We start from the raw sequence: 49,239 nt of genomic DNA, 5'->3' as shown, positions 1-49,239 counted from the left end.
TTTTCATAATTTCAGAAATCGCGTATTAGCTTGTTTTTCTGATTAGATAAAATTATCACCACAAGTTCAGGAGAGCCATGAATTCCGTCAAATGAGTTTCCTAGACCATAGATACCGCGAGATTGGTGGCTATACAGATAGTCGGCAACTCAATAATAAACTGCGTTCCCTCCTCTGGCGTAGAAAAACACTGCAATTGACCGCAGTGTTTTTCTAGTAAAATTTTTCGGCTGATTGACAATCCAATGCCTGTACCTTTTCCTATTGGCTTAGTAGTAAAAAAGGGAGTGAAAAGTTTAGAACGAACTTTCTCAGTCATGCCAATACCATTATCAGCAATTGTGACCCGAATCCCTGAAACTGAGTTAATTTTGTTATGTGAATTGGCCGGTACGACTTCACTGCGAATCAAAATTTGGGGCTGAAAAAATGTACCCTTTTCTCTACTTTCCCGCTCTTCTAAAGCATCTATAGCATTCACTAAAAGGTTCATAAACACTTGGTTGAGCTGACCTGCATAACAGGTTATAAGCGGCAATTCACCATAGTCTCTAATCACATTAATAGGAGAGCGATCGGACTTAGCCTTTAGTCGGTGCTGCAAGATCGTCAAACTGCTATTAATCCCTTCGTGGATATCGACTGATTTAATTTCAGTTTCATCCAACCGCGAAAAATTTCGTAGAGACTGCACAATAAGGCGAATGCGATCGATACCTAACTGCAAGGAAGAAAGCAATTTTGGCAAATCGTCGATGATAAATGACAACTCTCCATCTTCTATGGCATTGAGAATTTCTGCTTCGGGTTGGGGGTAATGCCGTTGGTAGAGATTCAACAGATAGATGAGTTCTTTAGTATAATCCTTGGCGTGCGAGATATTGCCGTAAATAAAGTTAACCGGATTGTTAATTTCATGAGCGACACCTGCAACTAATTGACCGAGACTAGACATTTTTTCACTTTGAACTAGCTGGAGTTGTGTTTCTTGCAGTTCTTTGACAAAATGCTCTAAGGCAAGAGCTTTTTGGTGTTCTTTTTCTTCACTGATACGGAGTGCTTTTTCTATTTGTTCGCGCCGCTCTATTTCCGACTGCAATTTCTGACCTAGAGAAAAACTTCTCAAAGCTGTTAGCACCGTAGTGTATAGTTTTGATGTCGTTAATTCAGTTTTAGTTTTATAGTCATTAATATCGTAATTGATAATAACGCTTTTTTCGGGCACTTGTCCGGGTTGACCCGTGCGTAAAATAATTCGCACTAACTGATTGCCTAGCACTTCCCGGACATATTTAACAAACTCTAAGCCAGAATCATCTGTTTCCATGATGACATCAAGCAGGATGATGGCAACATCAGGATTTTCTTGGATTAGCTGTTTAGCTTCACGAGCGGAATAAGCACTAATAAACTTTAAAGATTTATTTTCAAAAACAAACTTTCTTAAGGCAATATCGGTAGCTGTGTGAACTTGAGCCTCATCATCTACAATCAAAATTTTCCAGCTTTCAGTCGGGGTATCTTCAGATACTTCATCGGCAAAACATAACTCCTCATCTGAGTTAACTTCTTCAGCAAATAACACTTTTTCAGATGATACTTCATTGAAAAAGCCGTAAATATTTCTGTCCATTGCTGTTGACCTTTCTTGATTACTAATGTTTTGATTGGGTAAACTACGGTTGGGAATCGATTTGCACGGGGAACTTAATAATAAATTTGGTTCCTACTCCCACCTCACTTTTACATTCTATTTCACCCAGAAGTTTTTGGGTAACTAAATTGTAGACAATATGCAATCCCAATCCGCTACCACCCTGACCCCGTTTGGTAGTAAAGAATGGCTCAAAAATTTTACTTAAATTTTCTGGGGAAATGCCTTTACCATCGTCGGAATATTCAAAGCTAAGTCGATCGCCCTCTTGCCGCCAATCAAAAGCGAGCTGACCAGATTCGCCCGGTTCGTAAGCATGAATCAGGGAGTTCATCAGCAAATTTGTAACAACTTGTGATAAAGCACCTGGATAAGAATCTAGGGCAATTTTGCTATCTCCCTTAATTTCGATCGAATGTTTGCTATTTCTCAATTTGGGTTTTAATTGGATTAAAATTTCATCCAGATAATTTCTTACCCCGAAAGTTCGTCGTTCTTCGCTAGAGCGATCGACTGCCACTTCTTTAAAGCTCTGAATCAATGCCGCAGCCTGATTTAGATTAATTAGAAGGGTGTTACTGCTCTGGGTTGCTATATCCAAAAATTCTTCTAGCTCGGAGCGCTTCATTTTGCCACTTTTATAAATAGAGGCAAATTCTGTGGTATGGTCTGCCAAAGCGGAAGCAACAGTGACACCAACGCCGATGGGAGTATTAATTTCGTGGGCAACACCTGCAACTAATCCTCCCAGGGATGCCATTTTTTCAGATTCTACTAGCTTACTTTGAGCCGCTTTTAAAGCATCCAGCGTGTTGGATAATTCGTGGGTGCGATCGCCTACTAATTGCTCTAAGTTTTGATTGAACTCCTGCAAGTTGTTGTAGAGTTGGGCATTTTCAATGGAAATGGCAATTTGGGCAGATAACAATTTTAACAGCTCCAGCCTATCTGTAGTAAAAGCTCCTTCTGTTAGGTTATTTTCCAGGTAAAGAATGCCTGTCAGCTTGCCTTGGTGCAGCAGAGGAGTGCAGAGAATCGATTTCGGTTGAGTTGCTGCAATATAAGGATCGCGGGTAAATTGTCCCTCTTGGGTGGCGTTATTTAAAACCACATTTTCTTGGGTGCGGATGACGTAGTTGGCGATCGCACTTGCCAGTTTAGGCATTTCCCCGGAAGCTGCTGTTGCATTCAGAGGAAGCGATCGCAGCACACTCACCTCATCCTCTTTCACCGAACCTTCAGCCTCAATCGCCCAGTTTCCCGCTTTTTCTAAAATCAAAAAGCCTTTTTCAGCACCAGCATTTTCGATCGCAATCTTCATTAACCTTTCCAGCAACTTACTCAAAACAATTTCACCCGAAATTGCTTGGGAAGCTTTCATGACTGTGGCTAAATCTAGCGTATCCCCCAAATTAGTGCTAGTGGTGGTAGGAGCAGTCGTTGTTTGATTAATTTTTGTTTTAACTGTCTTTGCTGATGTTCTAGCTAGCAATTGGGGGTATTTCTCTTCTAAATCATCAATTTTGCGTTGAGCGCCCCATATCTGGTAGCCATAATGAGCTTTTTGCATATAAAGTTGGGCAAAATCTTCTTTCCCTTTAGCTAACCAGAATTTAGCCGCTAGTTCATTACCCAAAGCTTCGTTCTGGATATATTCGTTTTCTCTAGCCGAAGCGATCGCTTTGTCGTATAAATCCATTGCTTCTAAAGCCTTACCAGAAATTCGCGCTATTTCTGCCGCTATCAGTAAATACTGATGTAGATAATTATCTGGGCAGCTATCAGCCCAAATTTTTGTTTTTTCTAGATTATTATGTAAAATTTCCCAGTAGTTTTCTTTTTCATCAATACTAGCCTCTGAATAGACAGCAGCCAAAATCAATGAATAATAAAAATAGTGTTGAGTGATATTAAAAAAACCGAAATTATTAATTTCTTTTTCATTTTCTTGAGCTAGTTTGAGAGCTTCAGTATAGTTATCATAAATAAATAAAACTTGAGCCTTGAAAGTTATATACCAAGTCTTAACATGATAAAACTTCGTATTTTCCCAGTGTTGCAAGCACAACGCTTCACTATATGTTTCATCATCGAAGCTATATTTGTCTTTAGTCAATCCTTGTAAATTTAAAGTAGTTTGCTGTAAAGACATAAATCCATACAGCATACTTAAGTCATTTGTCTGCTTCATAACAGCTATATATTTACAAGATTCTTCATAAACATTTTGGAGAGGCTGACCTATAATAAATCTAGTCCATATACTAAACATCATCGTCCAAACTATGTAAACTAAATCGCCACACTCTAGCCCACCTTGATAAGCTGTCCTAAAAATATCTAAGTTTGTTTTTAAATGATTATTATAAGGATTAATTCTCAAAGCAAAAAGATTAGGAATTTTACAACTAAGGCTCTTGTTGTTAAATTTTTCATTGAGCTTTAAAGCTAGCTTACCAAATTCATAAGCTGATTTATATTCATTTCTAGATGATAACAACATTCCATAAGTAACATAACCGAAGGCTGATAAATCTGTGTTTCCATACCTTAAGGACATATTGACTATCTTTAATATAGATAAATCTAACCAATTTTGATGTACAACATAATAAGCTACCGCCCACAAATCAATTAATAATTTAATGCAGGCTCTTTTTGTCAAGTCTCTAAGCTCATGAGCATGAATTAAATCAGCAACTTTTCTTTGGGACAGATTTAACGATACCTGTTGTAATTCTACTTCTACTGCCTTTGGTAATTCTTCTTCTGTACGAGGCAACTCCATACCCAAACATTCTAAGCCAGCAAGCGTGAACTTTAGGGCTTCATCTTTCCGCGATAAAGTTGAACAAAAGAATGTATAAAGAGAATAAATTTCTGCTTTGTCGATTGCCGATTTGCTGTTACTTAAGGCAATCTTGAAAAGTTCTTCTGCTTCCTCAAGATTGCCAGCTAAATACTCGCACTCACTTCGCTCCCTATAGAGAGTAAATGTTAGTTCATAATAATTTTCCCAAGCCTGAATCCCTAGTAGTTTTATTCCTAAAGCAAAATAGGTAGCTGCTGTTTTATAGGCTGTGGAAGCTTTGGCTTTTTTGCCTGCTATTAAATTCAAATTTGACAATTTAACTTTCTGCTCTAAATCATCAATCAATTCCACACCTATATTAAGATGATTGACCAAATTGAAAACTTTTTCTTCCAGTTCTTCTTCTGTCGTATTTTTTAAAAGTAGTTGACCGATTTTGAGGTGAACTTCTTTTTTATGCTCTTCTGGGATAGTGGCATAAGCTGCTTGTTGCACTCGATCGTGCAAAAATTTAAAAGTAAGAATAATTAGGGGAGCATCTATTATTTCTTCTGGTGTAGTTTCCAGATCCGAAATAGGTAATACTAAACCTTCCTGAATTGCTGGTAAAAGGTTTTGATAAGCGACTGCTACTGATGTTTCATGGATAAGAGAAAGGGTGTGCAAATCAAAAGTGTTGCCTGCACAAGCAGCTAACTGTAAAACCTGCTGTGTGGAGGTAGGAAGTTTTCTTAACTTCCTAACCATTAACTCCACAACATTATCAGTAATGCCTATTGCCTCAATTAAAGCTATGTCCCATTGCCATTGGGGTTTACTGCCTTGAGACGGAGGAATAAATGTAAGTAAGCCTTCCTGATAGAGAGTTTTGAGAAATTGATTGACAAAGAAGGGGTTGCCAGAAGTTTTTCTGATTACTAATTGAGCTAATTGTTCTACTGTAATTGTGTTAGCGTGTAACGTATCACAAATTAAGTTGCAAATATCTTCAATAGCTAAGGGAACTAATGTGATGTTGTTGATAACAGAGGCTTTGGACTGTAGTAAATCAAGACTTATCATCAAGGGATGTCCGGGATCGACTTCGTTATCTCGATATGCCCCAATTAAGAACAAATAGCGCGTTTGTGCATCTGTCATCATTACTTCTAGCAACTTCAGCGTGGCAGAATCAGCCCATTGTAAATCGTCTAAAAAGATGACTAAAGGATGTTCAGATGAGCAAAACACGCCGATGAATTTTTGAAATACTGAATTAAAACGATTTTGTGACTCGGCTGGCGCTAATTCTGGCACGGCTGGCTGCTTACCAACAATGAGTTCCACTTCGGGAACGACATCAATAATGACTTGTCCGTTTTTACCCAAAACTGCTAAAAGTTTTTCTTTCCAGTGAACTAATTGCGCTTCACTTTCAGTTAGTATTTGCTTCACTAAGGATCGAAAAGCATTGATGATAGCCGCGTAAGGAATATTGCGTTGAAATTGGTCGAATTTCCCAGCAATAAAATAACCCCTTGCCTTAGTAATCGGTTTATAAACTTCTTGCACTAAGGCAGATTTGCCAATGCCAGAGTAACCCGACACTAACATAATTTCTGTTGTACCATTGCTGACTCGCTCAAAGGCAGCTAATAAGGTTTCAACTTCTCTTTCTCTACCGTAGAGTTTTTGAGGGATTTGAAACTTATCCGTAATGTCTTTTTGGGCGATCGCAAAATCTACAATTGTGCCTTTAGCCTGTAGCTGTTGCAGACATTCTTCTAAATCTGCAATGATACCCCAAGCACTTTGATATCTTTCTTCAGCCGTTTTTGCTAACAGTTTCATTACAATATCAGAAACCGCTTTAGGAATTTCTGGATTTATTTCATGGGGCGGCAGTGCTTGTTTAGCTATGTGACAGTGGACTAATTCCATTGCATCGTTATAATCGCATGGCACTTGCCCCGTTAGCAGTTCGTAAAAAGTGACTCCTAATGAGTAAAAATCAGTGCGGTAGTCGATCGATCGGTTCATTCTGCCTGTTTGTTCGGGCGATATATAGGTAAGAGTGCCTTCTAAAATATTGGGGTTGTTAATACTAGGATTCTCGCGCGATAAGACTGTAGAGATGCCAAAATCTATAATTTGAACTAGCCCTGTGGTTGAGTTAATAATAATATTGCTGGGGTTGATATCTTTATGAATAATGTTATGTTGATGAATTTGACCTAAAGCTCGGGTTATTTTAATAGCTGTTGACAAAAAGTCTTCTAAGGTAAGTTTTTGAGAAGCAAACCACAGCTTTAATGATTCTCCACCACTATCCTCGAAAATGATAACCAAACTGTTCTGGTATCTTTCTAAGCTGTAGGTTTTAGGCACACTTTCTAGGTTAAGATTGCGTGTAATTTCGTATTCCTGCTTGTATCTGACTAACGAAGCTGGCATCGGATAATCTTCTTTGAGAAATTTGAGAATGACCAGTTGGTTGTCTTGCTTTCTCAGTCCTCGGCAAACTAAAGAATTGTTACTTTCATGAATTTGGTTGGTAATCTCGTAGCCAGCTAAGTTAATCATTCTTACATTCTTTTTTAACTATTAATACACGATTTTTTAGGAAGTGTTAATTTGCAATGTAGATGTATCTATAATCCTTAGACTACTCTAAAATTTAAGCAAAAATTAAGGTTTTAAATAAAGTTATTTATTTTTAACATTTCTTTAAAAATAGGAGTAATGATTCGGGTCAAGAGTGCGATCGCTCCACAGATTACTCCCCAAGCAGGAAAAACAGAGTGAAGTGCGATCGCCGTTGAGCTTCCTAGGAGATTGGGGGGTTGCATAATTAGACTATGAATAAATACCGTTCACTTAAGACAGATCCCCCCTAACCCCCCTTCCCAAGGGGGGGGGACAAGAAAGCTCTTAAAGTCAACCCCTACTCCCCTTCTTAAGGGGGATTTAGGGGGATCTCCGGGACGGAAAAAGTGTTAAGTGAACCGTATTGGACTATGAATAGGTGGAATCACCATACAATAGACCTCTTGCAAAAATCCTTTTAATCAAATTCTGGAACGGGCTCTCCGGCCCATTCCACAAGAAAAAAAAATTTGTGGGATGGGCATCTTGCCCGTCCTAGTTATTTTTGCAAGAGGTCTAATGAAAGCGAGTGCAAATTAACCCATATCTGTAATAACACTAAAAAAAAAGGAAACAAAACCACATTTGTGTCAAATCTTTTTCCTTCTTCTTTCAACATCCCCATTACCAAGGATTGCCAATCATTGTAAAGGCGGCCCAATAATAAGGATGCGAAAGCACTCGATCGCCCCGCCCCGCAATTTCTGGAGGCAAAGTTAGACTCACAGAAAGCCCTTCGACTCGCAGCATCCCGTCTTGAATCCGCACGCGCCCCCGCAGCATCTCCAATTGCGCCTGCCGCAAAGCCTCGGCTTTAATCATCAAATTGCCTTCACCTCTCGGCATCCGCAACTGGCGGTAAAACCCCGTCATCAGCCCCAAAGTCCCCTCATCGCTGACTTCCCACAAACTCGCCAAAGCCGATCGCGCACCGCTAGCTACCGCCAAACCCGCAAACCCCAACTCCGCCTCTGCGTCGCCCAAAGCGGTACTGCACGCGCTTAAAACTAACAGATTCACCGGCGGTTCATTCCACCGCAACTGCCGCATTTGATCGAGGCGCAATTTAGTATCCCACAACTGAATGTAAGAATTTTTTGGTTCCCCGGGCTGGAATTCGCTGTGAGTTGCTAAGTGAATTATTCCAAAAGGCCGATTTGCCCGCTGAGCTTGCAAATTTCCGAGAGTAAAATCTTGATTCAAAAATGATTTTCCGCGATCGGGCGGCGCGATCGACTCTAACTCCACCGGTACCGCCGGTAATGGCGCTTTATCTTCAAATACCGACGCCCCCATCGCCAAAATTTCATCATCCGCAATATTGTCGTAGCCGATATCAGTCAAACTCAGACTCGGCATCACGCTAAGGCTGTATTTCTCAACTAAAAAGCCTTTGCCGTCGTGAAGGGCCGCAAACGGCACGCTCCGCAAACCCGCCGCCGGAATTACAATTAAATTGTCAATATTTAAAGCTATCAATTCTGGAGCAATTGGCGCAATTAACCACCGATAAAGTTTTTGAGCCGCATCCAAATAACTAATGCTGTTTCTTCTTCTGGGATTAGTTATTTCGCTTTGCAAGTCGTCAGCCAATTGCAACACCTGCCAGCGCGTTGTCGCCGGAACTAAAACGCGCATCGGTTGAGCGTTAGCTGTTACTAACACTAATTCTAAATGCTCCCCGTTAGGAACATCGGAAACTTCTTTGCCCTGCTGTGGCGGTAACTTCTCCCCCAACCTATCTTCTAAGAGCCGAGGCGGCTGGGGGATGAGGTTTTTTCTCACAGGCAATAGATTAGATAAATCCCGACTTGCCACCAGCACCGAACCATTTTCTTTGGCGGCGGCCCCGTCCGAGCCGCTGACCCAATTCATATAAATGATGGCAGATTTTACCCCGGTAATCTGTTCGTTTTTGCGAAGAGTTTCGTAAATTACCGACATATTAGTTATCGGCGTTTTTGCGGGCAATTCTAGATATTTTTCATACTCGCGACTGAAGGTTTGTTCAAATGCTAAAACTCCTGAGCCTACCGAATTTAATCTTCTAGAAGGAGCGAAAATAGCCCGGCTAATTGGTAAATTTTTGTCTCCAATTGGCGATCGCAATTCAACTTGCAAAGATGAAGGAAGTGACAGCGCAGGATCGGGATTTACGGGTACTACAGGCGGTGCGGGAATTGGTGCGGGAATTGGTGCGGGAATTGGTGCGGGAATTGGTGCGGGAATTGGTGCGGGAATTGGTGCGCCCGGTGTAATTAGGGAAATCTGATTTGGTAAACTTCCCTGCGTGTAAGTTTGCTCAAAAGAAAGACTGGGCAAAATGGCGTTTCCTGCGCCAGCATTAATGCCTCCCCTGGTTCCATTGTCGATCGCGCCGCCAACTACAAACGGTCGATCGATACCGCCTCCGTGGCGAATTGCGATCGCCCCCGCCCCCGCACCTCCGGCAGTAGAAATACTGGAAATATTGCCCGATATATCGTTGAAAACACTGTTCGAGCGAAACAAACCGAGGGTTGTCACATCAACGCTGCCGCCAGTGCCGCCAGTGCCGCCTTGAGCGTTGACAAAACCCAACTGAATGAGGCCGGTCGCGCTCAGGGAAACAGCCCCGCCGTTGCCGTTTGAAGTGCCGCTGGAGTTGAGATCGAGAGCCGAAATCCCCGATGAAGAGGTGAGAGCAATATTTCCGCCGATCGCCCCCGAAGCGTTCAAAGCTCCCGCAGTTAAAGGGCCGGCATTGGTTTGGAGCGCGATCGCGCCTCCGGTTCCCGTTACCGATGAGGAGTCGATCGCGCCTGCTGCAACAGTATTCCCCTCAACCCGAATGCTCCCGCCGTTCGAGGTAATATTGTTAGTCCGAACCTCGCGGCTTCCTTGCAGGTTCACGCTGCCGCCATCCGTCCTTAAATCACCCTCTAAGAACACATTTTCTGCCTTGATATAGGCTCCCAAAGCGGCCGTGCTGTCCCCCCCGAAGGTAGCGGAATTTCGGGCGTTAACGCTCAAACTGCGGGCTGCAATTGTGGAAGCAGCCGTCACGCTAGCAGCGTCCGCCGAGAGCAGGCCCAACCTCTGAGTTTGACCGACTGTGCCGCGAAAAGTAATGTTGCCGCCGGAGCGCAGCGTCAAATTATTTGCCCGGCCAGTGATGCTGTCGAGGTTACTGGCAAAAGCGATATTGCCGTTAGTTGCGGCTAAGGTGGCGGTGCGATCGACGGTGACGTTACTATTGAAAGCGATGTCGCCCGATGTCGCAATATTGCCCGAAACCTGGGTACTGCGGGCATTGACAGTCAAACTCGCCAGCGGTGCAGCTTGACCGACTGTACCGCCGAACAGCACTCGTCCAGCATCAAGTCTCAAGGCGCGAGCTCCGTCTAGGCTACCGGAGAACAGAATGCTGCCCGTAGCTGACGCGCTCAAAGCCGCGTCAGCATTGAGCGATGCGTTTCCTGTAAAAGTTAGATCGCCGCCGGATGTCGCAATGTTGGCGCCGAGATCAGTTTTGGGCGCGTCGAGAGTCAGGGAAGCGCTGCCGCTTGTCAAGAGGGGATTGTCGATCGCGATCGAGCTGCCTTGAAGTGTCAGCGGGCTGTTGAAGGTAATGGGTGCGACGATCGCGATCGAGCTGCTGTTTTCGCGCCCGATCGCGATCGAACCGAAACCCCCCGCCAAAGCGCCCAGATCCGCTGCCGTCAAGTCCAAAATGCCCAAAATATCGCCGGTGCCGCCGATCCGAATTCCTCGGCTGTCGTTGGGCTGCAAGCGAATTGTTGCCCCCGCACTGCTGACGGAATTGCGCTCGCCCCTCAAGTCAATGCCGTTAGCGGTGAGAGCGATATTGCCGCCGTTGGCATTGAGTCCGCCCAGAGAGATGCTGCTGGCGAAAATGTTGACGTTGCCGCCTTGAGTCTCGATTAAATCGTTGGGGTCATTGACAAAAAACACTCGGCCCGATTTAAATGTTACGGTGTCTCCCGTTCTCGCTTGCAGGGAAAGTTTGTTATCGCGCAAGTCTTGGACAATGATGTCGCCGGGGGTATCTAGAACTACGTTGCTGCCGGCCACCATCTGTTCCAACTTCACTTCTGAGATCGATGTTTCATTGGGTTCTGCTGCGGGTTCGAGTTGCAGGGCGGTTGATGGCGTGCTGGTGTAGCCGTTACCGCTGACGATCGTAATATTTGCCGGATCGAGCCACAAAGTGCCGATCGTACCGTTAGCAGCGCGGGTATCGACCTCTCCTTGGAAAGTTAAAGCATTTTTGCCCGAAACTTCCACTCCTCCGCCGTTACCTGCGGCACTGCCGCCGCGAGCAGTAATATTGCCGAAGAAGCGAGTTGTATTGTCTGCCCAAATTACCGCAGTGCCGCCATTGCCGCGGTCGATCGCGTCTGCTGCGATCGTAGAATCTGGACTAACATATGTCACCAGTGCGTTCGGCACTGGTTCTGTCCCCTGGAAACCGCCTCCGACGCGCACATTACCTCCGCCGTCCGTCCCGGAAGCATTGATATTTGCGCCGAACAGTCCGACTTTTTCCCCTAAAATATTGACTGTGCCCCCAGCATTGCCAGAAGGAGCAAATACATTTACAGAACCCGAGACGATCGCACTTCCGGCATTTACCGGCACTGTTTGGCCGCCAGTCAGTACCAATTGACCTTGTGCGTCAGTCGTTAAACCTGTGGCTGACGCTATGCCGTGGCCAGTCAGCAACTGAGGCAAAGCAAGCGGGGCGATCGCCGATTTTTCTGACTGCAAAGACGGAGTAATTTCTAAACTCAATAAATTGCCAACTTGACTGATACGGACTGCATTTTCTCCCGGGACAGCAGCCACTGTAATTTTACCGCTCGGGGCGGACAATTGCCCGGTATTAATCACTGTCCCGCCCAGCAAAGTTAAACTTTGACCGCTGCCAACTGCCAAGTTTCCCGCATTGACAATAGTCCCAGATTGTGAGTTATTAAAATTAAATTGATTCGGATTTCCCGCTAAAGCTTTGTAATCATTAATTCCGGCCCAATTGAACCAGCGGTCGCCGAAACCAATACCTGTAGCAGTTGTCGCGAAAAAAGACCCCGGCACGTTCAATCTAGCATTTTGACCGAAGACAATTCCCGCCGGATTCATTAAAAATAAATTCGAGTTTCCGCCGCTTACAGAAATCAGACCGTTAATGACAGAAACATCGCCACCAGAAATCCGCCCTAAAATATTTTGAATATTTGGATTAGTTAGAAAATTAGCAATTTGACCTTCGCTGAGATTAAATTGGCTGAAGCTGTGAAACAGATTTGCTTTGTTTCCAGACAGTTGTCCGCCACTAATGTCTGTACGATTTTGGTCGGACTTAACAACAGTATTCGTGCCGTCGTTCGCCGGAAGGACAGGTTGCGATCGCACTGCTAGCGGTAGCAGCCAAAAACCTAATGTCAAAATTAGAGCAGAGCGAAAATACGTCATTAGTCAGTTGTCATTAGTCAGTTGTTAGTGGGCAGTTGTCAGTGGGCAGAAATAACAATTACCAATTGCCTATTACCAATTCCCTGTTGGCCCCATGCCTTATGCCCCATTCTAATCTCTTGTAGTTGTGATTTTTTTTGAGCTGTAATGTTCCGCCAAAGTGCCAATAAACTTAAAAAGGTCGAGCTTGCGGGCAGGGGGGTTTGTCCCCTGGGTGCGAATCTGCTGAGTCATATCAAATCCAGTAGCATCAGAATTAATATTACCCACAGTCAGGACTTACGCGAGAGCCGTTTCCTTACAATTAATCGGGCGATAGTTAAATCTGTCGCGAACGCTCATGATTATTTTGGGGTAGGGACACGGCAGTGCCGTGTCCCGAGTTGCTCCCAAAGCACCCTTGCCAGAATGTCGGAAATACAACAATGCAGATTTTATATTTATCTGTCGCAGGTGTCTTGACAAAGTGTCAGCAGAGTCATATGATTGTCTCACAGATAAAAGGAAATAGCTATAAACCCTCAAGATAACTGGCTCCTCTAACTAATTTAAAAACAAAATATTGATGCTTTTAGAAACCAGCCATGCAAACTCAAACTTCCCAATTTCTAACTGAACAAATAGTAGATCGGATCTTTTCGTCAGGCGAACTGAGTCGGGATGACAGACAGCGAATTCAGTCAATGCTATTAAATGAGTCGATCGGCGAAAAGGAATTGAGCTTAATTGAAAGAGTCATGGAAGGCGTAGTCAAGGGAATACTTGACGTGATGAATTAGTTGAGAACTTGCGGCGATCTATCTAAATGTAGGGTGCGCAATGCGCACCTTACCCTAATTTATTATAAAATCGAAAATCGAAAATCGACTCATCCTTCTAAAAATCATCATCTGAACCCTCATCCGAACTCTCATCGCGACGCACAAGTTCCGAAGGAGGCCGATCGCTACTCCAGGCCCACCACACGCCGCCACACTGGCACCGGTAAAATTCTTGCCACTTCCGGCGGTTGAACTCGGTGTATACTGGCGATCGGCGATTAATCCAGACCTCATCGGCATCCGTGCAGCTAGCACCGCACTTGGGACAGCAAAACTCAGTAGCGTGAACCGCCGTCGCAGTCCATTCAGGAGGATGTGGAGCAAAAGCTTCCATGTGTTGCGTGTTTCTATTTAAAGTGCTGGTAATTACGGCAAATCAAGGGTTGCTAAAGATCCGCTTCCGCTCGCAATGACATAAGCAATGACATAAGTACGCTGTTGAGTGCGTAATTCCTATGACAGTTATTTTTTTGGCATTTGCCGTCCGATGAATAGTATAACTGATGTGGTGCAAGCCGTCGATCGGCATTCTCAGCTATTTCAAGGACTAAGCTCATGTCTATCTACAATCTTATCTCGTTTCTGGGCATTTTTGGCTTGTGCGCGATCGCCTGGATTTTTTCAGAAAACCGACAGCGTAAGTATATTCCCTGGCGCGTCATCATCTGGGGCATTGGGCTGCAATTAGTCTTAGGATTTTTAGTATTCCTGTTCCCCCCAACTCGCCTCGCCCTAGAGTGGTTTACTGGCTTACTGGATGGAGTATTCACCGCTGCTGACGCTGGGGCAAGATTTGTATTCGGGAGTAATGTTGTACCGATACCCGGTAAAGATCCGGCAGTTAATTTAGGATATATTTTTGCCTTTCGAGCTTTACCGACAGTCGTCTTTTTTTCGGGCCTCATGGCTTTGCTATACAACATCGGCGTCATTCAAATTGTCACCGAAGTATTTGCCAAAATATTTTATATGACAATGCGGTTGAGCGGCGCGGAAGCTCTCAGCGGTGCTGCTAATATTTTCGTAGGAATTGAAGCGGCAATTGTTGTCAAGCCTTATTTGCCGAAAATGACTCGTTCGGAACTTTGTGCAATCCTCTCTTGCTGTTTTGGGACGGCGGCTTCTTCAACTTTAGCAATTTACGTCAGTTTTCTCAAACCCGTTTTTCCCAATATTTTAGGTCATTTAGTTTCAGCCTCAATTATCGCAATTCCCGCTTGTTTTGTCCTCTCCAAAATCTTAGTACCGGAGACGGGAGTGCCGCTGACAATGGGCGGCATTCCCAAGGAAGAACGAAAACCTCAAGGCCGCGAATTTATCGGCGACGAAATTGCCGAAAATGACGGCGATATCCGCCAACAAGAGACAGTTGGGGGAGAACCGATCGAACGTGTGAGTCCTTTGGATGCAGCGATAATTGGTGCATTGGACGGTGTAAAAATGGCAGTGGCGATCGCCGCTGTTTTGATTTTAATCTTGGGCTTAGTTTCCTTAATCAATCAATTCTTTGCTTGGCTGGCAATTTTGCCAGGCCCAATTGGTGGCTTTTTCAAAGTTGTCACCTTAGCCAACATTATGGGAGTCTTATTTTATCCCCTGACGCTATTAACCGGAGTCTCCATTGACGACTCTTGGCAAGCATCAGTAATTATCGGCCGCCGACTGTTAGAAACGGCGATTCCGCCCTATCAAACTTTAGCAGAAGCGGGGGCAAAAGGACTGGTGAGCGATCGTACAGTATTAATTGTCAGTTACGCCCTTTCCGGCTTCGCCCACTTAGCCTCCGTCGGCATATTTGTCGGCGGTACGATCGCCCTAATTCCATCCCGCCGCAAAGACATTTCCGAACTCGGTTGGAAAGCATTATTTGTCGGCACCTTAGCCACAATGATGATCGCTTGCATCGCCGGCACCTTTGACACCGGAGACGCCAGCATCTTAGGCGCTAAAACAGCCCCGGCTGCCCCGTTAACAGCGCCTGATTCTCCGAAATCATCGCCATCCCCAGCCGCGAATTCAACGCCGTCAGTTGCCCCAGCAATTGCCAGTCCAAAGCCTTCCCCGAAGGGTGAAAAAGCAATTCCGAAAGCTCAAGAATCTCCTAAATCTGAATCGAAGAAAAGCCCTTAAATGAGGTACAGTTCAAGGATACTTAACATCAAACTTAGTTCCAGTTTTCTGTCTGGCGATTAAGGCCAGATCCCCCCTAACCCCCCTTAAGAAGGGGGGGACAAGAAGCGGTCAAAGTTCCCCTTTTTAAGACGGGAACTGGAAGTGATCAAAGTCCCCCTTTTTTAGGGGGATTTAGAGGGATATAGACTAAGTAATAAGCGAAATTCATCACACCAATTCCCTCTTCTTGATGACTAATGACCAATGACTAATGACCAATGACTAATGACTTCTTCCTTCTTCCCTCTTCCTTCTTCCTTCAACTATGAATCCCGAACCAGAAATTCGCCGCCTGTTAGATGTGATGCCCGCCTCCGGCCGCATGACTTGTAAAATTATTAATAAGCCACAACAATCAACGGTAATTGACTGCGATTTTCCTTTGCCTTGGAATCAATCTCGCCCGATTTATATTAATTTTGATTGGTGGAGGCTGCTATCTAAGCCGCAGCGGGATTTACTGATATTGCGGAATGTAAGTTTTCTGTGCAATGTTAAGTGGTTTAAACCGGATATTTATCAAGGTGCGGCTCTGGCGGGAATTGTCGGGACTGTTGTAGAATTGTTGCAGGCAGATGCGATCGGAACTGCGATCGCCGGTGGTTTGACGGGACTCGCCATGACTCGAATTTGGCGCGACAACCGCAGTTCCCAAGTAGAGTTAGATGCTGACGAGGGGGCGATTAGAGTAGCGGGAAGGCGCGGTTACAGCGAAGCGGAAGCGGCCGGACATCTGCTGTCTGCTATTGAAGCTGTGGCGCAAATTGAAGGGCGCAGTTTGGATTTTAATGAGTTGATTCGGTGTCAGAATTTAAGGGCGATATCGGGTATTTCGGCGGTGGGCGTGCCCGATAGTGTCAGGAAAGATTGAAAACTTGCTCCCTTCCTACCAGAAGAATATAGAAATGTCGGCTTTAAGCTGTTGCGGCATTTAAATTGTATGTCAAAAAAACAATTAAACTCTTGTGGGGAGTAGGGGTTGGGCGTCCCGCCCGCCCCGACGATGCAATTTAAATGCGCGACAGCTTACCAAATCATCGCTCTAATAATTACTTCACCTCAGACTATTTGGATCGACTCCTAACTCCAGCAATTTTTGTGCTAATCTGTTCACCTGTTCTTCAGGAGTCAGATAACGTTTTCCATCTGCATCGTACCAATACAACCACTCCCTCATCACCCCAGAATAATTGCCCCTTTCACAACCAATTCCCAAACCAATCTCTGGCATCCAAACAGGATGTCCCGACTGTAATTCATACTTGCCATTAACTAACTTATGTACTTCCAAACGGGGTTTGCGGCGGCGGCGCGAAGAATAAATGACGTAATAAAGTACGCCTAAAGCTTGATATTCCTCCAACTTTGTGCTGTATTCCTTGCGATACTTTTTGGAAACGACTTCCAGTACCAAAGTAGGCACAACCCTTTCATCCCACAGCACGTAACTGGGACGCAATTCTTCATCATAAAACCGTTCCACTCCTAAACTCAAGAAACCATCCGGGACAATTGGAGGTTTTTCATCATGAAAATAGATGCCCATATCTATACCAAAAAACCAGTCCATCCGTTCTGCCCAAAGTATGAGCAATATTGCTTTTAGCAACCCCGGTATTAGTTCTTGCAGTTCGTTATCCACAGGCGTTTCGTCAGAGTCTGGCAGTTCATCGGCTGAGGGTAAGTACCTCGGCCAGTTGTAATTTAACATTGCAGTTTTTCCCAAAACTTACATCAATTATAGCGTGGTTGTTTTTTGATACAAATCGCAATTCAAACCAGCAACTCACCAAAAATTGCTTGTTCTCGAATAGCCTCATAATTTTTCAAAATCTCCGACCGTCAATTTCTAGTAGACTTCTTGCAAAAGTCCTTTTAAGCAAATTTTCGGACGGGCAAGATGCCCATCCCACAACAGAAAAAACTTTTTGTGGGATGGGCATCTTGCCCGTCCCAGCTATTTTTGCAAGAGGTCTAGTGATTCCTCCTCATCTACTCGCCGACTCAGATAATCCGGCAACTCATCAAAACATACCCCCACTAAACGGCAAAAATCCCTCATTTGCCGAACAGTCATCGTAGGTTCGTCTCCCTTTTCCCATCGCCGCACCGACGAAGCCGACACCCCCATCCGCACAGCCAACTCTTCTTGGCTCAAATTAGCATTCTCCCGCAGTCTCCGAAAAGGCAACTCATTTTCTGGTTGCCGTTGACGTTGCCTTTTTTTTACCATATTATTATAACATCTTAGTTTAAGCGCCTAATTTAAGCGCTTAACTTACTTGTGATAGGCACAGCCATAGCCAAAACAGACTGCACTAAAAATCAAAGGTGCAATTCTGTCACTTTCCTATGGGCAAACATACCCAATTTACAATACAGCCATGAACACCCCAGAAACTGCGAATGCCTGGATTATTTACCGACTGCTGCCCAACTTTCAGCGCTTACCCGTCGCGCAATTTCGCAGCCGCAGCGAAGCAGAATCTTCCCTGAAAGTCATCCGGCAAATGCTACCCAATACCGAATTAATACTTGCTTTCGAGGTTGGGCCAGAAAATCCAACTACCGAACTCAATCAGCCCCTTGCTAAAGAACCAAACTTGCCAACTTCAGTTAACCGAGAACTCTTGAAACTTTTCATTATCAGTTCTCGTCCTGTTGTTTCCCGCGTCATTCATTCTTTTCACCGCGATAATTTTGCCTGCGTTTCTGACTGGAGTCCGCTTGTCCCAACTCAAAATCCCGGTGAAGTGATGAGCGTCTTAATTAAACATTTGGCCGCTGACTCTTAGCGTTCGATGGAACAGTCCCGATCGTATTGATAGCGGTAAGGTGCGCAGTGCGCAGTGTGCACCCTACATCTACATCAGCGGGGTGATGCGTATTGGTAATAGCTTTAAGCTGTTACGCATTTAAAATAGTATTGTAGGGTGCGTCAGCCCTATCTTGTTTTCCTTGCTTAGTAAGTGTTCTACCCGTGGCACCCTACAGGCCTCGTTAGTGGTTTAAATGCGTAACAGCTTAGCAATGTCAGTTTATTGAGTCATAAATTTATCGATCGCCCTTTCTAGTCGGATCTGATATCTTGTACTATTGTCAGCAACGGGCTAGAAGCCGGTTCCACAAAGAATGGATTGTCTTGTGGGGTGGGCACGTCAGCAACGGGCTAGAAGCCGGTTCCACAAAGAATGGATTGTCTTGTGGGGTGGGCTTCTAGCCCGCCCATAAAAAACTTATTGAGAATGTTGCAAGATGTAAGTCGGACTGTCGTTGCGGGCGATCGCCAAATCAGGAACAATGATAAACTTGATATTCATACCCATCCACCGCAGGCAAATCGCCAGGTTCAAGCTGACATTTTTGTGCTGCTAAATTGACAGGTGCGCGAAAATTAACCAGCCACAAATCTAGCGGGCGTTGTAATTGACTGAGTGTTTTGTCAAGTGTCCCCGCCGCTATTTCCGGCTCATCCCTTCTCTGATTAACTAAAAGAAACTGTGGAGAATCCGATGCTTTAACGTCCTCCTTCTTCCTTCTTCCTTCTTCCTTCTTCCTTCTTCCTTCTTCCTTCTTCCTTCTTTCCCATTCCCATCCTATCCCCATCAACTCTCCTATTTCTACATGAGTGCTTTGAGTAGTGGCAATTAACACGGGAACTTTCGATAATTCGCGCATAATCGGAATTAAAAGATCGGGTTTGTAATATTTGCGATAGCCGAGATTAGAATTTACTGTTACACCGCTTGCAAAACCCATTACTAAAATTAGCAGAACTGCTTTTTTGCCAGCAATTTCCACAGCAGGTAAATTAAACCATTGACTTTTTACTGTAGGTTTGTTAAAAATAACCGCCAAGGTTACTCCTAACAGTAATATCGCCCCCGGAAAGTAGACGAAATTGTATCGAGCGCCGCGAGTTATGTCAATGCCGAGAATATATGCAAAACTGAAAAATAGAAAAATTGCTCCCAGCACAAACCCGCCGAAAATAACAGTACCTAAACGAGTATCGGTTGTTTTTAAAGAAGTTTTAAGAGCGCCCCGCAGCAGGGGAAGCGCCCAGATCAAAAATATTGCCATTGCGATCGCCGATGCAACTACTACTGCCAAATTTGGCGATTCCACCGGCAGCAGAGACATCACAGTGATCCATCCAGCTAAAGCTTGAAAAATCGGCGCGATCCAATCTAAAAATGTGCGATCGCCGCTGACAATCCAATTCGTGAGTTCGCTGCCGTATTTATTTGACAAAAATACCGGCAACCAAACTAAACCGCCAGCCAAAGTGCCGATCGCTACTGCTAACAGCCGCCAGAGGATTTGAAATTGCCAAATATTCGACTGCTGATTATTTGAAGTTGCCAATTTCTGATTAACTTGCAGCAAAATTACAGCAATTAAGGCGATGGCTTCGGCACACAAAGTCAGCACGAAAAAGTAGTGAGAAGCAATTCCCAAACAGTTAACAACTACCCAAAGCAGCACAGCCCAAATAGGCAGCGGAGCGGGATTTTGCAGCTTTTTTGCAGCTAATGTCAAGCAAAAAAGAGAGGCAATAACTAATAAGATTCCTAAAGTGTAATGTCGAGCTTCTTGAGCGAGATAAATGCCGTAGGGAGAAACTGCCATCATCGCGGCCGCACATTGACCGACTAAACGAGAATTGAAGGCAAATTTGCCCAAAAAGTAGATAGCGGGAACTGAAATCACGCCCAATAAAGCAGGGAGCGATCGCCCGATCCAAACTAAACTATCCTCAGAAGCCCCAAACAACCGCATCCACCAGTGGGCGAGCATAAAATACACTGGTGGATGGTTGCTTTCTAGCAGCAAATTGCGGAGCACGTCGGCGGTGTCAGCATCGGGGCCCAATTGTAGCGGTTGTAATAATGTAGAAAGATCGATCGCGCGATCGACCGGCACCCCGCGAAAACTGTTGCCCAAACTAAACACTAGAGTCGAAAACTCGTCTGTCCACAGCGGTTTCGAGTCCAAATTGGCAAAGCGCAAAATAAAGGCGATCGCAGTCCACAGAAATAGCAACAATAGTTGTTTGTTCTTAATCATTAATTGAGTCATTCAAAGGCATAGGTAAGAAGAGTCATTAGTCATTAGTCATTGGTCATTGGTTATTGGTCATTAGTTATTGGGCATTGGGCATTGGTCATTTTATAAATTACTAATTACCAATTAGCTAATCAACTTCCGTCACCCGCCAGCTCAGCTTCATATTGATCCAGAAATTCCACAGAGTCACAGTAGCGATCGCAATCAACTTAGCCAAATATTCGTTTACATTAAAAACATTAAACATCACATTCACTAGCAGCACATTGATAATCACACCTATCAAACAAATCACATTAAATTTCAACAGCCGTTTCAAGCGCTGGTGCTTTCCAGGCTGGCGCTTAGAAATATCCCCAAAAGTCCACAAATCATTCCACAAAAAGTTACTGATAATTGCCAATTCAGCAGAAACTATCAGACTGCGAGTCAGCGCCAAACCTAGGACAGTCCGCAGCAGGTAAAAAACTCCCATATCCACAAACACGCCGCTGAAACCCACAATGCCAAACCGCAGAAACTTGCCCATCGGCCAGCGGGCAAACCGCAACCGAAGCAAATGCCGCAAATACTCAATATACTGTTTCCAGGTAACTTTGCTCTCGCCTTCTTGCCGCTCCTGAAACACGTAACCAACTTCCCCAATCCAGCGGATGTCCCCCCTGCCGAGCACTTCAATCAAAATTTTGTAACCTGTAGGATTTAGCATTTTGCCCGCTATGCAACTGCGACGCACCATAAAATAGCCGCTCATCGGATCGGAAACTCGGCCCACCACTCCCGGCAGGATCACCAACCCCACGGTTTGAGCGCCCCGCGATAAAAATCGCCTGATAATGCTCCAGTCGCTCACGCCACCCTCGGCAACGTGGCGGCTCGCTGCGGCCAAATCGGCTCCCCGCTGAATTTCTGCTAAAAGCTGCAAAAGCGTCTCCGGGGGATGCTGCAAGTCGGCATCGATGACGCCCAAAACCTCGCCCCGAGCGGCTTGCCAACCGCGAATTACCGCTGTGGAAAGTCCCCGCTCCTCTTCCCGGCGCATCACCCGCAATTGCGGATATTCCGGTGTCAGGGACAGGGCAACTTCCCAGGTGCGATCGGGGCTGTCGTCATCGACTACAATTAATTCGTAGTCGCCGGGAATGATGCCATCGAGCAATTGAGTCAATTGTTCCACAATACTCTTGATATTCTTGCACTCGTTATAGGTGGGAATGACCAAGGAAAAATAAATTGGCGGTGTGTCTGCCTCTGTAAAAGTTGAACCGAAAGTTGGTACAGCAGGAATTTGCAAAGGGCCAGAAGGCACTGGCAACAGGTGATTTGCTTGGTTGATGCCCATAATTTCAGTTTCCAGAAAGTAAAGGATGCTTTTGTAAGACTTGAGATTTTAGAATATCGTTCCTCTCTAATTGATTCGTTAAAATATGAAAACGCCTTAATTCTAGGCAGTAATTCTGTAGTTGAGTTAAAAAGAAAACTGTGGATGCAATTCTCGATCGAGCTTTACAAGGTTACAACATCTCTACCGCAGAGGCATTGGTACTTTTGCAGCAAAGAGAGCCAGATGCGATCGCCCAAATTCAAGCAACCGCTGACTTGCTGCGCCGCCAACAATCAGGCGATACTGTCACCTACGTTATCAATCGAAATATTAATTTTACAAATATTTGCGAGCAGCATTGCAGTTTCTGTGCATTCCGCCGCGATGAGGGAGATGAAGGCGCTTTTTGGTTAGACGCAGCCCAAATTCAGGAAAAGGCAACTGATGCAGTGCAGCGGGGTGCGACGGAAATTTGTATGCAGGGCGGCTTAAATCTTCAAGCTAAGCTCAACGGCGCATCTTTGCCTTATTATCTGCAATTGGTGAAAACTATTAAAGATAAGTTTCCGCAGTTGCACTTGCACGCTTTTTCGCCGCAAGAAATAGAATTTATTGCCAGAGGAGATAATCTTAGTTTCCGCTATGTAATTTCGGCTTTGCGGGATGCGGGAGTCGGTTCGATGCCGGGAACCGCTGCGGAAGTTCTCGACGATTCTGTGCGACGGGTAATTTGCCCGGAAAAGCTAAATTCAGCAACTTGGCTGGAAATTGTGGGAACTGCTCACAGTCTGGGTTTGCCGACAACGAGTACGATGCTTTGCGGGCATATTGAGACGGCAGGGCAGCAGGTTTTGCATTTAGAAAAAGTGCGATCGCTCCAACAAACTGCGATCGACCAAAACTATCCGGCACGCATTACAGAATTTATTTTACTGCCCTTTGTCGGACAGCAAGCACCGGCTCCTTTGCGGAGTCGAGTCGGCCGCGACCAACCAATTTTAGCAGATACATTGTTACTCACCGCTGTATCGAGAATCTTCTTAGGAAATTTGATTTCCAATCACCAGCCGAGTTGGGTAAAATTAGGTTTAGATGGAGCTACAGAAGCGCTCAAATGGGGCTGCAACGACATCGGCGGCACTTTGATGGAAGAGCACATTACAACGATGGCCGGTGCGGTTGGCGGCAGTTGTCAATCTGTCGAAGATTTGCAAAATGCGATTCGTTCTTTGGGGCGGGATTATCAGCAAAGAGATACAATTTATCGACCTTTGGGGGTTGACAATTTGGCTGTAATTGTGTAATTTTTTGGATGCGAAGTGCGAAGTTCGTAATGTATCCTACGAGTTTAGCCGTTAGCGAAGCCCTCGGAGAGGATCGCACTTTCAAATTCTTCTAGCGCTTGCAAATTTCCAACCTGCCAAGCACGTTCCACTGTAGCGGGGATAAGTTGGGCGATCGCAATTCCCGGAAAATTCGGACTAATATCAGATTCCAAATACTCTCCATCTGGTTGCAGCAAATAGATGCGAAGCCTGCCACTGTCGTAAACCCATACTTCTGGAACTCCAATAATTTTATAGGCATCGATCGTAGTTTTAGAAGTAACATCCGTCTCAATTGCCAAATCGGGCGGAGGATCGTCGGGTTGCAGTCGGCGACAGCCAATCATCCGCTGATAATTTAGAATATAAAAGCAAGCATCAGGTTCAATTCCTGCGGCACCTTCCCGTTTGAAAGTAGTAGAACCAAAGGGTTCATATCTTCTGCCCGCTGACTTGAGTAAAATTTTTACAATATCAGAGATTATATCTCTAGGCTTTTCGTGTTCGGGTAAAGGAACCATAATTTGTAAAGTTTCTTTGCTGTAAGCAATTCGTGCCGATCGCTTTTCTCCCAATTCCTCCAAAATTGACTCGAATTCCAGCCAACTTATATTGGTAATAGTTACGACACTGCCGGGAGCAAGCTCCATCTGGCTAACAGGTGTAAGGACGCGAGTGATAACAATCATAAGCTGAATAGGGAGCTAGTTGTTAAATTTGTGCCAAGGGCAGGCAGGATGCCTACCCGACAAGAGTTTTTGGATATATCTGTTGAGTTTAGCACGGGTAACGAGAAGAGATTCGCGATCGCACTTTTGACTCAATTCGAGAAAGGTCGATCGCACATTTAGACTTCATTCCAACCGAATTAACTTAACTAACAGACTCATGATTTCTCCCTGTTCCGGTGTAATGATGATGCGATTGTCGGGAATGGCGATCGGATGCGTCCAATTAGCAACATCCGCGTAGCGCAATGCGTGGAGTTGGTGGATAGTTCGCCGTACCCCCAGCGGCGAACCGATGATGACGTGACGGACTGCTTCGCGATTATCGGCCTCAAAGCTTTGGTTGGTTGAAACTTGGGGCGATACTTGGTTCGATGCGGAATCTTGCAACATAGTTTTGACAAACAATTTTCGATAGGTTTGATGCTTTGTAACGGTAAAACCGCGTACAATAGCAAGTTGAAGAAAAGACAGCAATTCCCCTACAGCACAAGTGGCTTAGCTCGTGCTGTCTAATCTCTATTGCTATAAGCGTAAATCAAATAACGGTATACGTCAACGTATTTAATAAAAGCATAAATTAAATTAACATAAAGTAACAAATAGCCTATGGAAATCTCAGAAAGAGCCGAGCGATCGCCCCTAATGCGACTGAGAGTTCAGCGGTTTTTGACTCAAAAGCAGCTAGCAGAAGCACTTGGAGTTACGGAAGCGACGGTAAGGAACTGGGAATCGGGGCGATCCGTACCGAAGCTAACGCCCGTTCAATATAAGAGGTTGCTAGAGATTTTGCAAATTACCTCTGCTGAATTACCCGACCAATTTGGTTATCCCAGCGATGCTGATGAATAGAATTAAAGTATTCCGAAGTCTCCCATATTCCCCTAGCCCCGTTAATAAGCAATGTCTTATAGCGAATTTACGACAATCCTTAAAGTCAAAGCAGCCTTTGGATTAACAACAATAGAAGGGCCGCGATTTTTACCACAAATAACTCCGATCGCTCCGAGTGCAACCCTGACAGATTTTTTAGCGAATAGTTTACCCGTAGCCGTAGCGACAGGAAGTGAAAAAGCGCGATCGTCCATGATTATTACTCCCGTACTGCTGGAAGTCAGGAAGATTTTGCAGGAGAAGATTAGCTTGTTTTCGGGGGAAGACTTTACGGTTGATTTCAAACAAGGACTCAATGGAATTTGTGATTTTTTGATTAGTCGCTCTTCAGAAATGTTAGAGATTGAAGCGCCAGCAGTCGCAGTTGTTGAGGCGAAGAAAGCAGATTTAAAAACAGGAATTGGACAGTGCATTGCCGAAATGGTGGCAATGCAGAAGTTTAATGAAGCGAAGGGTAAACCAATTCCAGTTGTTTATGGGAGTGTCAGTAACGGAACGCAGTGGCGATTTCTCAAATTGGAGGAAAAAACTGTATCGCTGGATCTTAATGATTATGCCTTGGTTCCGCTGGAGCAAATTTTGGGAATGCTCGTTTGGATGGTACAAGATGGGTGAATAATGCAGTCGTGGATGCAAAGTTTCTACACAAGCGCGTTTTATAGGTGGCATTTTTTTGTGATTGTTCCCAATCCGTGGTGATGTTGCGTCCAAGAATGATTAAACAAACTCATGCAATGTGTTGAAAAAAAAAGGAATATGACACTTAACATCACTACTTTGCTCTGAATAAAATCTGCCAATCTCTAACGATAGTTGTTCTCTAAATACGCGATCGTTACCGCTCCAGTCAACGGGTGGCTTAATTTGTCCCCAATAATCCTTAGCTTTTCTAATTGTGAGCAAAGCCATAATTAATTGCTGCTTGCACATTTCATCGGACGTATTTTTAAACTCAGTTTTCCATGAATCTTGTAATTTATCTAAATCTGTACAATTTAAACAATGATTTATGCGATCGAGTGCTCTCTGTATGTTAAGGTTATTCTTTAAGTCGGGATCGCTACTAATTTTATCAGCCATATCCATATAAATACTATTCACTTCAACAGGATTATCCTGATACATCGGAGGATGAGGATAATCATCAAATATTGATTGAAGCTCAGGTGTAAGAAAATATGCTTCTTTATGAATTAAACCAGTAATCCATATCCGGTGCAGTTTTGCATTTTGTGCTTTCACCTCCGATTTTTCGTAAAGATTGCAAAAAATTGCTTCTGTATCTGGAAAAATGTAATCATCAATCTTTTGCAGGTGCAAGTCCAAATCTATCATTGCAAAAAGTCGATCTGGCTCTAAATACGAATTAGTGGTATCATGATTGTGTAATGTTAAAAGATTAAAATAAGTATTTATTACACTTGCGCGATCGCCACAGTTGAAAAATTCCGGTCGCTTCTGTCTCCACCATGTCGGAACGCAAGCCTTATAAAAGTTGGCATCCGGCATTTTCTCCATGTTTTTATAAGCTTGAGGCGATCGTGTACCCTCGATATCGGAAATAGGGCCCTCGCATAACACTACAATTTTGTTCTTAATTCTGGGAGATTTAAGAATTATTTTGCAGTGTTCTTCTAGCTGTTCTGGATTCAGACTCATTTGTAATATTAGATTATTTTTTAATCAGTTTTGGCTCTATTTCTTTAACATGAGCCGGTGTCAGAGCTTCACACAAAGCGTAGGAGTGAGTTGCCAGAATATATTGATTGCTGGGCCCCCACTCTTTGAGGTCTGATATAATTTGATATTGCCAATCTGGATGAAAAGCAATTTCAATTTCATCCATCAAAACAATAGCATCTTCTATGTTGCGAGACTTGAGCCATATATAAATGCTGAGTCGTTTGAGTTCGCCGTGACTTAAATCTTCGGGATACAGTTCTATAGTTTCACCATTATTATACAATTTAAAATTGACGCCAGAAAAATCTTCATTTACATTTATCCTTTTATTTGACAACATCAAATTTAAGTCGTTAATTAGAGTTTGATAGTTATTACCGTAGCTCCCTGTTTTAATGGCTTCTCTAAAGTCGCGGTCGCGAGCATCTTTAAATGATTTAATAAGTAACTTTACAGCAAGAAAGTCATAGGTAAACAAGCCTTGTAATTGAGAGCGTGCAGATTCGAGTATCCCGTAATAATTCTTATCTCCGTTACTTGAGTTACTAAATAATAATTTTCGAGAAGTCGGCGGAAGAAATAGGAAAATCTGTGTTGAAGGAGCTGCCAGGAAAATTTTACGCGATATCTTATGTAATAATAATTTTGCTTGTTCTTTACTTTGATAAGTCAAATGACATTGTAGCTTTGTATTTGGCTCTTGATTTTGATTTGTTTGAATGCTTGAATAATAACATATATTTAGGCTATCTTCTGAATTTATCTGTTCATCAAAATCAACCATCGCTTCAAACGGTGAACATTTTTCCGAACAAAAATTAAGGTTAACAATTTTTTCTCCATCCCAAATGTCAATAATGGCTAACACTCTTTTGTCTTCCCCCTCAGAAATTTTAAATCCCTGAAGCAGATTTTCTAAAAATGGCTTTTTCTTCTCATCGACAGAACAGTGCAGCAACACAAAAATTAACTGTAACAGCGTACTTTTACCGCCGCCATTTTGACTGCCAAGCGGAAAAATACTAGGAACAAAATCCTTTTCAAAAGTGATGTCTATATTTTTCAAACCGCGAAAATCAGGAACTTGAACTCGTAGCAAGTGCATAAAAAACTCCTGGTGTTGGCTGGTATTTTGTATGGAAACCCTGAGCCACAATCATTTTAGATTATAACTCACATTTTTTACTATTTTCATGAACAGGCAAGATGCCTGTTCCACAACATATCAAATTCTTGTGGGTTGGGCATCTTGCCCGCCCAAAGAAACAGGCAAGATGCCTGTTCCACAACATATCAATTTCTTGTGGGGTGGGCATCTTGCCCGCCCAAAGAAACAGGCAAGATACCTGTTCCACAACATATCAATTTCTTGTGGGGTGGGCATCTTGCCCGCCCACAAAAACAGGCAAGATGCCTGTTCCACAACATATCAAATTCTGGTGGGGTGGGCATCTTGCCCGCCCCAAAAAGACTTATCTCTCGCGCTTTTACACCTTAAACTTCTCCACAATCCGTCTCATCGCCTCCTCCACATTCTCCCGACTGTTAAACGCCGAAATGCGGAAATAACCCTCACCCGCCGCACCAAAACCAGAACCCGGAGTTCCCACCACATTGCAAGTTTCCAGCAACTTCTGAAAGAAATCCCAACTCGACAAACCGTGAGGCGTTTTCACCCACACATAAGGTGCATTTTCACCACCAAAAACCTCGATTCCCGCCGCTGTCAATTTCTCGCGAATAATCGCAGCATTTTCCATGTAAAAATTGACTAACGCCTGAATCTGTGCCTTGCCAGCCTCCGAATAAACCGCCTCAGCACCGCGCTGCACGATGTAAGAAACTCCGTTAAATTTAGTAGATTGGCGGCGGTTCCACAGCTTCCAAATTTCGACATCGGAACCATCTGCTGCTTTTCCAGTCAAAGTCTTCGGTACAACTGTTAACGCGCAGCGAGTACCCGTGAAACCAGCATTTTTGGAAAAAGAACGAAATTCGATCGCACAATCCCGCGCCCCTTCAATTTCGTAGATAGAATGCGGCAAACTCGGATCGGTAATATAGGCTTCGTAGGCTGCATCAAAGAAAATAATCGAACCGTTAGCCTTAGCATAATTTACCCAAGCTTGCAAGTGTTCCTTGGTTGCAGTTGCCCCCGTCGGGTTATTCGGGAAACACAAGTAAATTAAATCGACTTTTTTGTCGGTGGGAATTTCCGCAGTAAAATTATTTTCCGCTGTAATTGGCAGGTAAACTAAGCCGCCGTATTCGCCATTTTCGTTGGCATCTCCGGTGTGCCCAGCCATCACGTTCGTGTCTACATACACCGGATACACTGGATCTGTAACTGCGATCGTGTTATTGTTGCCAAAGATATCGAGAATATTGCCGCAATCGCACTTAGAACCATCAGAAATAAAGATTTCCGAAGCATCCACATCGCATCCCCGCGACTTAAAATCGTGTTCGGCAATTTTCTCCCGCAGCCACTCATAACCTTGTTCCGGGCCGTATCCTTTAAAGGTATCCCGCGAACCCATTTCTTCCACTGCGGCCACCATCGCCTCCCGACAAGCTTCCGGTAGCGGTTCAGTCACGTCGCCAATCCCCAGCCGGATGATGGGCGCTTCGGGATTCGCCTCTGCAAAGGCTTTCACCCTGCGCCCAATTTCGGGAAACAGGTAGCCGGCTTTGAGTTTGAGGTAGTTGTCGTTGATAGTTGCCATAGTTCGATCGCTACAAATGTCGTAGAATAGCTTACTCCCAATTGTCTCTCTCAAGCAGCAGGAAGTTCGGCAACGGATTTTATAACGGATGTAACGGATTTAATAAATCGATATTGAGGTTTGATAGAAGATTTTCCCCCTCTCCCCCTCTCCCCATCTCCCCATCTCCCCATCTCCCCCTCTCCCCATCTCCCCATCTCCCCATCTCCCCCTCTCCCCCTCTCCCCCTCTCCCATCACAGCCATTGACCAAAAAATCAAATCTGCTTGTATAATCAGAATAGTATGCAGCGCAGAAACCATTATGGACGAGATCGAGTACGCCAAACTCTATCAGGAACTGGCGGCAATTCTGGATGAGTTTAATTTAGGTTGGGTAGTTCAACAAGTAGCCGATACTGTAGAGATAGGCAAAGTAATAGAAGAGCGATCGCTCAAAAGAAAAACACCCCTGCTCAAGATAGAAGATTATACCGCAAAAGAACAACTTTTGCTGTTAATTGATGCTGTCGAGCAAGCGACTGTGAACACTTCCGAAATGGAAGACGAAATTGCTTATTTCTTAAAAGTAGAATCAGAAACCTCTCCCCTCGGCACAAAAATTACCTTTGCCAATTCAGGTGCAGAAACTGCCAAAACAATTGAGTTTACCTCCAGCGTCACAGCCCCCCGCCACAAACAGGCGATCGCCCTCAAGCCATTGCTCGAAAAACTGCCCTCCGGGCCGAGCAACTACGCCATCAATTCCGAAATTAAAAGCAAATTAAAAAGCTCGATCGATCCCGAGTTTAACACAGCGGCAGAACAAGCCAGAATTTTTGACACTTACCTCTTCACCATCCTGCTAAAAGCAGTTGCTAATGAAGGCGGTACTATTTATTACAACAATGTTTTAGACGACGAAACACCGAAATATTTAACATTTAGAAAAACAGCGGGAAAAATTCACGGAACTGCACATCCATACACTCATGCTGTGGTGGAATTTCCCGACAAGCCAGCCCTGGAAGTTCACCTAGGAGTAAAAGTCCAAGGTAGAGCCGGAGTTCTGCACAACTGCAACGTTTTAATTTTGTACCAAAAAGAAGCGAATATCTGTCGCTTGCTCAACCGCGAACCCCGGCACTCGCAGGTAATTTTAGCAGTAAAATCTCAGCACTGCACCTCGGAACTCAAACTAGAAATGGCCGGTGCTTTTATCGGATTAGCGTCAGATATTCGTTACGAAGGCGGCAGCTATTTCATTTCTAACAGTTACTCCCAACCCGTAGCAAAACTGCTAACTACCGCGCGCAAAAAATGGGAACTCAACATTTTTCCGAGAGCCACAAACGATGTTCACCGGCTGATGTACTCATTTCAAACTATCTTTAAAGACTTTAAGGCTAGGAACTGATTCAATTAAGATAAGACGGCGGTTGAAACCGCATCTACACAAACGATGTCCGCCTCCGCGGACTGAAGATAAGAAGGTGATTTTAAGGCTTTGCCTTCAACCCGCGGAGGCGGGTTTCGTTTGTATAGACGCGGTTTCAACCGCCCGGTCTTCTTTTTCCCTTTACTTCAAATTCTGCTACATTAGGCAAGGAAATCATCTATCATATTGCGAGCACCCGAACCTTACGAATAATGTTTAAGAAAGATAAATCTTCCCTGCTGTTTACGATCGGAGCCGCCACACTTCTGATCGGTTTAGGCTTTCTCACCTACTCGATCGTCATTTCCCGCGACTCCGCCAAAGATTTGCCGGCGGGAGCAACCGTTGTCCCGCAAGATACGATGATGGCCCTATCCATCACCACCGATGAATCGCAGTGGAATAAACTGCGAGGATTTGGCACGCCCGAGTCAAAAGCTTCGTTTGAAAGGTTTTTAAGCGAATTGCGCGATCGCCTCCTGACAAGCAACGGTTACGCCTACGCGCAAGACATTCAACCCTGGGTGGGGAATACGGCAATGGTGGCCTTTCTGCGAAACAAAATAGCCATACCAGTCCCCCCGCCCGCACCCAACGCGCCCCCGCCTCCGCCAATTCAACAGTCAGTAGCAATTATCCTGCCAATTGCCAACCCGATCAAAGCCAAAGAATTATTAGCAAAACCCAGAGCCCTCAACCAAGGAAAAATGGTTGAGCGCAATTATAAAGGGGTGCAAGTTACAGAAACTCAAGGTATGCCCGATCGCAATTTCTCAGTCGCGGTACTCGGTACAAACTATCTAGCAGTCACCACAGATCCCACCGCCACAGATCGCATAATCGACACCTACAAAGGGGAACCATCCCTCGCCAAAACCCCCGGCTATGCAGACGCCGTACAACAAATAAAAAATTCCCCAGCCTTCGCTCAAATCTACGTCAATATCCCCGTTGCAGCAGCCTTTACAGCCGCCAACTCAGCCCGCGAAATTTCGCCGGAAAGCCTCGAAAAACTGCAACAAAATCAGGGATTTGCCACCACAGCGACGCTGGATGCAGAAGGAATTGAATTCAAATCAATCTCTTGGCTAAAACCAGATTCTACCAGAAGGATAGCAGTAGAAAACAACGCTCTAAAAATGGTTAACCGCCTGCCAAACAATACAATAATGATGGTATCCGGCGGCAACTTGCAGCGTTTGTGGCAAGACTACGTATTGGGGGCCGAGGCAAACCCGATTTCGCCGATTAATCCCCAAGTTTTGCGTGCAGGTTTAAAATCCACTACTGGCATGGATTTAGATAAAGACTTCATCAACTGGATGGCGGGAGAATTTTCTCTATCATTAATACCAGCCGCCGCCCAGAATCCGAAAGACAAATTTGCTGCTGGATTTGTATTTATGGTGGAAACAAACAACCGCAGCGCAGCCAACAAATCCCTCAAACAGCTTGATGAAACGATGAAAACTAAAGGGTTTAGAGTTGAGGAAATTCAAGTCGGCGGCAAACCTGCGATTAAATGGACATCGCCGTTTGGAGGGATTACGGTAACTCGCGGCTGGATGAACGATGTAGCGTTTATCACAGTAGGAGCTCCGGTGGTTGATGCGATCGTTCCGGCACCGAAAAGTCCGCTTTTAAGCAGCGAACTGTTCCAGAAAACTGTACGATCGCAACTTAAACCCCACAACGGCAATTTCTTCATCGACACCGAGAGTGCGTTTAACCCGAAAAACCTAGCTTTACCAGAGTTTCCTCCCAACCAAAAAATCTGGATAGACGCCACGCGGTCGATCGGCGTTACAGCGGCCGTCATTGGCGATCGTAGCACCCGCTACGACGCTTTTGTCGGTCTCAAAAAATCCGACCAATCCACTCCTTCACCCAATCCCTCACCGAGCCCTGCTTCACCGAGCCCCTCGCCCACCGTCAAAATTTCTCCAAATTAACTCTTAAATCATTGAACAAATCCGCCCTAACACCCCCCTTAAACAGCAACAGGGCGATCGATTAAAATCGAAAAGCAGCCGATCGAAACCGACAATAGAGGATTTGACTGAAAGAGGGAAATTGAGCCGGATTTAAGTAGGGCTTGCTGAATAAGTAAGAAAACAACCTTCAGAAGGATGAATTAACTCCTGAGCAAGTAGAAGAGATAAGTTTTGATTAAACAATTCTTTGTACATATAACATGAGCTAATCAACCCAGCCGGAAAATAGGAAAAATGGTGTTTATTCTGAAATAGACACAAAAAAATCCTCAAAACCTGCCGCAGCAGGGCGGAAAGATTCATCACCAAAAAAGTGATTGCTATGGCTGTTTCAGAAGTATTAGAAAGTTTAGTCATCACTCTACCGAGGCTAAATCTTCTTTTACTTTCTCCAAATTTTCCTTCAATTGAGTTCCGAATCCTCTCATCTAATTGAGCTTGCTTCTTAGTTGACTTACTAATGTTTTTCGGTGGTCTTCCCAAAGGAGGGCCACTCATTCTAATTCGTCTTTCTTTACACCAAGCTCGATTCTCCCGATTTCGATAAATTCGATCTACATGAATTGATTCACCGATAGCATCCTGTAAATATGCATAAATTCTTCGACCTGCCTTTTTAAGTCTACAGATTCGTTAAAATTATCCCAACTAATTCGGTCTAAAAATACGTAGCCGTTGCGACAACTTGCTGATAGTTTTGCCCCAAATTCAACGGATTTCCCGGCTTTCCCCCTGACGATTGGACGGATATGTGGTTGTGTTAGACGTTAGACTCAAGCGTCAAGCGTCTGCTTCTTCGTAGGCAATAGCCTAATGTAGTAGTAGTATAGGTTCAATTATTTCCCATTCTGAGTCCCTTAGACTGCTACAGTAAGGCATGGTTGATGGTTTGTGCTTTTACGGTAACGTTACCACAAGACCGTAAAAGATGATGTCAAATAGACTCTATACTCAAACAAAAGCCGATCGAAACCTACTGGAGCACAATTCAGATAAGTCAATGCGTATTCTCTGGAATTACCTAAAGCCCTATCAATGGCTTGCCGTTCTATCGTTATTACTAGCCGGTATCAGCCAGGTTCTAGCACTGGTAGACCCGATTATTTTTGGGAAAATCATTGACGATTACGCCACCCAACGGGGAACCAAAACGGATGCAGAGCTAGTCTCTGGAGTGCTGGTGCTATTAGCGATCGCAGTCGCAGTTGCAGTATTGTCACGACTCACCAAAGCTATACAAGAATACATGACCCGGCTGGTAGTGCAAAAATTTGGCACGCAGATATTTAACGACGGGTTGCGACAAACACTAAGGCTTACCTATCAGGAATTTGAAAACCAGCAAAGCGGTGAAACGCTAGCCCTTTTGTTAAAGGTTCGCAGTGACACAGAACGCTTTATAAATTCGTTTATTAATACCCTATTTTCGTCAATCGTCGGAGTGGGTTTTCTGGTTTGGTATGCTGTGACCAAACATTGGGCACTGGTGCCCGTATTTGTAGTTGGCGTGTTGGGTTTAGGGGGATTAACCGGACTTTTGAGCCAAAAAATAAAAGGACAACAACGCTCAATTATGCGCGAAACTTCTAAAAGCTCTGGGTTTATTACCGAGTCGCTGCATAACATTGAGCTGATCAAAAGTTTGGGGCTAACTTTCCCAGAGATTCGGCGTTTACAAGCACAAACCGTCCAAATCTTTGCCCTGGAAATGGAGAAAGTCAAACAAATCCGGCTCTTATCGTTTTTGCAGGGAACGACGCTTAGCTTGCTAAAACTATCCATTTTATTCACACTACTGTGGCTCATTTTTCGAGATGTGTTGAGCACAGGCGAGTTAATTGCCATGCAATTTATTTCTGTTTCTATTTTTGCGCCGCTGCAAGAACTGGGCAACATTATTCTGACCTATCGTGAAGCCGAAGCATCGTTGCAGCACTTCGATCAACTGATGCAAAAACCGATTGAACGCCGACCTGAATCACCCATCGAGATTGGACAGGTGAATCGTTTGAGCTTCTCAAACGTTGTCTTTCGACATCAGGGAGCCTCTCAAAATTCTCTGGATGGGATTTCTTTTGCGGCAAATCTGGGGGATACAATCGCCTTTGTTGGGCCTTCAGGGTCGGGTAAATCAACATTGGTAAAATTGCTAGTGGGCTTATATCAACCTAGTACCGGAGAAGTATTTTACAACGACATTTCCACCAAAGATATTCGGTACAACCAGGTACGGCGACAAATTGGATTCGTCACCCAGTCCACCCATTTATTTGCAGGCACAATTAAGGAAAACCTGCAATTTGTCCAACCTGATGCTACCCATGCAGAAATTATTGCAGCACTCAAACAAGCATCCTGTGACAATTTACTCGCCCAATCGGAACAAGGTATAAATACAATAATTGGTGAAAGCGGTGTCAAATTATCGGGCGGTGAAAGGCAGCGGATTTCCATTGCCCGCGCCTTGATTCGTCAACCACGGCTGTTGATTTTCGATGAGGCAACATCTGCATTAGATTCTCTGACCGAAGAGCAGATTACTGAAACAATTAAAGAAATTTCAGCCCTGAAAGAGCAAATTACAATCTTGATTGCCCATCGATTGTCTACGATTATGCACGCCGATCCGATTTTTGTTTTGGAAAAAGGTCGAATCGTGGAGAGTGGAAACCATGATGAACTGGTGACTCAGAAGGGGCTTTACTACGCCATGTGGCGACAGCAAATCGGAGAACGCTAACCGGAATGTCATTAATCAAGTTTGACTGTTGATTCAGCTCAGAGATGTCAACTTGACTGTACAACCAATTCAGCTTTTGTTAAAAACGCTAAAAAATAGCTAATTTTTGTATCAGCTAAAATCAGTCATTTGCTGTAGAAAGTCAGTCATTTGCTGTACAAAATCAGAGTACAGGCAGTTGCAGGAAATACGCTATACCTGTTTTTCTACTGCAAATGCCTGGTTAATGTCAATTTACTGCTTCTTCATGTCAACTTACTGCTGTTGAGTGCCAAAAGTATTTTTACTTATTGAGGCAGGTTAGAGCTGTTCTTTGTTAGCAACCAGCAATGGTTTTGCGATTACAAACTTTTATTTACTAGCAGTCCGATCGCAGTTAGAATGTAAATTGGTACGAGCCTAATAGGTGAAAAACATCTCTTGGAGTTTTTGCGGGTCGCTTGTTACCGTCAAACCCAGCATTAAGAGAATGCGAGCTTTTTGAGGAGTTAAATTATCCGCAACAATAAAACCGTTTTCATCATCTTTCTCTTCCCCGTTTCGCACCACTCGCCCCGAACCCGTGCGCGAACTCCGCGCAATAACGATCCCTTTTTTGCTGGCCGCGATCGCTGCGGGCTCCAACTGCACGGAAATACTACCATCCCCGACCCCGGCATAGACAATGCCTTTTGCACCGTCGGCGATCGCAGCATCGAGCATGGCGGGGCGGTTGTTGCCGTACCCGTAGATAATATCAACTTGGGGCAGTGCGGCGAGCGTACTGACTTCAAAGGGAGTTGTTACCGTATGCTTGCGAATCGGCATTCTGTAGAAGTAGGGTTTGCCCAACTCAACATAGCCTAAATAACCCACGTCGGGGGCCTGAAAAGTATTGAGGCTAGTGGTGTTCGTTTTCGTTACTTCCCGTGCCGCCGAAATTTGGTCGTTGAGGCTGACGAACACGCCTTTACCTGCTGATTCTGGACTGCCAGCGATCGCCACTGCGTTATATAAATTTAGAGGCCCGTCGGCGCTGATAGCCGTAGCCGGTCGCATGGCTCCCACCACCACCACAGGCTTTTTGCTCTTGATAACTAGGTTGAGAAAATAGGCAGTCTCTTCGAGCGTATCTGTGCCGTGGGTGATGACAACACCGTTTACGTCAGGTTGAGCCAAAACTTCGTTGACGCGCTTGGCAATTTTCAGCAAGCCTTCGTTGGTTATATTTTCGCTGGCAATTTGCAGCACCTGCTCGCCCGTAACGTTGGCGATATTTTTCAGCTCTGGTACGGCTGTTATCAAGCTTTCAACGGGCAGTTTTGCCGCCTGATACCCTGCGGTTGTAGTAGAAGTTGCGCCTGTTCCGGCGATCGTTCCCCCTGTCGCCAAAAGTACAATATTGGGTAAGCTGGGGTTCGGCAACCGAGGCGGTGCTGCGGGTGCAGGAGACTGAGCTATAGTTGGGGCAAGTGGCGCGCTCGTCAGGGCTTGAGGGGCTGACTGCGATCGAGAGTTGGCGATCGCGGGTACGATCGTCAGACAACCGAGGGTCAGCACTGCCAACAAAGCAGAAATGAAAAGCTTTTTCTCTATCATAAATACCCTAAAAATGCTTGAGTCTCTGGAATGACAAAGCAAGGATAGCCCGTTCGCTTGTATGACTCGGTATTCTTAGGTACTTTATCGCCCGCGTCCTACTTGCTCCGTGCTAAAGGGTTTGAGCGTTATGTTAGAAATGAAAATTTAATAACCTCAGCGATGTATAATAAGTAAATGAGTGAATATGAATAGGTTCATGTTTGGGTATGGATGTCAAATATTATACCTACTTGGTTCTGCTTGTGTCGCCCGTGATTTGTTGATTTGAATCATTGATTCTAACTTAATTTATGTATTACTCTGACGAAATTACTGCTTTAATGCTCCAACATCATCAGTCTTTATCTGAAAAAGACAAAAGAAGATATGCAGCGATAGAAGCCGTAAAACTTGGTCGCGGTGGAATCATTTACATAGCCCGAATTTTGGGAGTAGACAGGAATACAATAGCCAAGGGAATTAAAGAGTTAAAAAATAAATCAGAACCCACCTTGAATCAACAAAGAATTCGCCGACCTGGGGGAGGAAGAAAAACTAGGGATTCTCAGATAGCTGATTTAAATGAGCGTTTTTTAGAAGTCTTAAAAAACCACACAGCCGGAGATCCAATGTCCGAAAAAATTAAATGGACAAATTTGACTCATCAACAAATAGTTGAAGGCCTAAAGGCTCAGGAAACAATAGTCAGCACAACAGTCGTCAAAAAACTGTTAAAAAAGAATGGATATGTGAAACGTAAAGCTCAAAAACAACAAACAACCTGAGTCACAAAAAATCGGAATGAACAATTTGAGAATCTTGCTAATTACCGCCCAGGATGAGTTACAGGGAAATCCGATTGTTAGTATGGACACCAAAAAGAAGGAATTTATTGGAAATCTCTATCGAGCAGGCAGTCTATATAGGGCTTACTGAAAAAGTCCACAAATCGAATCTAGGTGCCAAACAGCTTGAAGAATGGGAGATTCGGAGATGGGTTCCCAAATTTACTCCACAATTTTCCACCGAAATCCAAGGATTTTGAGCCGACAAACGTCATAACGAAAGCACTTTTTTGTGTTTAAAAATCTTGAAACCCTTGGCAGTCATAGCTTCTAGTTCTATTCAGCAAGCCCTGTATACTACCGAAGTTGTTACGACATTTGACCATAATTTTTGGAGTCTAGCTGAGGGAAAAGTAGTGCCTCATGGAATTTACGATCTGCAATATAACCGAGGATATTTAAACCTGGGAATCAGCAAAGACACGAGTGAATTTGCTTGTGAATCGATTAAATTATGGTGGGTTAATTACGGAAAATTTATCTACCCTCAAGCCGATTCAATTTTAATAAAATGCGATGGAGGTGGCAGTAATAATTCTAATCATCACTTTAAATCAGATTTACAAAAGTTAGTTGACGAAGCTCCGAATAGAAATTAGAATCGCACACTATCCTCCCTATACATCGAAATATAATCCGATCGAACATCGTTTGTTTCCTCACGTAACTAGAGCCTGTCAAGGAGTAATTTTTACCAGTCTTGAGTTCGTGAAAAAACTCATGGCAAAAACGCATACTAAAACCGGGCTTTCTGTCGTAGTAAATGTGATTGATAAAGTTTATGAAACTGGTCGAAAAGTAGCTAATGGATTTAAAGAAACAATGAAAATTATTTTTGATGAATATCTACCAAAATGGAATTATCGTGCAGTGCCGACTATTTAACAAACGCTAAAGTTATTAAATTTTCATTCCTAAATTTTCATTCCTTAATTCGCGATCCTTAATTAACCGGATATGATACAAGTCCTGCGATCGCGATCGCAGGACTCATATTTTTTCAAACCTCAACCACTTACACCGCAGCCGGAGCACCAACAACCTCACCTTTCAACATCCGAGAAGCAGCATCGAGCAATTGCTCCTCCAAATAAGGCTTAGTGAAATAGCCCTTCGCGCCCAAACCGTAAGCCATTTGGCGGTGTCTGTCAGCACCGCGAGAAGTTAGCATCGCGATCGGCAATTCACACAAAACCGCATCCTTCTGCATCCGAGAAAGCAGCTCCAAACCGTCCATTCTCGGCATCTCAATATCGCAGAACACGATATCGCAAGGCAGACCCGATTTCATCTTTTCCCAAGCTTCCTTACCGTCGCGAGCCTCTTCAACCCGGTAGCCAGACTTCTCAAAAGTAATCGAAAGCAGCGATCGCACCGTAATCGAATCATCCACAATCAGCACAGTCGGCTCAGTCTTCTCAATTTCCGCCTCCTTAGTGGCTCTCTCGCTCTCATCCCACAGCGTACCGCCAGCTTCCTTCTGCAACCTTCCCGTAGCCAAATCGATCAGTTCCAGAACATCCGCAATCGCCACGATCCGGCCGTCCCCGAGCACCGTAGCACCCGCAATCCCGATCGGCTTCGGCACCGGCCCCTCCAACTGCTTGATCACGATTTCCTGTTCCGTCGAAACCTGATCCACCTGCACCGCCAAGAAATTGCCAGCAGACCGCAGCACGATCACCGAAATCATGTCATCGTCAGTATTAAACCCGTAAACGCTGCCCCGGCCCAAATGGCGGTTGTAAGCCAGCAAATCCCGCAGCGGCCGGAACGGCAAAATCGAACCCCGCCACTCAATGCAGGGCAAACCGTCAGCCCCCGTCGTCACCTGATCGCGAGGCACGTCGATCATGTCCTCCACCCCGTCCATCGGGAAAGCAATGCGAGCCCGATCGCTAATGCAAGTCAGAGCCTTAGAAATGCTCAACACCAGAGGCAAACGGATCGTAAACACAGTCCCCTTGCCGATCGTCGAATCAATCCCCACATTCCCCCGAATCTCCTGCAAGGAAGTCCGCACCACATCCATACCAACCCCGCGGCCGGCGTATTCAGTCGCCTGTTCCTGAGTGCTGAAACCGGGCATAAACAGCAAATCGTAAACTTCCGATCGCGACATCCTCTGAGCCTGAGCCGCCGTCAACAAACCCTGCTTAATCGCCTTCGCCTTCACCTTTTGCGGGTCAATTCCGGCTCCGTCGTCAGAAACCGAAATCACCGTCTGGTTCCCTTGGTGGAAAGCCCGAATCGTAATCCTGCCCACCGCAGGCTTCCCGGCCGCCAGACGCACATCCGGCGGTTCGATCCCGTGAGTAATCGCATTGTTCACCAAATGAGTCATCGGGTCATAAAGCTGATCCACAATCATCTTGTCGATCAAAATATCCTTACCCTCAACCTGCAACTGAGCCTGCTTCCCGCACTTAATCGCAATTTCCCGCACCGCCCGGAACAGCCTGTCCGTCGTCTCCGCAAACGGCTTCATCCGGGCGCGAGTCAAACCTTCTTGCAGTTGAGTCGTGACTTGCCGCAGTTGGCGAGTCACCTGATCCGCCTCATCCACCAAAAACTCAATATCCGCCGCCGACTCCCGCACCCGCACGATCAGCTCGATAATCTCCTGAGCCAAACTGTGGAAAGGAGTAAACCTGTCCATTTCCTCCGGTCTCCAAGCACTTTCCCGGTTGTGAGCCGATTCCTCAGAGCGCCAGCCCGATCGGTGTCCCTGGCGGTTTGCCAGCAAAGCAATCTCCAAAAGACTCCGCTCGTAGAAATCCTGAGTCCGCTGGCTGACATCGCTCAGCAGCGTCACCTGGTGCAGCAAATTGTCCAAAAACTGCCGCATCCGTTCTTGGTCTTGTTCTAAGCTGTTGCGGTTCACCACCAGTTCCCCCATCAAATTGCTGAGGTTATCTAGCTGCTTCACCGGCACCCGCATCGTCTGGTCGCCGAACCCGCCCGCGCGGGCATTCCGCCTCGATCTGTTGATCCCAGACGCCCCGATATTTGCTTCCCCCTGTGAGCGGCCGCCGTCCTTTGAATCTTCCAGCAGTTTTTCCAAATCGCCAAAGTCGTCGTCGTTCCGATCGGCAGCAGCGGGCGGAGCTTTACTGGCAGTTGTCGCCCGTAGCCCGTTAATTTCCGGTATAGTTGCGCTCTCGCTGAGGAGCTCTTCGAGATCCGAGAAAACTTCCGTATTTACCGGACTCTGATTTGTTGCCCCAGAGCCTGCTATTGTAGCCCCAGCGCCCCCTGCAATTAACATCGCTTCTAAATCGTCAAAATTGCCTTCTGCATCCTCATCACCCGATTCGATACCGCCAAAAAAGTCCGCCAGCGACTCATCTTCCAACTCCGAAGAATCGACCGAGACCGGCCGGTCGTCCGCGTCCCAAAAGCCCGTCGTCAGTTCCGAAGTCACCACAGCCCCAGCATCGCTCGAATCCAACAAATCATCAAAACTCATCGAAATCGCGCTGTTGAGAGTCGCCCCAGTTTCCAGAGCTGCAAGCATTTCAGCATCGCCCTCAAAAATACTGTCGAGAGATTCAGCAGACAGCGCCTCTAAATTTCCAGCAGAAAAATCCGTTTCCAGCGCTTCAAACAAATCATCATCACCCTCGGACTCCCCAACAATCTCTGTTTCAGGTCGATCGAGCAAATCCGCACCTCCCGCGTCCAACAAACCCTCGGGAAGTTTTGCCGACAACTCCTCCAAATCAAGCGCCTCGCCCTCATCCCCCGCTCCTCGGGCATCCGCCGGCAGCACCAGCCCTTCGCCAAACATATCCTCCAACAAATCGAAAGCGCCGCCATCAAACTCGACACTGGAAATTTCCGACTCAGGAGGGCCCGACAATGCCCCAAGTTCAACCCCTGCCAAATTTGCCAAGCCTTCGTCGGAAAAAGCGGACGACGGCGATCCCGAGAAAAAACTCGCCAACTCGCCCTCATCGGGTTCCACACCCGCACTCGGCAATTCTGAATCCCCATCTAAATTCAGCCAATCCTGATGGACTTTCCCCGAAGCTTCCCCGTCATACTCAGTACCCGTAGGTACAGAACCGAACAGCTCAGCCAAATCCGCCGCCTCTCGGGAAGTAGCAGCCAATTGCCGATCGCGCACAGTCTCCTCATCCCCAGAAATCGGACCCGAGGTGATATCCCCAAACAGCGCATCTAAATCCATATCCTCCAGCTCCAGGTTTGCCGGTGGCACTGACTCATCTTCCATGCCGAAAGCATCTTCTAGCCAATTTTCATTTGCAGAGATATCTAAATCAGAATTTGGTGTCATGTTAAAAACGCTGCCAATTTCCTCGTTTTGTGTGCTGCCAGCAGCTTCGGGTCGATCGCCCCCGCTCTCCCCACCTTCGCCTTCTGAGGAAAGGAAATCAGAAGAAATGCCCAACAACTCGCTCAAATCCGAGTCCTCGCCAAGCTCAGAAAGAAACTCGAAATCATCTATTTCGGCTTCAGCGAGCGCCTCGGCATCCCCTAAATCATTGCCGCCGCCTGCCGCCGGCTTGTTCGATTTTGCGTCGAAAGCGTCAGGGTTGAGAGAATACTCGGAAGAGACTTTCGGCAAATCCGTTGCCTCAGCTTCGTCTAAATTGCCGAACAAGTCATCCAAATCACCACTGTCCGTAACAACAGCAGAAGTTTGGGCCGCAACGGAGTCCAAAAGCGTACCCAGGGCATCTTCCTCAGCTTGCCCCAGGGCAAGGCCGACAGTGCCGTCTCGCCGCTCCAAACCGCCCCTGCCGTTAGCCGTTTTAAGCTGTTTGCGAGTTAGTGGCTGCTTCAAACCCGCATTTTCCTGACCTAGCACCACCGCCGAACCCTCTGGCTCGCTTCCAAACAGCAAATCCTCCCCAAACAAACTCGTGAGGTCGTCAATCGGAGGCACCGCGTTCGTTTCCGAATTTTCCCCACCGTATTCGTCAAACAACAAATCAGTAAAATCGCCGGAATTGTCATCATCGTCTGACTCCAGCATTCCCTCCGCCAGCATCCTAGAAGACTGCGCATAGTCGAGGTTTTCTTCTTCTTCCCAAGCGCCGTCGAGATCCGGGGATTCCCCATCAAACAAGTCAGCTAAAGTGTTGAGTTCTGCCACGCCCACTTCCGGGCCGGTGCGGGTCGAGCGCCCCGAAGCACCCGTCTCCAGATCCGATTCTCCGAACCCTGTGGAATCGTCGAACTGGGGCGATCGACCTGCGCTGTAATCGTTGCTCTCGCTACTGTCGAATTGGTCGAACAGCTCGTCTATGCTCAGCCCAGAAATATTCGGCAGCAACTTGTTCAATCCATCCCGGGAATCGCCAGAGTCCGCCAGATCCCAGGCCGCATCCTCAACAGAAACCAAATTTTTCCCCGACGTACCCGGTTGAGCGAATTCCAGCAAATCTTCAAAATCCGTTTCTGGAACCGGAACCGCCGGCAGCAGCGCCAGAAGTTTTGGGCTCGGCGCGATCGACGCTTCTCGACCCGAAAGTACCAGTTCTTGCGCTTGTTTGATGTCTCTTATGATTACTGGGGCTAAGGTGCGGTAGGTATTTTCTGGGTTGGCGATCGTCTTTTCTACAGCTTCAATCAATTCTATCCAGCGGGGCAGTTCAAATTCCTCCCCCGCCAAAGCCAAATTCCGACAAATGTTCTTGAGCTGCCGCCTGCTTTCTGGCCCCTCGGGCTGTTTGAACTCTTGCAGCAGTTCCCGCATCCTCGCCGGCACGTCCGAGTCAAATACTAATTGCAGCACGCTTTCTTCTGTTGCTCTTGCATTTGCGTAAACTGACTCCGACTCTGCAAAACTCCTCGATGAGCCAAACGCGCCGACTCCCATCCCTGCCAGAACTTGTTGGGCTACTGGCACCAGCCTGGTCTCGTCTGCGTCGTGTCCTCCGGGTCCGACGAGTCCCCCCAAGTGCCCGTTGAGTTCTTCAAATACCGGTTCCAATTCTCGAACCATCTGTTCTCCCAATTCCTCTGTCAGCCCAAAAGGCCCCGACAGTTGCTCTAACAGCCCTTGCAATGTGTCAAAAATTCGCAGGAACAGGGACTCTAGCTGTTGGTCTACTTTAACGCTGCACTCTTTTAAAACTTTAAAACTATCTTCTAGTCGGTGGGCTGTTTGCTGAATGCTGGTCAGCCCCAGCATTGCTGCTCCTCCTTTGACGGAGTGAGCGGCCCTAAATACTTCGTTGACCAGTTCGGGGTCTTCGATCGTGCTTTGCAGGTTCAGCAAGCCTTGTTCGATCGTATTGAGGTGGTCTTTTGCCTCCTCAATAAAGTAGCCCATGATCCTCTGTTGTTGCTCCGGCAGCATAGTTTTATTCCTGATTTTAATCGTTATTGTATTGGGTCTATGTTAGTAGTTTTAGAGAAGGTCTTTGTATATCTCGCTCCTTGCCAAGAGAATAATCTGACTGCGAGATATGGCAAATGTCCTGGCTATTTTTCTTTTCGATATGCCCTCACCTAAAAGATAGCGAATCTCCCGCACTTGTTCGGGTTTGAGTTTGCGGTTTGGACCTATCTTACCGGGAACGAAAGGAAAGCGGTTCTTATCTATAGCATCGCGGGAGTTATCTGCGGGAGTTCCTTCCCACAAATGGTCTGGATTGACACAACCGCGATCGTCGCAACTGTGACACGCAAAATAACCGGGTTTAACAGGCCGTCCCAGTTTGTGTTCCAGTACAAGTCTGTGGGGATAGAAGCTTTGATTTTTACCGTTAATTTTGATAGTTTTAACCGAGTAACCATCACTTCTTTTAGCCAAGATACAAATCATGCAGCCATTCGGCTGTATTTCGGCCCTAATACCGGGAATTATTTCTACGCCTCGCAGTTGTTTTTGAGGTTTAGGAGCGGATGTACTTCCTATATCTTTAATTCGTCCTTTTCTAAACCTATCTTGAGAATTTTCTAGTCGAGAACCTTCCCATAAATGGTTGGGATTAATGCAGTTACGGACATCGCAAGTATGACAAGAAAAGTATTCTGGTCTAATCGGACGACCTAAGATATTTTCTAATACTAAACGGTGAACATTAAATGTTTTCCATTCACCGTTAATCCTCAGTCTTTTGTTGGCATAGCCACTGCTAGATTTGGCTAGAGTAGAGATGATACAGCCCGTAGACTGAATCTCCCCAAATATACCAGGAATAACCTCTACTATGTTATCGTTCATCTGTACAACTCCTAGTTTTTTTAGGTGCTGGATTGGCATCCCCGCAGTTGTTTCAAGACTGCGAGGTTGCTTTTTGTTCGCCATCATTGCCACACTAACGTGTTTATAAATCAGCAAGTAAAAAAAGCATTAAACAATCAATTATTGTCTTTCTGCTGTTTCTACTCGGAATCTTTCCACCGATGTCAAAAGGTCGCGAGCAACACCTACTAAATTTTGCAAAGCACCCGAAACTCGCTGCGCTTCTTGGGACGTTTCCTGAGCAGTTAGCTCCACGGCCTGCATCACCGAAGCGACCGAGCGAGCTGTTTCATTCTGTTCTACAGTGTCCGCCGTAATCGATCGCACCAGCACGTCAATTCGATTAGTAACTTGAATGATATCTTCAAGCGATCGCTTCGCCTGTTCTGCCAATCTTGTCCCCTCAATAACCTGCTGCGTCCCTTCTTCCATCGCCGTCATTACCGCGCCGGTTTCGCTTTGAATTTGCATCACGATCTGTTCGATTTCTTTCAAAGACTTAGCCGATCGATCTGCCAACTGTCGCACCTCATCCGCCACGATCGCAAAACCCCTGCCCGCTTCCCCAGCTCTCGCCGCCTCAATACTGGCGTTGAGAGCCAACAAATTCGTCCGCGAGGCAATAGTAGCAATAAGAGCCACAATCTTAGAAATTTCTTGAGAAGCTTCTGCCAACCTCTTGACTTTTCGCGTAGTTTCTGCTACAGTTTCTCGAATTTCCAAAATCCCGGCCACCGTCCGCTCCACAGCCTCGCCCCCTCTCAGAGCCGTTGCCGCCGCGCCCCGAGCCACTTCTTCCGCCTCTCTAGCGCTCTCTGCGACCCGCTGAATCGCATCGGTGAGGACTTGCACCGAATTCAGCGTCGCCGCCAGTTCCTCAGCTTGTCGCAGCGCGTCGGAAGACAAATCGCCCGCAAACTTGGCACTATCCGTAGCACCTTTGCTGACCTCCCGAGCCGCCTGCTTCACCTGATGGACGATTTCGCGCAGGTTTTGAATTGTCAAGTTAAACGAGTCAGCAACAGCGCCCAAAACGTCTGCCGTCACTTCCGCAGTCACAGTCAAATCACCCCGAGCCGCACCTTCCACGTCATCTAACAAGCGAATCACTTGGCGCTGCAAATCTTCTTTTGCCTGTTCCTGCTCGTCAGACTTGCGCCTGGTATCGCTAATCGTGGTTTGGATCACCTTCGCCATGTGGTTGAATTTAGCAGCCATTTTACCAAATTCATCTTCCGAGTAAATCGTAGCGCGAGCGTCCAAAGTTCCTTGAGATACGGCATCGAACTGAGCTTGCAAATTGTCCGACGACTTGCGCACCTGCTTGGCGATCAACTGGCCGATGCCCCAAGAAGTTAAAAAGCTCGTAACACCTGCGGCTGCGGTCATTACCCAGCCTGTTTGGCGCAGGTAAACGATCGCCTCCGGCTTGTCTTGCCGCAGAGCTTGATAAGAGGCAATGTTAGTGACGAAAGCCACAGCTACCAGAGAAACCAGTCCGGCCCCGATTGCCGTGTACAACTGTTTTGTAAACAAAGGGGCATTTTCCAAAAAAGCCAGTCCCCCCTGTTCTACAGTGAGCGAAGTATCGAGCGCTTCTGTTTCAGTCGAACTAAAAGTCGCCACCGAGGCATCAGCCGGGCCGGAAATGCTAAATATCTCGTCATCCCGAATTGCCGAGCCGTCGCTGTTGTCAAAATCCAGGCTGCTGCCGGTCGTACCCATCATGCCGCTGGTCGAGTTGCCAAAATTGGTGTTACCTCTAGTGAGGTTCGAAGTGCTGGCATCTTCTGAGATGTCAAAGTCCGGCAAATTGCCCAAATCGTCAAAATCGTCAAATTCGTCTAAAAAGTCGCTGTGTTCTTGAGCGTTCCCAGTTTTTGACGACCATTCGCTGCTATTATTGCCCGCATCCCCGAAAGCTGTCGCTTGCTCGTTTTCGTCGAGAGAGAAAGAATCGTTGAAAGCGTCGTCATCAAAAGCGTCTAACTCGAAGCTGTCTGCCGAACCAAATGCCGGGGGTTTCGAGTCGCCGTAACCGTTGCTGTTGGCGGAGGATCGATCGACCGAATTAAATTGTCCCCGGCTCGACCTTGACGAGTGAGAGTTGGGGACAGCACCTCCCATCAACAGCGTTTCGTCTTCCGCCAGCGAATAGTTTGACGAGTAGTCCGACCCGCCGGTATTCGGCTGGTTTTGAGGTCGAGAAGACCCGAAACCCGACGAGGGCATTGCCTCGGCAAAGGGGTCTTCTTCTTGTGCCGGAGGTGCGTTATGACCGTGATTTTGGTCGCTCAGAGGCGGGGCTTGGTAGTCGTAGTCGGAGTTCCCGTCGATTTCGTCTGGCAAGTCGAGCGCCGCAAAAGGATCGCCAAAAAAATTGTCGGACGCGGGAGTGGGCGAGTCGAGTTCGTTCGAGTCGAAGGAATTCCCGGTTTCTCCTCCGGCAAAACTTTGACCGTTGAGCATCTGAGTCGGAGCTTCTGAAAACACATCTCCTGAGTAAGATGCCCTTGAACCAGACACTTGCCCGCTAGACAAGTCAGCAGCATCAAACCCTCCGTCATCTAAGGCAAAAGGGTCTCCAAAGTCGGAGCCGGAAAACTCGTCCGCCTCTAGCGGATCGGACGCCTCAGCATAAGCTGCCATCCCACCGCTGTCGCTAGCAAAGGGGTTAGAAGGCGAGGTTAAATCTTCTCCAGATCCGGCCGAGTCGTCTTCTGGTTCCCACGGATAGCCGCTCATGCCCAAGTCGGCCAAGTCCAAGTTTTCCAGGTCGTCTGGCGATGGATTCTCATAGGACAGGGATGGGGAATTTCCTTGAAAAAGTCCCAAATCCGGCTCTTCTAACCCTTCATCGAGAGATAAGTCTGGGTAGAATTCCAATTCAGTTTCAGCAGACAAAGCCTCGAAACTTTCCCCTTGCAGTTCTCCTGATAAAAATTTGTCTGTGTAGGTAATTCCGCTGTGAGCGTGTTCGACCAAACTCGGGTCGTCACTGAGCCCTAGCACAACCGTGTACTGTTCCCGTGCCACCTCGTACTGTTGCAGTCCGTAGCAGTAGATGTGTCCGCACAGCAGGCGAGCGCTGGGGTCTTCGGGAAAATCTTCTACTAATTGATAAACTAGGGTCGCAGCTTCTGAATAGTTGCCATCCGTGTAGGCCACTTCTGCCCGTTGGTAGTCCTGCTGAAAGTTCGTACCTGTTGCCATTTGCCGCCCTCTTTTGATTTTAGATTTTAGATTTTAGATTTTAGATTTTTATCTTGAATGTTTTAGATGCGCGCCTCAAGTCGTGTGACTGTTGATGGTTAGACCCCAATCGAAAATCGCAAATCGCAAATCTCAAATCGATTTCACGCTGCCCACCGCGCTGAGCGCAGAATTTTCACTTGATCTAGCAGTCGGAGCACTTTCGGATCTGGTGCACCTAACATCCATTCTCCCCTCAGAAATGGAATCATGCCGTCTGGTGCATTGTTCTGGGAGTGCAGTTGCTCTACGTCGAGCCAGTCCATCCCCACTATTCGATCGACTGCCAGCCCTAAAATCGTGTCTTGGTCTTCCACAGCCACGATCGGGATTTCGGGTCTGTCTGTGTTCATAGGTGTTTGGTCTCCCAGAAATTGACCGAGGTCTGCCACCCAAATCACTCGTCCTCTCATGTTTAGCGTACCTAAAAGCAAAGAGGAAACGTTGGGGATCGGTGTCATGCGGTCTGGGGACGGGGATAGTACCTCTCTAATCCCTGTCGCCGGCAGTGCAAACTCGTTCCCCGAAGGAACGTAGAACCGCAGGTGCAGCTCGCCTTCGGGAGTTTCTAGTTCTTGGAATTCTGGAGCATGATCTACGCCTTGTCCTGGTAATATAAAGTCTGGGCTGCCGCTAATCATAATTCTGACACCTGCATTTCTAGCAAATTGTTGAGGTTTCCCGCCAAGAAGAGCCAGATCGAAACTTCGACGGTCAAAACTTGACAAAGCCAAGCTTGACACAGCCAAGGGGTGAATGGCGCGACTGCCAAGGATTGCTTGGCAATAGATGTGCTCCTTGAAATACTCACCGACCTGAAGGTGCGGTGATTCTTGACGCTTCATAGGGTTCGGCTACCGAAGTAGTCTGACAAATCCTCTGCGCCCGTTTAAAGTCGTGG

Annotated in this window: 31 protein-coding genes and 1 pseudogene; 13 read left to right on the top strand and 19 right to left on the bottom strand. The window is 46.0% G+C overall.

Annotation, left to right across the window (positions count from 1 at the left end; genetic code table 11):
• Window positions 1-100: 100 nt before the first annotated feature.
• From QUB70_RS15930 to QUB70_RS15920, 3 genes are all read right to left on the bottom strand, one after another.
• A complete protein-coding gene (locus tag QUB70_RS15930; RefSeq protein WP_332981786.1) occupies window positions 101-1,633 on the bottom strand; it encodes an ATP-binding protein in 1,533 nt (510 codons plus the stop codon).
• A gap of 43 nt (window positions 1,634-1,676) precedes the next feature.
• Window positions 1,677-7,028, bottom strand: coding sequence for a trifunctional serine/threonine-protein kinase/ATP-binding protein/sensor histidine kinase (locus tag QUB70_RS15925; RefSeq protein WP_332981785.1), 5,352 nt, complete (start codon window positions 7,026-7,028; stop codon window positions 1,677-1,679).
• 687 nt (window positions 7,029-7,715) lie between these two features.
• Complete coding sequence (locus tag QUB70_RS15920; protein ID WP_332981784.1) at window positions 7,716-12,566, bottom strand: CHAT domain-containing protein; 4,851 nt, start codon at window positions 12,564-12,566, stop codon at window positions 7,716-7,718.
• A gap of 584 nt (window positions 12,567-13,150) precedes the next feature.
• On the opposite strand from QUB70_RS15920, the gene QUB70_RS15915 reads away from it, so the two are divergent.
• A complete protein-coding gene (locus QUB70_RS15915; RefSeq protein ID WP_332981782.1) occupies window positions 13,151-13,345 on the top strand; it encodes a hypothetical protein in 195 nt (64 codons plus the stop codon).
• Window positions 13,346-13,442: 97 nt separating this feature from the next.
• Here QUB70_RS15915 and QUB70_RS15910 read toward each other — a convergent pair whose 3' ends face one another.
• Window positions 13,443-13,721 carry a hypothetical protein gene (locus QUB70_RS15910; protein ID WP_332981781.1) on the bottom strand — a complete coding sequence of 93 codons (279 nt, stop codon included), beginning with the start codon at window positions 13,719-13,721 and terminating at the stop codon, window positions 13,443-13,445.
• A 221-nt stretch (window positions 13,722-13,942) separates the two neighbouring features.
• Here QUB70_RS15910 and QUB70_RS15905 point away from each other — a divergent pair, with 221 nt between their 5' ends.
• Together QUB70_RS15905 and QUB70_RS15900 are read left to right on the top strand one after the other, a co-directional pair.
• Entirely contained in the window at window positions 13,943-15,517 is a 1,575-nt protein-coding gene (locus QUB70_RS15905; protein ID WP_332981779.1) for a NupC/NupG family nucleoside CNT transporter, read from the top strand.
• A 307-nt stretch (window positions 15,518-15,824) separates the two neighbouring features.
• A complete protein-coding gene (locus QUB70_RS15900; protein ID WP_332981778.1) occupies window positions 15,825-16,430 on the top strand; it encodes a DUF3318 domain-containing protein in 606 nt (201 codons plus the stop codon).
• 183 nt (window positions 16,431-16,613) lie between these two features.
• Here the strand turns inward: QUB70_RS15900 and QUB70_RS15895 are convergent, their stop codons facing one another.
• Both QUB70_RS15895 and QUB70_RS15890 read right to left on the bottom strand, forming a co-directional pair.
• Window positions 16,614-17,270, bottom strand: coding sequence for a Uma2 family endonuclease (locus tag QUB70_RS15895; RefSeq protein ID WP_332981777.1), 657 nt, complete (start codon window positions 17,268-17,270; stop codon window positions 16,614-16,616).
• Between the two features lie 246 nt (window positions 17,271-17,516).
• Entirely contained in the window at window positions 17,517-17,792 is a 276-nt protein-coding gene (locus QUB70_RS15890; protein ID WP_332981776.1) for a helix-turn-helix transcriptional regulator, read from the bottom strand.
• Between the two features lie 151 nt (window positions 17,793-17,943).
• On the opposite strand from QUB70_RS15890, the gene QUB70_RS15885 reads away from it, so the two are divergent.
• The gene (locus QUB70_RS15885; RefSeq protein ID WP_332981775.1) at window positions 17,944-18,354 is read left to right on the top strand and encodes a hypothetical protein; all 411 of its coding nucleotides are present in this window, start codon (window positions 17,944-17,946) and stop codon (window positions 18,352-18,354) included.
• Between the two features lie 496 nt (window positions 18,355-18,850).
• Here QUB70_RS15885 and QUB70_RS15880 read toward each other — a convergent pair whose 3' ends face one another.
• Both QUB70_RS15880 and QUB70_RS15875 read right to left on the bottom strand, forming a co-directional pair.
• Window positions 18,851-20,641: a glycosyltransferase family 39 protein gene (locus tag QUB70_RS15880; protein ID WP_332981774.1), complete on the bottom strand. Its 1,791-nt coding sequence runs from the start codon at window positions 20,639-20,641 to the stop codon at window positions 18,851-18,853.
• A gap of 115 nt (window positions 20,642-20,756) precedes the next feature.
• Window positions 20,757-21,971, bottom strand: coding sequence for a glycosyltransferase (locus tag QUB70_RS15875; RefSeq protein WP_332981772.1), 1,215 nt, complete (start codon window positions 21,969-21,971; stop codon window positions 20,757-20,759).
• 140 nt (window positions 21,972-22,111) lie between these two features.
• Between QUB70_RS15875 and cofH the strand changes: the two genes are divergently transcribed.
• Window positions 22,112-23,257 (top strand): 7,8-didemethyl-8-hydroxy-5-deazariboflavin synthase subunit CofH, encoded by a 1,146-nt coding sequence (gene cofH / locus QUB70_RS15870; protein ID WP_332981771.1) that lies wholly within the window; start codon window positions 22,112-22,114, stop codon window positions 23,255-23,257.
• 44 nt (window positions 23,258-23,301) lie between these two features.
• Here cofH and QUB70_RS15865 read toward each other — a convergent pair whose 3' ends face one another.
• Together QUB70_RS15865 and QUB70_RS15860 are read right to left on the bottom strand one after the other, a co-directional pair.
• A complete protein-coding gene (locus tag QUB70_RS15865) occupies window positions 23,302-23,967 on the bottom strand; it encodes a Uma2 family endonuclease (protein WP_332981770.1) in 666 nt (221 codons plus the stop codon).
• Between the two features lie 165 nt (window positions 23,968-24,132).
• Window positions 24,133-24,399: a hypothetical protein gene (locus QUB70_RS15860; protein WP_332981768.1), complete on the bottom strand. Its 267-nt coding sequence runs from the start codon at window positions 24,397-24,399 to the stop codon at window positions 24,133-24,135.
• 216 nt (window positions 24,400-24,615) lie between these two features.
• Here QUB70_RS15860 and QUB70_RS15855 point away from each other — a divergent pair, with 216 nt between their 5' ends.
• Both QUB70_RS15855 and QUB70_RS15850 read left to right on the top strand, forming a co-directional pair.
• On the top strand, window positions 24,616-24,858 hold the full coding sequence (locus QUB70_RS15855) for a helix-turn-helix domain-containing protein (protein WP_332981766.1): 243 nt from the start codon (window positions 24,616-24,618) through the stop codon (window positions 24,856-24,858).
• A gap of 51 nt (window positions 24,859-24,909) precedes the next feature.
• Window positions 24,910-25,515, top strand: coding sequence for a hypothetical protein (locus tag QUB70_RS15850; RefSeq protein ID WP_332981765.1), 606 nt, complete (start codon window positions 24,910-24,912; stop codon window positions 25,513-25,515).
• Between the two features lie 102 nt (window positions 25,516-25,617).
• On the opposite strand, the gene QUB70_RS15845 is transcribed toward QUB70_RS15850, so the two are convergent.
• The 3 genes from QUB70_RS15845 to QUB70_RS15835 all read right to left on the bottom strand — a co-directional run bounded on the left by QUB70_RS15845 (window position 25,618) and on the right by QUB70_RS15835 (window position 29,309).
• A complete protein-coding gene (locus QUB70_RS15845) occupies window positions 25,618-26,559 on the bottom strand; it encodes a hypothetical protein (RefSeq protein WP_332981762.1) in 942 nt (313 codons plus the stop codon).
• 13 nt (window positions 26,560-26,572) lie between these two features.
• Window positions 26,573-27,688, bottom strand: coding sequence for an AAA family ATPase (locus QUB70_RS15840; RefSeq protein WP_332981760.1), 1,116 nt, complete (start codon window positions 27,686-27,688; stop codon window positions 26,573-26,575).
• A gap of 382 nt (window positions 27,689-28,070) precedes the next feature.
• On the bottom strand, window positions 28,071-29,309 hold the full coding sequence (locus tag QUB70_RS15835; RefSeq protein ID WP_332981758.1) for an LL-diaminopimelate aminotransferase: 1,239 nt from the start codon (window positions 29,307-29,309) through the stop codon (window positions 28,071-28,073).
• Between the two features lie 303 nt (window positions 29,310-29,612).
• Here QUB70_RS15835 and QUB70_RS15830 point away from each other — a divergent pair, with 303 nt between their 5' ends.
• Window positions 29,613-30,704, top strand: a complete 1,092-nt coding sequence (locus QUB70_RS15830) for a hypothetical protein (protein WP_332981756.1) — start codon at window positions 29,613-29,615, stop codon at window positions 30,702-30,704.
• Window positions 30,705-30,937: 233 nt separating this feature from the next.
• Window positions 30,938-32,677, top strand: coding sequence for a DUF3352 domain-containing protein (locus tag QUB70_RS15825; protein WP_332981754.1), 1,740 nt, complete (start codon window positions 30,938-30,940; stop codon window positions 32,675-32,677).
• A 132-nt stretch (window positions 32,678-32,809) separates the two neighbouring features.
• Here QUB70_RS15825 and QUB70_RS15820 read toward each other — a convergent pair.
• Window positions 32,810-33,483: pseudogene (locus QUB70_RS15820) on the bottom strand (transposase); the annotation flags it as partial.
• A gap of 236 nt (window positions 33,484-33,719) precedes the next feature.
• On the opposite strand from QUB70_RS15820, the gene QUB70_RS15815 reads away from it, so the two are divergent.
• The gene (locus QUB70_RS15815; protein WP_332981752.1) at window positions 33,720-35,459 is read left to right on the top strand and encodes an ABC transporter ATP-binding protein; all 1,740 of its coding nucleotides are present in this window, start codon (window positions 33,720-33,722) and stop codon (window positions 35,457-35,459) included.
• Window positions 35,460-35,858: 399 nt separating this feature from the next.
• Here the strand turns inward: QUB70_RS15815 and QUB70_RS15810 are convergent, their stop codons facing one another.
• A complete protein-coding gene (locus QUB70_RS15810; protein ID WP_332981751.1) occupies window positions 35,859-37,037 on the bottom strand; it encodes a type II asparaginase in 1,179 nt (392 codons plus the stop codon).
• 293 nt (window positions 37,038-37,330) lie between these two features.
• Here QUB70_RS15810 and QUB70_RS15805 point away from each other — a divergent pair, with 293 nt between their 5' ends.
• The 3 genes from QUB70_RS15805 to QUB70_RS15795 all read left to right on the top strand — a co-directional run bounded on the left by QUB70_RS15805 (window position 37,331) and on the right by QUB70_RS15795 (window position 38,749).
• Window positions 37,331-37,804 carry an ISAzo13-like element transposase-related protein gene (locus QUB70_RS15805; protein WP_332981749.1) on the top strand — a complete coding sequence of 158 codons (474 nt, stop codon included), beginning with the start codon at window positions 37,331-37,333 and terminating at the stop codon, window positions 37,802-37,804.
• A 314-nt stretch (window positions 37,805-38,118) separates the two neighbouring features.
• Window positions 38,119-38,463: an ISAzo13-like element transposase-related protein gene (locus tag QUB70_RS15800; protein ID WP_332981748.1), complete on the top strand. Its 345-nt coding sequence runs from the start codon at window positions 38,119-38,121 to the stop codon at window positions 38,461-38,463.
• Window positions 38,438-38,749: an ISAzo13-like element transposase-related protein gene (locus tag QUB70_RS15795; RefSeq protein WP_332981747.1), complete on the top strand. Its 312-nt coding sequence runs from the start codon at window positions 38,438-38,440 to the stop codon at window positions 38,747-38,749. Before QUB70_RS15800 ends, QUB70_RS15795 begins: the two co-directional genes overlap by 26 nt.
• 130 nt (window positions 38,750-38,879) lie before the next feature.
• On the opposite strand, the gene QUB70_RS15790 is transcribed toward QUB70_RS15795, so the two are convergent.
• The 4 genes from QUB70_RS15790 to QUB70_RS15775 form a co-directional block, all read right to left on the bottom strand.
• Complete coding sequence (locus QUB70_RS15790; RefSeq protein WP_332981746.1) at window positions 38,880-44,195, bottom strand: hybrid sensor histidine kinase/response regulator; 5,316 nt, start codon at window positions 44,193-44,195, stop codon at window positions 38,880-38,882.
• Window positions 44,196-44,246: 51 nt separating this feature from the next.
• The gene (locus tag QUB70_RS15785) at window positions 44,247-45,065 is read right to left on the bottom strand and encodes an HNH endonuclease (protein ID WP_332981745.1); all 819 of its coding nucleotides are present in this window, start codon (window positions 45,063-45,065) and stop codon (window positions 44,247-44,249) included.
• 141 nt (window positions 45,066-45,206) lie between these two features.
• Window positions 45,207-48,299 (bottom strand): methyl-accepting chemotaxis protein, encoded by a 3,093-nt coding sequence (locus QUB70_RS15780; RefSeq protein WP_332981742.1) that lies wholly within the window; start codon window positions 48,297-48,299, stop codon window positions 45,207-45,209.
• 143 nt (window positions 48,300-48,442) lie between these two features.
• Complete coding sequence (locus tag QUB70_RS15775) at window positions 48,443-48,976, bottom strand: chemotaxis protein CheW (protein ID WP_332981787.1); 534 nt, start codon at window positions 48,974-48,976, stop codon at window positions 48,443-48,445.
• Window positions 48,977-49,239 lie beyond the last annotated feature (263 nt).

It is taken from the genome of Microcoleus sp. A003_D6 (genome assembly GCF_036702825.1).
Lineage (GTDB): Bacteria > Cyanobacteriota > Cyanobacteriia > Cyanobacteriales > Microcoleaceae > Microcoleus.
Note: the sequence above shows the minus strand (reverse complement) of the source record. Positions and strands in the feature narration are given on the sequence as shown.

Excerpts from the sequence above, each read along its gene's own strand:
- QUB70_RS15930 (WP_332981786.1), bottom strand. The coding sequence starts at position 1,633 with ATGGACAGAAATATTTACGGCTTTTTCAATGAAGTATCATCTGAAAAA.
- QUB70_RS15925 (WP_332981785.1), bottom strand. The coding sequence starts at position 7,028 with ATGATTAACTTAGCTGGCTACGAGATTACCAACCAAATTCATGAAAGT.
- QUB70_RS15920 (WP_332981784.1), bottom strand. The coding sequence starts at position 12,566 with ATGACGTATTTTCGCTCTGCTCTAATTTTGACATTAGGTTTTTGGCTG.
- QUB70_RS15915 (WP_332981782.1), top strand. The coding sequence starts at position 13,151 with ATGCAAACTCAAACTTCCCAATTTCTAACTGAACAAATAGTAGATCGG.
- QUB70_RS15910 (WP_332981781.1), bottom strand. The coding sequence starts at position 13,721 with ATGGAAGCTTTTGCTCCACATCCTCCTGAATGGACTGCGACGGCGGTT.
- QUB70_RS15905 (WP_332981779.1), top strand. The coding sequence starts at position 13,943 with ATGTCTATCTACAATCTTATCTCGTTTCTGGGCATTTTTGGCTTGTGC.
- QUB70_RS15900 (WP_332981778.1), top strand. The coding sequence starts at position 15,825 with ATGAATCCCGAACCAGAAATTCGCCGCCTGTTAGATGTGATGCCCGCC.
- QUB70_RS15895 (WP_332981777.1), bottom strand. The coding sequence starts at position 17,270 with ATGTTAAATTACAACTGGCCGAGGTACTTACCCTCAGCCGATGAACTG.
- QUB70_RS15890 (WP_332981776.1), bottom strand. The coding sequence starts at position 17,792 with ATGGTAAAAAAAAGGCAACGTCAACGGCAACCAGAAAATGAGTTGCCT.
- QUB70_RS15885 (WP_332981775.1), top strand. The coding sequence starts at position 17,944 with ATGAACACCCCAGAAACTGCGAATGCCTGGATTATTTACCGACTGCTG.
- QUB70_RS15880 (WP_332981774.1), bottom strand. The coding sequence starts at position 20,641 with ATGACTCAATTAATGATTAAGAACAAACAACTATTGTTGCTATTTCTG.
- QUB70_RS15875 (WP_332981772.1), bottom strand. The coding sequence starts at position 21,971 with ATGGGCATCAACCAAGCAAATCACCTGTTGCCAGTGCCTTCTGGCCCT.
- QUB70_RS15865 (WP_332981770.1), bottom strand. The coding sequence starts at position 23,967 with ATGATTGTTATCACTCGCGTCCTTACACCTGTTAGCCAGATGGAGCTT.
- QUB70_RS15860 (WP_332981768.1), bottom strand. The coding sequence starts at position 24,399 with ATGTTGCAAGATTCCGCATCGAACCAAGTATCGCCCCAAGTTTCAACC.
- QUB70_RS15855 (WP_332981766.1), top strand. The coding sequence starts at position 24,616 with ATGGAAATCTCAGAAAGAGCCGAGCGATCGCCCCTAATGCGACTGAGA.
- QUB70_RS15850 (WP_332981765.1), top strand. The coding sequence starts at position 24,910 with ATGTCTTATAGCGAATTTACGACAATCCTTAAAGTCAAAGCAGCCTTT.
- QUB70_RS15845 (WP_332981762.1), bottom strand. The coding sequence starts at position 26,559 with ATGAGTCTGAATCCAGAACAGCTAGAAGAACACTGCAAAATAATTCTT.
- QUB70_RS15840 (WP_332981760.1), bottom strand. The coding sequence starts at position 27,688 with ATGCACTTGCTACGAGTTCAAGTTCCTGATTTTCGCGGTTTGAAAAAT.
- QUB70_RS15835 (WP_332981758.1), bottom strand. The coding sequence starts at position 29,309 with ATGGCAACTATCAACGACAACTACCTCAAACTCAAAGCCGGCTACCTG.
- QUB70_RS15830 (WP_332981756.1), top strand. The coding sequence starts at position 29,613 with ATGGACGAGATCGAGTACGCCAAACTCTATCAGGAACTGGCGGCAATT.
- QUB70_RS15825 (WP_332981754.1), top strand. The coding sequence starts at position 30,938 with ATGTTTAAGAAAGATAAATCTTCCCTGCTGTTTACGATCGGAGCCGCC.
- QUB70_RS15815 (WP_332981752.1), top strand. The coding sequence starts at position 33,720 with ATGCGTATTCTCTGGAATTACCTAAAGCCCTATCAATGGCTTGCCGTT.
- QUB70_RS15810 (WP_332981751.1), bottom strand. The coding sequence starts at position 37,037 with ATGATAGAGAAAAAGCTTTTCATTTCTGCTTTGTTGGCAGTGCTGACC.
- QUB70_RS15805 (WP_332981749.1), top strand. The coding sequence starts at position 37,331 with ATGTATTACTCTGACGAAATTACTGCTTTAATGCTCCAACATCATCAG.
- QUB70_RS15790 (WP_332981746.1), bottom strand. The coding sequence starts at position 44,195 with ATGCTGCCGGAGCAACAACAGAGGATCATGGGCTACTTTATTGAGGAG.
- QUB70_RS15785 (WP_332981745.1), bottom strand. The coding sequence starts at position 45,065 with ATGAACGATAACATAGTAGAGGTTATTCCTGGTATATTTGGGGAGATT.
- QUB70_RS15780 (WP_332981742.1), bottom strand. The coding sequence starts at position 48,299 with ATGGCAACAGGTACGAACTTTCAGCAGGACTACCAACGGGCAGAAGTG.